The sequence below is a fragment of the Jeotgalibaca porci genome (assembly GCF_011299095.1).
Lineage (GTDB): Bacteria > Bacillota > Bacilli > Lactobacillales > Aerococcaceae > Jeotgalibaca > Jeotgalibaca porci.
This window is the reverse complement of record NZ_CP049889.1, coordinates 1,092,501-1,150,171: the sequence shown is the minus strand read 5'-3', so window position 1 is coordinate 1,150,171 and position 57,671 is coordinate 1,092,501. Positions and strand designations below refer to the sequence as shown.

The following is a 57,671-nucleotide window of genomic DNA, read 5'->3' as shown; positions in this document are numbered from 1 at the left end:
GCAACTGGATGAATTCGCCACGATGGGTTATAAACGCCAAGCATTTTAAGAATGATGTGAGTGAAAGGAGGTGAGTATAGACTGGAAACGCAAGCATTAACGTCACTAATAGCCGTATCCCAACCAATACCTTCTCCCCAGTCAGTTTCGTCTGAAGAGAGCCTGATGTTTCAACAGCTTTTAGGAGAACTGACAACGGATGAAGGCTTACAAGATGAACCGCAAGTTACTGAAATCGCTAACCAACCGCAAGAAAAGAAGGAGCCGGCGAAAGAAGAGACGACAGAGATGGATGAGGCATTGGCTCAAGCCATGCAGTATTTTATCCGCTTACCGATTCAACAACCGCCTGTAGCTGAAGTAAAAACAGCTGATTTTGCTCCCCTTGAAAAAAATGCTGCGATAGCCATTATTGTTGCTCCTTTAACGGAAGCAATTGAAGATAACAGCGAAGCAATCGGACCCACTTTTACGGGAACACCGAAAGACATACCAGCACCTCCTATCATTCATGAACAGAACCCCATGGATGCCAAAGAAGAGATGGTTGAGGTAGAAGAAGACAAAGTCGCTTTTGAATTACCAAGCGAACCAGAAATCGACCTACTCAAACAAGAAGAGTCAAAGATTACATTCATAGAAAGTTTACGCGTAGATGGTGCGAAAGTCATGAACCAAACTCAATCCGTATCGTCATTTGAAAAGAAGATGAACGACACCAATGATCAACGAGAACGACAAAGTATCCATATTATTCAATCATCAACTCGGACGATAACGCAAGCGACATCAACACCTGTTGAAGTAACTAAAACGACTCTGACATGGCAAGAACCGGCACAAGTTATTCGCGAACTGGGCGAAACGATTAAGGTGACCCTTGAACAGTCACCCACACCGACAACGAAGGTCATTCAAATTTCCTTAACACCCGAAACATTTGGGAAGATGGAGATTGAACTAACATGGCAACAGGATAAGGTTGCAGCACGCATTGTCGTTCAAAAAGATGAAGTCAAACAGCAACTGACGGACCAACTCGACTTAATCCGCGAGTTTTTACCGAAGAATCCGATTGTCCAAACAATTGCAATCGATGTGCGTCCACCAGATATGCTATTCCAACCGCAACAAGGGTTTCAATCACGCAAGCAGTCCCAACACGCACCGAAGCAGCATGTGGCCGATGACAAAGAGTTAGAAGAAATCGAAAGCACGAATGTTAGTGAAGGACGTGGACTAAGTCTTTATGTATAGAGGAGGATAAAAAATGAATATATCTTCAAATTTCACCATTGGCTCAACCGATCAGGTTATTAATAAAAGCAAGCAATCTAATTCAGACATGAATATGGATGACTTTTTGAAAATTATGGCAGCTTCTTTACGGATGCCGTCTGTAGCTTCAGAAGGTGGCAGTGGTAGTGATAATTCAATGGATTATATGAGCCAAATGATTCAATTCAGTACGATTGAACAACTGCAAACACTGACAGATTCATTAACAACAACGATGTTAATGACGCAACAACAACAAGCCGTATCGATGATTGGTAAGGAAGTAACCGTTGCTCAAGATGGAGCTGTTGTAACAGGGACGGTTGAAAAAACGCGCTTCTTTAATGGATACGCGACGATCCAAATCAATGGAAAAGATTACTATATGAGTAATATACAAGAAGTAGGGATGGGTTAGTTTTGTCTATGCGAATAAATCAACACGCCTATCAAACACCACCACAGCCGATTGTACCAAAACAAACGAAGAAGTTTGAAGAAACGCTGACAAGCACGGAACTAAAGGTCTCTAATCATGCGAGGAAACGACTAGAACAACGGGGATACTCGTTGGCGCAGCAAGATATGACGACATTGAACACAGCTGTAAACGAACTTGAAGAAAAAGGTTCGGAGCAATCCTTGCTCCTTTACAAGGACTTAGCTCTGATAGCTAGTGTCAGAAACCGTACTATTATCACTGCTCTCAATCCAGACGAACTGGATACTGTAACAAATATTGATAGTACAAAATTTGTAAGAGAACTAAAAGGGTTGGACCGCAAGGAAACCCAATTCACTGACCGATTGATGTGAATACAATAAATTTATTTGATAGGGGAAAATAACATGCTTAGATCGCTTTATTCAGGAATTAGTGGAATGAAAAACCTTCAAACAAAAATGGACGTTATCTCGAACAATATTTCAAACGTGAATACAACAAGTTTCAAGACAGGTCGGGTTCGTTTCGAAGATATGATCAGCCAATCTCTAGAAGGCGCACAAGCCAATATCAACGGTAAACAAGTGGGCTTGGGGATGCAATTGGGCTCGATTGATACGGTTATGACAAGTGGCTCCTTACAATCAACAGGCCGGGACTTAGACTTCGGGATTGAAACAGGTGAGAATTCTTTCTTCGCTGTTAGCTCAAATGGGACTGACGCAGACGTTCTTTACACACGTGACGGTGGCTTCTACATGAATGCTGATAATGAATTTATTACAGCATCTGGTTACCAAGTTTTGGGTCGTATGCTTGATGTGCCAGTTGAATATACTGGAACGGCACCAGCCGCATTAGAAACCGGTAACTTGCAAGGAATTTCGATTCCTCAACTAAATAACGGTATTAAATTGGACAGCTATTCAGTCGATTCTAGTGGATTAATCTTGGGCGTTTACAATGACAAAGTTATGGTTGTTGGACAGATGATGCTGACAAACTTTAGTAATGCCGGTGGACTGGAAAAAACAGGCGGAAATATGTACCGCAGTACATTAAACTCAGGCCAACCGATTGTTGGTTCAGCTGGTTCAGAAGGGTACGGAAAAATCCGCTCTGGCTTCTTGGAAATGTCAAACGTTGACTTGTCTAACGAATTCACGGAAATGATTGTTGCGCAACGTGCATACCAAGCAAGTTCACGTAGTATTTCAACTTCTGACCAAATGTTAGAAGAATTACTAGCGTTGAAACGTTAAGCATAAGGGATAAAAATAATGATTAAACTAAAAACAATTACCGGTAAAGAATTTCTTTTAAATAATGACCTTATCTATCGCGTAGATGTCGAGTATGACACGATTATTACCTTAATAAACGGTAAAACGTTGCGTGTACAAGATACAACTGAGGAAATTGCAGAAAAGGTAATGGCATTTAAACGTGAAGTCATGAACCCTTTTGAAAGGAAGTCAGAACAATAATGAAGAAGAATTTTACAACTCCGATAGCTCTTGGAGTAGGTTTATTTCTAGTATTTTGGTCAATTTCATTAGATGGTGAGCTCACATCTTTCATCGATGGACCATCAATTGTTATTACGATTTTTGGCTCATTTGCTGCTCTAATGATGAGCTTCCCTTTTGATCAAATAAAAAGAATACCAAGCGTAATAAAAAAATTAGTTGTACAAGATGATACGAACAAGGGTGAACTCATCACGCAAATCGTTGAGTTATCACGTATTTCACGTAGCCAGGGTTTGTTGGCATTAGATAATAAAATACCTGAGATTGAGAATGAATTTCTTTCAGACAGTATTAAGATGGTTATCGACGGCATGGATCCAGAAAATATCCGTGAAATTTTAGAAACTAAAATCGATAACATGGAAGCCAGACACAGCGTTGGTCAAAATATATTCCTGAAGTGGGGCGACTTAGCGCCAGGTTTTGGGATGCTCGGAACATTAATTGGTCTTATCAACATGCTAGGCGCGTTGACAGACCCAAGCGCAATTGGTAGTGGGATGGCCGTTGCTTTGGTAACCACATTCTACGGAAGCTTAATGGCGAATCTCATCTTCTTGCCTATTGCTCAAAACTTACAATCACTGACGCAAGTAGAAGCAACCGTAAATGAAATGGTGATGGAAGGTGTTTTGGCGATTCAGTCCGGTCAAAACCCACGCGTCATCGAACAAAAACTAGAAAGCTATTTGGATGGCATTGCAACGAAAGAGAGGCCTGAACCTTTGCTAGAACCAAGCGAGGGAAATAGTTATGTCTAGAAGAAGAAAAAAATCAGCAGGAAATAGCGACGGGGGTGGCGTTTCTTGGATGACCACCTTCTCCGACTTGATGTCTTTGCTTTTAACCTTTTTTATCTTGCTATTTTCGATGTCGAATGTCAGTAATGAAAAGTTCACTCAAGCTGCACAATCCCTTTCTTCATCTTTAATTGGTGGAGGGGAAGGCATCATAGACGGAGTGATTGTACCGTTTGAGGATGATAATACGGGAACAAACGAAACAGTGGTACCAGCCAAAGAGTTGGAAGTGGCTGAACTGGACCCGGCACTGATTGAAATATACAACCGCGTTATCAATTTTGTCGAAAAGAATGATTTAGAAGATAAAGTGATTATCACTGCTGATCCGAAAGGCATTTACGTTAACGTCAGTAATGCCATCCTGTTTGGAAAAGAGAGTGCTTCAATCTCCAGGGAAGGACGTTCGGTCTTAAAATCAGTCGGTAAATTATTAAACCAATTGGATAATAGAGTTGTGATAGAAGGGCATACGGATGATATTCCCAATGCGTATGGACAATACCCAACGAACTGGGAACTTTCTGTTGGCCGTGCCGTTTCAGTCCTTCGCTACTTGAATGAGAATGAACACGTAAATACGAGCCGTCTCTCTGCAGTGGGATTCGGTGAGTATCAACCTTTAGCTCCTAACAATTCAGAAGAAAACCGTGCCCGCAATCGACGTGTAAATATCGTCGTTGTTTACGAACCGGAGGGATAATAAATGGAAAAAGAAAAAACAGGAATGAATTTACCTAAAATGATTATCCTCGGCGTCGTTGTTGCCATTCTTGGAGTAGGAGGGGGAGCTTTGGGCTCTTACCTCACATCAGATCAAGCGTTGGCGTTCATGCAACCGTCGGAACCAGAAGAAATCATATACATAAAAGTACCGTATAGCGAGTTTTTAATTAACTTAAAACCGCTGGCTTCTAATGACAAAAGCTTTTTGAGAATGGGTTTTACCTTTGCTGTATTAGATGAAGAGAAGGAAACAATTCTTTTAGAGGAAGAAGCGAAAGTACGGGACACAATCATTGCTTTGTTACGTAAAAAAACTTCGGAATCTGTTTTTAACGAAGAAGGCAGTAACCTCACTATTAAGCAAGAAGTAGAAGAACAAGTAAATCAATTATTAGGTGACACAATCATCGAAGAAGTATTTATAACCGATATGGTTATGCAGTAACAGGAAGGGGCTTTAGCCAACGTATGGGAATCGAATTTGTATTTAAGAGTATGGCCGCATTGATTGTGATTATTATCGCTGCAAATTATTTAATTAAACAATTGAATCAATTAGCGATGAAAAGTGCTCGAAATATCAAGGTCATTGAGCGACTACCTTTGAGTAAAACATCATCGTTATACATTATTGAGGTGGTCGGTAGATATTATTTAATGAGCGGCACAGAACAAAACAATGAGATTCTCAAAGAGTTGAATGGAGCCGAATTAGAAAAATACATAGAAACTGCCGAAGAACAAGAAAACAAACCAGAATGGCTGACCGTTTTGACGGAAAAGTTAGAAAAGAGGAAACAATCGTGAAACGTTTATTACATATAGGAGCTCTCACACTCTTTTTCTTCTTTCTAACACAATCACAAGTATCCGCTGTAGAGTTGGACGGGTTTTTAACCGATATTCCGGCAACACCGGATACAGTTAAATTGTATGTCCTATTAGGTCTCTTAAGTATTGTGCCATCATTCTTAATTCTAACCAGTAGTTTCACCCGCATCATTATGGTGCTTTCGTTCTTGCGAAGCGCTTTAGGAACACAACAAAACCCGCCGAATCAAGTCATTATTGGCTTGGCAATGTTTCTGAGCCTCTTCATTATGCAGCCGGTCTATTCGGTTGTGTATGAGGAAGCATTGGAACCATTATTAGCAGATGAAATTAACTTGGAAGTAGCTTATGAGCGTGCTGAAAAGCCAATTAAATCGTTTATGTTGAATCAGACTCGTGATAAAGACCTCCAATTGTTTTTGGATTTAGCAAAAAATGATAGTGAGATAGAAGCGGAAGCGGATATTCCTTTGGTAGCGGCTATTCCAGCATTTGCGATTAGTGAATTACGGACGGCCTTTACGATTGGTTTCCTTTTGTTTATTCCGTTTTTAATTATCGATATGGTAGTCTCCAGTATTTTGATGTCGATGGGGATGTTCATGCTATCACCGGCTATGATATCCATGCCGTTTAAATTGTTGTTGTTTGTATTAGTAGATGGCTGGTATTTAGTAGTTGAATCAGTCGTTCTCGGCTTTCAGTAGGAGGAATCATCATGACGATTCAAAGCAGTTTAGATATTTTACGGGAAGCGTTCGTAACGATTATGACGGTAGCGGGACCGGTTCTTTTAATTGCACTGGTTATCGGTTTGGTTATTAGTGTCATTCAGGCTGCCACACAAATACAAGAGCAAACCTTAAGTTTTGTTCCGAAAGTGTTGGCTGTCATTGGTTCATTAATTATTTTCGGAAATTTTATGCTGAATAGCATCATTGCGTATACTGAAAAAATCTTTGAAATTATTTCAGGATTGTAGGGTGACGATGTGAATGCAGATTTACAGATTTTTTTATTGATGGTCATGCGAATTGGTGCTTTCGTCGTTGTATGTCCCGGCTTTTCATTTAAAGGAATTCCTACCATTTGGAAAGTTGCTTTAACGGTAGGCTTAGCATTGCCGCTCTATCCATTCGCACCGACAGGCTATCCGGAGTTATCTGTGCCGTTTTTTGTCTGGGAAGGTATTCAAGAAGTACTGTTGGGACTTGCCATTGGTTACGTATCTCAGTTGTTCTTTTCAGCGATTGAGATGGCAGGTGCTTTTGCCGATGTCCAAGCAGGTTTTTCTATGGCGCAACTCTTTGACAGTACGATCGGAGTCAATGCCTCTTATTTAGGACGTGTGTATTATTGGGTTTCATTGGCTATTTATTTTCTGACCGATATGCATCATCAGATGATAAAAACATTAGCATATTCCTTTGAAGCTATACCGGTTCAAACAGCGGGAATGTCAGTGCAAGTGGAAGGGATTCTAACGCTCTTTACCTTAGTTTTCGAGATTGCTTTGAACTTGGCAGCACCGTTACTTATTGTGGCTCTGATGACAGAGATTCTGTTGGGGATTTTATCTAGGACGGTGCCTCAGATTAACGTTCTTATTTTGAGTATGCCGTTGAAAGTATTGGTCGTGGTGACCTTTTTGCTCGCATTCTTGCCAACGCTGTACCGCGATATTGCGGATGTATTGCCGCAGATGATTCACCACACATACGAATTTATTAATTCTTTAGTTTCGATTTAGGAGTGAGAACATGTCCGAACGCGATGGAAAAACGGAAAAGCCCAGTGCCAAGAAACTGAGCGATGCCCGCAAGAAAGGCCAAATAGCTAAGAGTCAGGAATTAAGTAGTTCTTTAACTTTTACCATTTTTGCCTTAGTGGGTGTCTCACTCGTGACGATGACCTTACAAAATGTTTATCCGATTCTAATACGGATGTTCACGTTTGATCTTTCTGCCGACAGTTTGGAAAACAATATGAACCAAATCGGGATGCAAGCCATTCTTTATTTTTTTATGTTGGCAGGTCCTTTCTTAGCAGTCGCCTTTGTAGCGGGCATTGTCGTAAATATCATTCAAGTTGGTTTTTATTTGTCCGCTGAGCCGATGAAGCCACAGTTCAATCGGATGAACCCTGTTTCGGGACTAAAAAATATGTTCAGCAAAAAAGCATTTTTTCAATTGTTGAAAAACATGGCGAAGTTGGGTCTTATCTTTTGGATGGCCGCATCATCAGCGAACCAAGTTGGCTACTATGCCTTGAATGCCAGTTCAGTCGGCACAGAAAAAATATTTTTTATTGTTTTGGAAATTGTGAAGACAGTCAGTACCAAATTAGCAGTTGTCTTATTTATTCTGGGAGCAACCGATTTTGCTTATCAAAAATATGATCATCAGAAACAACTTAAGATGACGAAGCAAGAAGTAAAAGATGAATTCAAGCAAAACGAAGGCGATCCGCACATAAAGTCACAGCGGAAACAGAAACACCGCCAATTAACCCGTCGTATGCTGAAAGATGTCGAAACGGCAGCTGTGATTATAACAAACCCGACCCATTTGGCGATTGCAATTCGTTATGACGAAGAGAAAGATCCTGTTCCAACAGTTGTTGCGAAGGGGGCCGATCACATGGCTGCTACAATTAGAGAGCGAGCTGGCAAACACGGTGTGCCTATTATGGAAAATAAACCAGTCGCCCGCAGTTTGTATAAATCAGTCGAAGTCGGACAATCAATTCCAGCAGACATGTATCAAGCTGTTGCTGAAATGTTGGCCCTCGTTTATCAAATGGAAAATATGAATAAAAAGAAAATCTAATGGAATGGATAGGTGGAAGGATAAATGGCAACACAAACACAACAGCCAAGCAAAAAGAAAACAACAATGATGGATATGAGTGTCTCCATCTTCGTTGTTTTAATCATGGCAATGATTGTCATCCCTTTGCCCGCAACGATTCTAGATTTTCTCTTGATTATTAATATCGCACTATCATTTACAATTCTCCTTTTAACACTCTTTACGAAAAGTGTTTTGGAATTCTCAAGTTTCCCGACCATCTTATTGATTACGACCATGTTTCGACTGGGATTGAATATTTCGTCTACGCGGTTGATTCTAACCAAGGGAGATGCCGGACAAGTTATTGATACGTTTGCTAACTTAGTGGCTGGAAACAATGTCGTTGTCGGAGCGGTTATCTTCTTGATTATCTTTATTATTCAGATGATTGTTGTTACAAGTGGTTCGAGCCGGGTTTCTGAAGTATCCGCACGTTTTACGTTGGATGCGATGCCCGGAAAGCAAATGTCGATTGACTCGGATTTAGCTTCAGGCTTGATTACTGAAGACCAAGCTAAAAAGCGTCGGAATGATTTAGAACGCGAAACGCAGTTTTATGGTGCCATGGATGGGGCAAGTAAGTTTGTCAAAGGTGATGCGACAGCCAGTATTATTATTACGGCTGTCAACTTAATCGGTGGGATTTTAATTTTCTCACTGCAAAATGGCATGGGAATTATGGAAGCTTTGGAACGCTTTGGGAAATTGACAATCGGAGATGGTTTAGTAAGCCAAATACCGTCACTTTTGATTTCGATTGCATCAGGTATTTTAGTAACGCGTTCCGGAAATTCAAAAAGCTTTGGTAGCTCCTTAATCCCAGAGTTATTTTCAACGGCAAAAGTTATGTTCTTGTTAAGTGGTATTATGCTTGTTTTTGCTCTCGTTCCGGGCTTTCCTTTCTTCCTATTTCTAATTGTAGCAGTCGGTGCCGGCACAGCCGGTTACCTGGCCTTACAAACGGAGAAGAAAAGTTTTGAACAAGCGGTGGCAGAAGAGCAGGCGCAACTGTCAGCTAATCGTGTTGAGAGAGATAGGAATACAAATGATGCGATTGTCCCTCATCAAATCGATCCCATATCCATTGAGATTGGCTATGGCTTAATCAGTATTGCGGATGATAGTAAAGATGAGAATATTATGAATCACGTGTTAATCATCCGGAAACAGTTCGCCCAAGAGTTGGGAATTTTACTTGGACCGATTCGTATCCGAGATAACTTACAACTGGGTTCAAATGAATATGTCATCAAAATCAAAGGTAATATTCAAGCCAAGAGTGAATTGTATATGGACAAAGAATTGTTGTTGATGCCTGAAGGTGAAGAAGTACCATTTAAAGGGATTGCTGCGAAAGAACCATCATTTGGTTTGGATGCTTTGTGGATAGAATCAAACGACAAAGAATTAGCGGACCTTCACGGCTTTACCGTTGTAGATCCATTGACTGTTTTAGTGACACACTTGAAAGAAACCATTCGTCAAAACAGTTCTGAATTATTGGGTCGTCAAGAAGTGAAGCAATTGTTAGAAGGCTTGAAAGATAGATATAACGTTGTTATTGATGAGTTAATTCCAGACGTATTACGTTTAGGAGAAGTACAAAAGGTCTTACAAAACTTATTGCGCGAGCAAATTCCAATTACAGATATGGTGTCTATTTTAGAAACGTTGGCGGACTACGGAACAACCGTTAAAGAAACAGAGTTGTTAACGGAATATGTTCGTCAAGCGTTGAGACAGACAGTTGTGCAACCGTTCTTGGATGAAGACCGTGTGTTGCATGTCGTAACCGTCCATCCTGATTTAGAAGAATTAATCGGACAAAGTATCCAAAAATCATCGGCTGGATCAATTCCTGTCTTGCAAGGCGATATCATCAATCATTTGTTTGATAGCGTGAAACGTTTGACTTTTGCACTTGAAACGCAAGGTATCCCGCATGTCTTGCTTGTATCACCAAAAAATAGACCGGCCTTACGTAACTTATTAGCTTATAATTTCCCAGAATTAGCTGTGCTCTCCTTGAATGAAGTGCCGAATGAAATTGCCATTACGGCAGAGGGTATGGTTGAAAATGTGAATTAGATTGATCATCGGGAGGTGAACCATGCTTAACGAACAAACCCGCGAACAAGAAATCTTAGAATATTTGCCATTGGTTGAAAAAGTTGTTAAAGGCTTAAAAGTGAAAAGTCATGCGTTTGATTATGATGACTTATACCAGTTTGGTGTCATCGGATTAATGGACGCGCTGGGAAAATACGATCATACAAAAAAGGTTCCTTTTGAAAGTTATGCCTATACGCGTATTCGCGGGGCCATCATCGATGAGGTGCGGAAATCTTCACCTGTAACACGTACAGGAATGGATAAATTAAAGAGTTATTATCGCGTTAAAGAAGAACTGGAGAATGAATTCCAACGACCAGCAAAAGAAAGTGAAATAGCTGAAAAGTTAGATTTAGCTCAGAAAGATTTAAGTGGTGTCTATGAAACAATTCACCAATTATCATCTGTCAGTCTAGAGCAAACGATCTACAAAGATGAAAGTTCAGGCTCGGTATTGAGCGATTTTATTGAGGATGATAGAGTTTTAAGTTTCGATGAAACGTTGCTTCATGAGGAGCAAGTGGAAAAACTGCAAGAGGCAGTTGCGTCATTATCTGAACGCGAACAACAGATTTTACAGCTTATCTATGTCGAAAAATTGGCATTAAAGGAAATCGCGTATGTTTTTGATATTTCAATTCCGCGGGTTTCCCAGATTCATGGGAAGTGTGTCAGCTCGCTACGTGATTATCTAAGGAGGAATTACCGTGATTAGAAGTATGGATACGTTACAACATAATTTCAACATTTTGCAAAAGAAACAAGAGATGGTGAGTACGAACATTGCGAATGTGAACACACCGGGCTATGAAGCTTTAAAGATGGTTCAAAGTGCAGACGGGCAAGTCGCTCTTATCAACAACTTGGGCGGCCCAGAACGGAACCAGCAAACGGGATTAGGCGGACTCGCTTTGCGGAATCAAGTCGACGAAGTATACACGCTTGATGAAGTAAACATGGCCGATGAAATGGTAGAGCTAATGAAGATTGCACGTGAGTTTGAATCCAATCAAAAAGCCCTGCATGCAAGTGATGAGACGTTGCGTAAAGCAAGTAACGAGCTTGGAAAGGTATAGGAGGAGAACGTAAATGAGTCATCTATTAAATGTATCTAAATCCGGCCTCCATGCGTTCCAATATCATTTGGATACGGTCGCAAATGATGTCGCCAACGTGAATACGCTTGGTTACAAAGCGCGTCAAGCGGAATTCGAAGAATTAATGACCAATAATTATGCAGCAACAGATACGCTCTTACTTAATGATAATGTTGATACGGTTGCTATTCAAAGCGGAGTTCGCGCCGATGATTACACCGTTGACATGTCGCTGGGTAAAGTTGTAGCGAGTGAAGGGCCGGATCAATTTGCAATAGCGGGCGATGGCTTCTTCCAAGTAACAGGAAGAGACAATCAAATCTATTACACACGCGATGGTGCATTTACACGCGATTTAGCTGGTGCGGTCGTGAACGCACGCGGTGAGAGAATCACAATGAATGGGAGTCAACCTGCTGTCTTTCAACCGGCTTTAAATGCGGGGGAACTGGTACCTGTCGGCGAGAATAAATACACGGCAACAGGTGCGATGCAACAAGTTGGAGTAGAAGTGTTGGAAGGATTTGTTGAACAATCGAATGTCGATTTAGCTACGGCTATAACGGATATGATGATTGCGCAACGGGCATATGCGATGAATGTAAAAGCTGCTCAAAGTACAGACGAGATGATGAGTGGCATTAACCAGTTCAAACAATAAGAAAGAGTGTAAGAAGCGATGACTATTATTGAATGTAAAAATGTGGGGAAGGTTTATCGGCGCGGAGTTGTAGCGATTCGTGATATGAGCTTTACGATTGAAGAAGGCGAGTTTGTTTATTTACTAGGTGCGAGTGGATCAGGGAAATCAACATTACTAAAAACGTTATACCGCGATGAAGCGATTTCTTCGGGAACTGTGATGATTGACGAACGCGATATCTCAAAAATTAAAGTACGCGATTTACATAAACTACGTCGCGATATCGGCATCATCTTTCAAGAGTATCACCTGTTACCGAAAAAAACTGTGTATGAAAATGTGCGCTTTGCACTCGAGATTTTAGCTTTTCCTGAAGAAGAAATGGATGCCCGTATTAGACAAACGCTGACCTTAGTGGAACTCGCCGATAAAGCTGATTGTTATCCGGAAGAACTTTCTGGGGGACAACAGCAACGTGTCGCAATTGCCCGCGCGCTTATTAATGAACCTCGGATTCTCTTGGCCGATGAACCGACTGGGAATCTTGATCCGCGCGCATCGATGGAAATTTTCCGTCTGCTTATGCGGATTAACCGCCGTGGCACGACTGTTTTGTTAGCAACTCATGACCAACACATTTTTCAGCGCTTCCACTTCCGTTCTTTGACAATGTCTGGGGACAGCTGGTTGCTGATGAATCAAAAAAAGCAGTTGGTTCTTTACAGTACGATTATAAGAAAAAAGATTTTTATATTGTGTAGAAAGGACGAACATGCATGAACTTTACCCCTGTTATTATGGGAGCAAACCGCGGCTCATATAGCCTAGCGCGCGCCTTTTACGAAAAATATGGTGTAAAAACCATCATTATTAGTCCCTTCCAGACAGGTCCGGTACGAAATTCACGTATCCTTGAATTTTATTATCAAGTAGATATGCAAGACTTTACGGCTCTGACATGTACAATGGCGGCTATTCAAAAAGATTATCCAGAAACGCAAAAAATAATTTTTGGTAGTGATGACCGATATGTGGAACTGCTGATCAAAAATAGAACCCATTTTTCATCAAAATGGGTTGTCCCTTATTCGGATTACGAATCGTATATCTCAGTTGTCGATAAAACTAACTTTAGTAACCTGTGTGAACAATTGGATATTTTGCATCCCCGCACAGTCGTTTTACGTGAATCGGAAACATTTGAACTCGCTTATCCGGTCATTATTAAAGCCGCTCAGACAACGGAATATCACAATTTAGATTTTGAAGGAAAGAATAAAGTCTATATTTGCCAACATGAAGAGGAAGCAGCTACAATCATTTCCCGTATCCGTCAGGCAGGTTACACGTCCGATTTACTTGTACAAGAGTATATTCCGGGAGACGATACGCATCTGGGAATTGTAACGGTTTATGTTTCGCAAAAAGATTTACAGATTAAGTTGTTTTCTTATGCAAATGTCTTAGTAGATGATCCGACACCGTCTGCGATTGGAAATAGTTTGGCAGGCTGGGTTCGCGAAGAAAAGCAAGTGGAGGAACCTATTTCCCGGATGATTGCGGCGACCGGCTTCTATGGTTTTGCTACTTTTGATGTGAAATATGATGCCCGCCGGAATGATTATGTTTTTTTTGAAATGAACGGTCGTTTAGGTTTAAGCAATTATTATGTCACGGCTGCCGGCTATAATGTGGCAGCTTATTATATAGAAGACTTCCTGCTCAAAAAGGAACTTTCATTTGCGCCCTTTAAGAAAGAAATTATCTACAGCGCGCTAACCAATCATCTCTTGGAGCACCGTGTAGAGTTTCCAAAACTCAGAACCATGCCTGTGGTTCATCCCTTGGTAGCTGCTTATGAGACCAACTGGCTGCGCAAATTGTATATTGGTATTTCCACGCTTAATTTTTATCGGAAGCTATGGAAATACAAGTCTCTAGAAGGAAAAGTTAAACCGATTGAGACGAAATATACGTCATTCAACCCACACGTACTCCATACAAAAAAGCTGTAGACAGACTTCTGTTTATGGCTTTTTTTGTCATCAGAAGCGTATAAATCATTTTCTTTAAAAGTAATTAGAAAACGGTTGCAAAACGAATTTAAATACGTTATGATAATTGTACCGATGACTTGTATATACAAGTTAAAAAGGAGGAGCAAAAATGGCTGATTTTAAGAAAGATGCTGCAGACCTACTTGAGCATATAGGAGGTCCCGATAACATTTCGGCAGTATCGCATTGTGCAACTCGGATGCGTTTCGTATTGAATGATCCATCCGCGGCAGATGTGAAAAAGATTGAGGATATTCCGGCAGTCAAGGGTACTTTTACCCAAGCCGGTCAATTCCAGGTAATCGTCGGTAATGAAGTGCCAATGTTCTACAACGAGTTCACGAAGCAATCCGGTAAAGAAGGCGTTTCGAAAGACCAAGCGAAAGCCGCTGCCAAACAAAATCAAAACCCAGTTCAACGTGCCATGTCCGTTTTAGCAGAAATTTTTAGTCCACTTATTCCGGCAATCGTTGTTGGGGGTCTTATCTTAGGATTCCGTAATGTCTTAGAAGGGATTCAAATGGAATCTCTCGGTCAATTGATGCAAGATGGTGTTGCGCAAGTAACAGCAGCTGGCGAGCCGATTTATAATCGCATTGTTGATGTGAGTCAATTCTGGTCCGGTGTGAACCACTTCCTATGGCTCATTGGTGAAGCAATTTTCCACTTCCTGCCAGTAGGTATTACGTGGAGTGTAACGAAAAAAATGGGAACAACGCAAATCTTGGGTATTGTACTCGGATTAACGTTGGTTTCACCACAACTCTTGAACGCTTATGGTGTGGCTGATGCAGCTGCAGCAGGGGAAATACCATTCTGGGACTTTGGATTCTTCCAAATTGATATGATTGGTTACCAAGCGCAAGTATTACCGGCAATGTTGGCTGGTTTCACATTAGCGTATTTGGAAATCTGGCTACGTAAGTGGATTCCACAAGCGATTTCCATGATTTTTGTCCCATTCTTTGCACTATTACCAACTGTTATTATTGCCCATACGGTATTGGGACCAATTGGTTGGCAAATTGGTAATTGGATTTCAAACGTGGTTTACTCCGGTATCACAAGCAGTTTCAACTGGTTATTCGGACTTGTGTTTGGTGCTCTTTATTCACCACTTGTTATTACAGGTCTACACCACATGTCCAACGCGATTGACTTACAGTTGCAATCAGACTTCGGTGGTACACAACTATGGCCGATGATTGCACTATCAAATATTGCGCAAGGTTCTGCAGTTCTTGCAATTATTTGGATGCACAGGGGAAACAAAAAAGAAGAGCAAGTTTCTATTCCAGCTATGATTTCCTGTTACCTAGGTGTTACTGAACCCGCAATGTTTGGTATTAATATCAAGTATATTTATCCATTCGTAGCCGCAATGGTCGGATCAGGGCTAGCAGGCTTCGTATCGGTACTAACTGGCGTAACAGCAGCATCAATCGGTGTTGGTGGTATTCCTGGATTCTTATCCATCCAATTCGAACACTGGCCAATGTTCTTTGTAGCAATGGGTATCGCAATTGTTGTCCCATTCTTGTTGACAGTCTTATTTGAGAAAAAAGGGATCCTTGTTCCTAAAGGCGAAATTGATGATACACCAGTAATTGAATCAGGCAGATAATTAAACTGAGGAGCAAAGGTGATTTCGACTTTTGCTCCTGTTTTAATGTTAGAGGGGGCTTTTAATATGGGAAATTTTAAAGAGAAAGCTATTTATCAGTTATACCCGAAGTCATTTAAAGATTCGGATGGCAACGGTATGGGAGATATCAAGGGAATTATTGAAAAGTTACCGTACTTAGAAAAGTTAGGGATTGAGATGATCTGGATGAATCCAGTCTTCAAGTCACCACAAAAAGACAATGGATATGACGTAACTGATTATTACGCTATTGATCCGTTATTCGGCACAATGGAAGATATTGATGCGTTAATCGCCAAAGCGAAGGAACACGGGATTGAGTTGATGTTTGATATGGTGTTTAACCATACATCCATAACCCATGAATGGTTCCAAAAAGCACTGGCCGGCGACAAAAAATATGAGGATTATTACATTCTTCGTGAACCAAAGGAAGACGGCAGCCTGCCAACTAACTGGCAATCTAAATTCGTAGGTGATGCGTGGGCGCCATTCGGAGATACCGATAAATATTACTTATGTCTTTATGATAAAACCCAAGCGGATCTGAATTGGCGTAACCCTGAAGTTCGCGAGGAATTATATAAAGTGGTTAATTTCTGGTTGGAAAAGGGTATTGCTGGTTTCCGTTTTGATGTATTGAACGTTATTGGAAAAGAAGAAGTACTCGTTGATAGCGAAGGCGGAAATGAGAAGAGCTTGTACACGGACACACCCATTGTTCATGAATGGGTAAAAGAAATGAACATCGAGAGTTTCGGAAAGCACGAAAACATCGTAACCGTTGGGGAAATGTCATCGACAACAGTCGAAAATGGCGTTCTTTATTCTGATCCGGCCCGTAATGAGTTATCCATGATTTTCAGTTTCCACCATTTGAAAGTGGATTATGTGGACGGCGAAAAGTGGAGTAATGCACCTTTCGATTTCTTGGAACTGAAAAGTTTGCTAGATGAGTGGCAAGCAGGGATGTCTGATGGCAATGGCTGGAACGCATTGTTCTGGAACAACCATGACCAACCGCGTGCGAACAGCCGCTTTGGTGATACTGAAAACTATCCATATGAAACAGCAACGATGTTGGCACAAACGATGCATTTATTGCGCGGAACACCGTATATTTACCAAGGTGAAGAAATCGGGATGACCAATCCGGATTATGAAGATATTCATGAGTATGCCGATATCGAATCGCACAATGCTTACAAAGCTTTGCGTTTGAAAGATCAAACGCATGAAGAAGCCATGGCAATTATCCGCCAAAAATCACGTGATAACGGACGTTCACCGATGCAATGGGATAGTAGCGAGCATGCCGGCTTTACAACAGGCACACCGTGGTTAAACGTTGCAGATAACTACAAAACAGTAAACGTTGAAAAGGAAATCGCTGATGGTAAGATTTTCCCTTACTATCAAAAATTAATCCAATTACGTAAGGAAATGCCACTTATTTCTGATGGTTCTTACAAAGGCATTCTTTTGGATGATAAGGAAGTCTACGCGTATGTGCGTGAGAAAGACGGACAACGTTTGCTAGTCTTGAATCATTTCTATGGGACAGACTACACGCTGACTCTACCAGAAGAATATATCGATGAAGCAGCAGAAGTTGTGATTGGGAACTATGAGACGGCAAGCTTGCAGAAAGAAATGACTCTGCGTCCTTACGAAACCGTCGCATTCTTGTTGAAATAAAACATTTAAAATATAAAAAGGTAGTCCTGTATGATTTTTGTCATGCAGGGCTATTTTTGTTAGTGCCAACTTTGCGAAACGGAACTCTTCCAAATAACTCGCATCCGTTTTTATGAGAAACCGGGAGGTGTGGTATAATTATAATAAGAAATGATGTTGTTTGGAGGGATTTATTATGGAAAAGAAACGATTATTAACCTTGGCAATTGTCGGTTTGTTCTTGTCCGGTTGTGGCACAGCAACGCCTAATGAAGAATCATCTGCACAATCCGAAGTGGTTTCGGAATCACAGGTAGAGAGCAGTTCAGAGAGTAGCGTGTCAGCGTCAGAACCGGCGGACGAGACAGCTCCTGTTATGGCGTATTTCCCGTTTGAAGAAAATGTCGCCTATACGTATATCGGAGAAGGCAATGAATATATGAGTTATGCCAAATATCCACAGTACATTGAAGACAATCGCATCCAATTTTCGAAAAATAACGGCGGTACACAAATAGTCGAAGTTTTAGAATATGCGGACGGAGCTTTAATGAAAGTTTTTGAGCGTCCTGAAACGTATTTCCGCGAGAATATGTTGAATAAGACAAGTGAAGAAAGCAACACGATTCTGTTGCAAGAACCATTGAAAGTGGGAACAGCTTGGAACAGTCCATCCGGTTCAGCTTCAGAAATTACGGCAATGGATGCAACTGTTGAGACAGCCTTGGGAACGTATGCTGCTATCGAAGTGACAACCACTGAAGAGGATACGATTACGAAAAGCTACTACGCCGAAGGAATTGGCCTGGTAAAAGAAACCTTTACAGACACAGCTGGAACTTACGAAACATCATCAACATTGGACTCACGTGAAGAAGGGGTACCGGAAACAGCGCTTGTACAGGCTTTCTATCCAGATGCAAATGTGATGGGCTTAGAAATAGCTGAGGTAAACATGGCCTTTGATACAAATGACGTCACACGTCAGACCTTAACAGATCTCTTCAAGCAAATTCCTGATGTGGAATATGGCCGCTTGATTCCAGACTCTGCAAGTATCAACAGTCTGTACTTAAATGAAGATGGGCGTGTATACGTAGATTTTAACAAGTCCTTAGTAACGGACATGAATGCCGGATCTTCAGGCGAATCCCTTCTCTTACAAGGGATTGTTAATACTATTGGGACTTACTATGGCGTCGAAGAAGTCGTTTTAACTGTAGACAATGAACCGTATGAGTCGGGCCATTTTTCATTTGATAAAGATGAAGCAATGCGCGTTGATATGGGAGATGTAATCGAATAATGAAGTGGACTGAAACTTAGTATTTTAAGAGGTTTCAGTCTTTTTTTAAATTTCCCTTCAAACCTCTGTATATTGCGTTATAATGAACAAATTGAGAAATAAAAATGTTAGTTGAGGAAAGGAAATGGTTTTTCCGTGCACCAAAAAGAAAATTCATCCATTTGGGTCTACTTGTTGCGACTTCTGGGTGGCTACTTAAATGTTACTGCAATTATACTTTTTTCACGGGTAGTGGGCGGTCAAACCGGTAACATATCCAAAATTGCTATTGCGTATGTGGAAGGTAATTTTACTACGGTACTCCAGTTGGTAGCAATTGCTTTTACTTTTATACTGGGCGGCTTTATTAGCGGGTTGTTTAAACCGTTGGATAGAGAAGAAATGGGTTCGCGTTACGGTTTTTTATTTGTTGGTATCGGCCTTATCTTTATTCTATTCAGTATAATGGGATTCAATTCCGTCTTCTTTTTACTTTATTTGGTATTGGTATTGGGAGTTACAAACGGCATCACTCTTTACTGCAAGGGCATGGTGGTGAAAACAACCATCATAACCGGAACGCTAACAGATATTGGAATCACATTGAGCGAAATGTTTAAAGGCGCTTCTTTGGATAAACAAAAGCTGACTTTTCATTGTTTGAACCTTTTCTGTTTTCTTTTGGGCGCTACACTGGCAGCATTCATAGGCATCAGGACGACATGGAATATGGTTAGTATAGCGGGATTATTAGAGTTAGTGATTGGCTTTTATTTTGTTTCTCTTAGAGAAGTAGCTTTTGGTACAGAAAAAGAAGGAACCCTTTGATGACATTGTCTGTAAAGGATTCCTTCTTTTTATTATAGTAGGTTTTTGCAGCAAAAAGGCTCACTCAGAGCGTAAAATCAGTTTGAGTGAGCTATTATTTCACAAAAGGCTCACTCAAATCGTAAAATTGATTTGAGTGAGCTGTTTGGTGTTCTTAAATCAAACTGTTTTTCCGACGGGCGAATTCCACAAATTTAAATCGGTCGAGGCGGTGACGGGATTCGGTGTATTGGAAGAGACGCGTGTCCTCCAAATAAACTTCACTTTTAACGACTACGACATAAGAGTCTTCTGGTAAATGCATCATCGCACGATCTTCCGGTGTCGCAGATTCCACAACGAATACTTTTTTGGCATAAGAAATATTTAGTCCCAATGTGCCTTCCAAGTAATCATACAAGGAGTCTTCAGCAGCTTCAGATGGCACAGCATCCACAATATTCGCCAGTAAGATATCCTTGTCGATAATAATCACTTCACCTGAAATTTTACGGAGGCGCACTAAAGATACCGCTTCTGTATTCGTTGGTAGATTTAACGTTTCAGCCAGAAATTCAGGAATTTTTTCACGTTTGTTCTTTAGAACGATGGTTTCATTTTCAATGTTTTGTGATTGTTGTAATTCCTTGAAACTGGTTAATCCTGAAACGGGGAAATTAAACCGTTGGATGTCCAATACGATAGAACCTTTTCCTTGTTTCTTTTGAATATAGCCATTTTCCAATAAAAGTGCGAGGGCTTTTCGAGTGGTTTCTCGCGAGACACCGTATTTTTCAGAGAGTAATTTCTCGCTAGGCAATAAAGAGCCTGTTGTATATTCATATTTTTCAATCTTACATTTTAAATCCAGATAAATATCATAAAATTTATTCATGGAAATGAACTCCTTATTAGATATATTTTACTAGTATATCAACGTTGTATAGGCTTTCACACTGCTATCTTACCACAGTTCAATCTATAAAGCATTGCTCAGTATTATACCATCTAGAATGGTAAATGATATGACAAAATTGCGATTTATTATTAAAGTTTAATTGTTAGTGCTTGCAATTGGTCAACAGACACTGTATAATTTCTGAGAATCAAAAATCAACTAATTACATATATACGTGTGACGCAGTCAAAGTGCTTAACCACCCCAAAAGCCAAGGGGTGGAGTGGGCACTTTTTTGATGCGCAAAATTAAACAAAATGAGGAAGGAGTGCGTTTCATTGAATATTACTGAATTTGATACGATTGCTGCTATTTCAACGCCACCAGGAGAAGGGGCGATCGGGATTGTCCGATTGAGCGGAGATGACGCAGTCGCGATTGTCGACCGTCTCTACCAAGCAGGGTCAAAGCGTTTGGCAGATGTAGCCAGCCACACGATTAACTATGGACATATTTACAATCCAAAAACGAACGAAATGATTGATGAAGTAATGGTGAGTGTTATGCGCGCACCGAAGACATTTACCCGTGAAGATGTCGTTGAAATTAACTGCCACGGTGGTGTTGTGAGCGTCAATCGTCTGTTGCAGGCGATTCTGCAAAATGGCGCACGGATGGCGGAACCCGGTGAATTCACGAAACGCGCTTTCTTAAATGGGCGAATCGATTTATCCCAAGCCGAGGCCGTGATGGATTTGATTCGGGCGAAAACGGACCGGGCGATGGATGTCGCTTTGCGTCAATTGGACGGTGATTTATCCAACTTAATCCGTAACATCCGCCAAATTATTTTGAATACATTGGCAGAAGTCGAGGTAAACATTGATTACCCGGAATATGACGATGTTGAAGAAGTAACAACGAAGCTCTTAAAGGAAAAGACAAAAGAAGTAAAAGGCCATGTGGAGCAATTACTGCACACAGCTAAACAAGGAAAGATTTTGCGTGAAGGTCTGGAAACAGCAATTATCGGGCGTCCAAATGTTGGGAAATCAAGCTTGTTAAACCGTTTAATTCGGGAAGAAAAAGCGATTGTAACGGATATTGCCGGAACAACCCGCGATACAATTGAAGAATACGTAAACGTGAATGGCGTGCCATTGAAGCTGGTTGATACAGCCGGAATTCGTGAAACGGAAGATGTGGTTGAGCGAATCGGTGTAGAACGCAGCCGAAAAGCATTACAAGAGGCGGATTTAATTTTACTTTTATTGAACCAAAGCGAAGAGTTGAGTCCAGAAGATATTGCATTACTGGAAGCATCGCAACAGATGAACCGTATTATTCTCTTGAATAAGAGCGATTTAGAAGCAAGAGTAACGCCAGCTGATTTGGCGAACTGGAGCGAACCTGAGAAGGTTATTTCGACTTCAATGCTGGAGCAAGTCGGCTTGGATTTATTGGAAAAACAAATTTCGGAGATGTTCTTTGCTGGTGAAACGGGTGAACAGGATGCTACGTACATTTCAAACGTCCGCCATATTGCTTTGTTAAACGATACCGTTGCTGCATTGGAAGAGGTATTGAGCGGGATTGAGGCGGATATGCCGGTGGATCTGGTTCAAATTGACTTTACACATGCATGGGAATTATTGGGCGAAATTACCGGAGATACGGTACAAGATGAATTATTAACACAGTTATTTAGTCAATTCTGTTTAGGTAAATAAAAGGAATGTATAGAAAGGAAAGACACAATGAAGCATTATGAAGCAGGCAACTTTGATGTCATTGTCGTAGGTGCAGGGCATGCCGGTTCGGAAGCGGCTTTGGCAGCAGCGCGTATGGGACAATCCACATTATTAGTAACAATTGATTTAGACATGGTTGCGTTTATGCCATGTAATCCTTCCATTGGGGGCCCGGCTAAAGGGGTCGTCGTGCGTGAGATTGATGCGATGGGCGGCGAAATGGGTCGTAATATTGACAAAACGTATATCCAAATGCGGATGTTGAACACGGGGAAAGGTCCGGCTGTTCAAGCGTTGCGTGCGCAGGCAGATAAAAATGACTATGCGCATGAAATGAAAAAAACCTTGGAAAAACAAGAGAACTTGTTATTACGCCAAGGGATTGTTGATGAACTAATCGTAGAAGATGGAACCGTTCAAGGTGTGATTACACATACCGGTGCGATTTATCACAGTAAAGCCGTTATTTTGACGGCAGGAACGTCATCACGTGGTCAAATTATCATCGGTGAATTGAAGTATTCATCCGGTCCAAATAACTCCCAGCCTTCTATTAAGTTATCAGAAAGCTTGTTGGAGCATGGCTTTGATTTGGCACGATTCAAAACAGGTACGCCACCGCGTATCTTGTCTTCTTCTATTGATTACTCTCAAACGGAAGAGCAACCCGGAGATGAGGCACCGAATCACTTTAGTTTTACCTCAAAAGATGAAGATTATTTGAAAGACCAATTGTCCTGCTGGTTGACCTATACAGGACCAGAAGCGCATCAAATTATCCGCGATAACCTTCACCGCGCACCGATGTTTACCGGAATCGTTGAAGGGGTAGGGGCACGTTACTGTCCATCTATTGAAGATAAAATCGTACGTTTCAGCGACAAGCCGCGTCACCAATTATTTTTGGAGCCTGAAGGCCGCAATACTGAAGAGGTTTATGTCCAAGGTTTATCCTCTTCTTTACCCGAAGAAGTACAAGAAGCGGTTCTGCATTCAATCGCTGGTTTAGAAAATGCAAAAATGATGCGTACGGGTTATGCAATCGAGTACGATGTCGTTAAACCGCATCAATTGCGTCCATCTTTGGAAACGAAGATCGTTAAAAACCTGTTTACAGCGGGTCAAATGAACGGAACATCCGGTTATGAAGAAGCAGCTGGGCAAGGTTTGATGGCGGGTATCAACGCTGCATTAACCGTTCAAGGAAAAGAACCACTTGTTTTGAAACGAAGTGATGGTTACATCGGCGTTATGATCGACGATTTAGTAACGAAAGGTACTTTGGAGCCATATCGTTTGCTGACATCACGCGCGGAATACCGTTTAATCTTACGTCATGATAATGCGGACATGCGTCTATCTGAAATTGGACACGATATCGGCCTATTGTCTGACGAGCGTTATCAAGCATTTATCAACAAACAAGCTGCCGTAGAAGCAGAGATTGCACGCTTGAAAGGCATTCGTCTGAAACCAACTGCAGAACTACAAGCATTCTTGGCAGAAAAGAACTCTACTCAATTACGTGATGGTTTCTTGTTCGCTGATTTACTAAAACGTCCGGAGTTGGACTACGACAGTCTATATCCATTCGCGCCATTAGAAGAGCCGCTTTCAAGTGACGTGACACGCCAAGTTGAAATTCAAATTAAATACGATGGGTATATTAATAAAGCCTATAGTAAAGTAGAAAAGCTAAAACGTTTGGAAGAGAAACGTATTCCAGAGAATATCGATTATGATTCCATTAACGGCATTGCCAACGAAGCTAAAGAAAAATTGAAGAAAATTCAACCTGAAACAATTGCGCAAGCAAGCCGGATCAGTGGGGTAAACCCAGCGGATATTTCCGTTTTGATGGTCCATGTGCAAAGTGGGAAGTTTTCTTTGGTTAAATAAAGATAAAAAGATATCCATGTCACAAAATTTGTGGCGTGGATATTTTTGTTTAATGTGGTCCGGTCCGGCGTAAACCATATACATCTTCAGCGGTTTGTCGCCAGTATTGGTGATGTTATGCCACACATCTGCAGGAAAAAACGGCATCCTCATCACCGTTACTTGAAGTTTTTCGCCGCCTTTATGAAATGCAGCTGGAAAACCGATATTAGAATAACTGCGGAATAATTGGCAGCTTTTATTTTTACAAAACCCTATCAAACGTATTCGCTCATGCGGTTTGATAGGGTTTATATTATTTGAATATATCAAAAAATAAAACAGTAAAATGAAAAACAGTTTTTGCCGAAAATGAAACAGCGGTTAGAAATAAAAAATACGCGTTAGATTAGGTTGGTAATTTGTGGATATCTTCTTATAAATGCATTTTAGTGGGTTTTTTATTTTGATTCTTCAACTAGAAGTGTTAAAATAATATTTGCGTTTATAATGGTGAATTTAATCAAAGGGGATTATTAGAATGACACATGGAAAGACTAAAGTTAGTACAGCTTCACTAAAAGTTATGGCTGATTGGGGAATTGAGACGATTTACGGTATTCCTTCAGGTACATTAGCTCCTTTAATGGAAGCTTTAGGCGAACAAGAAGAAACAAATATTGAATTCCTTCAAGTTAAGCATGAAGAAGTTGCAGCAATGGCAGCAGTAATGCAATGGAAATTTGGTGGCAAATTAGGTGTATGTGTTGGATCAGGTGGACCTGGTGCTTCTCACTTAATCAACGGCCTTTACGATGCTGCAATGGATAATACACCCGTATTAGCTATTCTAGGTTCTCGTCCACAAAGAGAATTAAACTTAGATGCTTTCCAAGAATTAAACCAAAATCCAATGTTTGCTAACATCGCAGTTTACAACCGTCGTGTAGCTTATGCTGAACAATTACCAAAATTAATTGACGAAGCAATCCGCACGGCTATCGCTAAACGCGGAGTAGCAGTATTAGAAGTACCTGGAGATTTCGGTTTCAAAGAAATCGATGTAGATGCATTTTACTCTACAGCTCACAGCTTCCGTGATTATACTTCTTCACCAATTAATGTAGCAGATATTGACGCAGCAGTTGAAGTGTTAAATAATTCTAAACGTCCTGTTATTTATGCAGGTATTGGAACTATGGGACACGGCCCTGCAGTAACTGAATTATCTCGTTTAATGAAAGCTCCAGTAATTGTAACGGGTAAAAACTACGAAACATTCGAATATGACTATGAAGCTTTAGCTGGTTCTACTTACCGTGTTGGTTGGAAACCTGCTAACGAAACAATCAAAGAAGCGGACACTGTTCTTTTCGTTGGATCAAACTTCCCGTTTGCTGAAGTAGAAAATACATTCGCAAACATTGAAAACTTCATCCAAATTGACAACAACCCAGCAATGCTAGGTAAACGTCACAATGCTGATGTTGCAATTCTTGGAGATGCTGGAGAAGCAGTTAACTTATTACTTGAAAAAGTAGCTCCAGTTGAAGAATCAGCTTGGTGGAACGCTAACTTGAAAAACATTCAAAACTGGCGTGAGTACATGACGAAATTAGAAACAAAAGAAAGTGGAGACCTACAACTTTACCAAGTGTACAATGCAATCAACAAGTACGCGGATGAAGATGCTATTTACTCTATCGACGTTGGTAACTCAACTCAAACATCTATTCGTCATTTACATATGACTCCTAAGAACATGTGGAGAACGTCGCCATTATTCGCGACTATGGGTATTGCATTACCAGGTGGTATTGCTGCGAAGAAAGTTTACCCTAATCGTCAAGCATGGAACTTAGCTGGTGACGGTGCGTTCTCAATGAACTACCAAGATATCGTTACAAACGTACGTTACGATCTACCAGTTATCAACGTGGTATTCACAAACACTGAGTATGGCTTCATCAAGAATAAATATGAAGATACAAACTCAAATACGTTTGGTACTGAATTTACAGACGTTGACTACGCTATGATTGCCAAAGCACAAGGAGCTGTTGGTTTCACAGTAAGCCGTATCGAAGACATGGACCGAGTAATGGCGGAAGCTGTTAAAGCTAACAAAGAAGGTAAAACGGTTTTAATCGATGCTAAAATAACTAAAGATCGTCCAATTCCAGTAGAAACATTGAAGTTAGACCCTGCCTTCTACAGCGAAGAAGAAATCAAAGCTTACAAAGAAAAATATGAAGCTGAAGAATTAATTCCATTTAGTGCATTCTTGCTAGCTGAAGGCCTTGAATCTAAGGTAGCTAAGTAATTTTCTGGTATACAATCTAAAAAACGCCACCATCCATTTTAATGGGTGGTGGCGTTTTTAGTAGTGAAATAATTACAAGTAGAGTACTGCAATATTCGTTTATCGACTTTTTCGACCAGCTGCATTACTTACTTTTTTCGTTTGTGCGTGCGGTCTTTGTGCAGTTTTTTGACCGCCTCTTAAACCTTGTGGCTTTTTGGCGCGTGTGCTATTATTGCGCGCCGCACCTGCTTTTTTAGTCTGTTGTGCAGGAGCTTTAGTGCCTTCTTTCAATAGATAAGGGTGATCCTTCACTGCTGGAACTTTCACCTGAATAAGTTTTTCAATGTCACGCAATAAGTCTGATTCTGTCTCATCACAAAAAGAGATAGCTTTTCCACCGAGTCCTGCACGTCCAGTACGGCCGATACGGTGAACATAGGTTTCCGGAACTTCAGGCAAATCATATAGGATGACATGAGAAAGTTCAGGTACATCAATCCCACGAGCTGCGATATCTGTCGCTACAAGAACACGGGTTTTCTTGGTCTTAAAGTTTTCCAAAGCGCGCTGACGTGCAGTCTGAGACTTGTTACCATGAATCGCTTCGGCTGAAAGGCCCGCCTGTAGAAGTTTTTTGACGATTTTGTTGGCCCCATGCTTGGTTCTCGAGAAGACGAGAGAGCGATCAACCTGCTCATCCTTCAAGAGATGGATAAGTAACTTAGTTTTGTCGACCTTGGCTACTGGATAAACACTTTGGTGAATAACTTCCACAGTAGATGAAACCGGAGTGACGACTACTTTAACCGGGTTTGTTAAAATGGTTCCCGCAAGTTTTTCGATTTCTTTTGGCATGGTTGCTGAAAAAAACATACTCTGACGTTTCTTAGGCAATTCGCGGAGAATACGACGTACATCATGTAGCATCCCCATGTCGAGCATCATGTCCGCTTCGTCCAAGACGAAGAAATCAACTTGATTTAGTTTGATGAATCCCTGTCCGATAAGATCCAACAGTCTGCCTGGTGTCGCGACCAGGATATCCGTTCCGCGTTTCAGTTTAGCTGTTTGAGGATTCTGGGAAACACCACCAAAAATGACTTGGATACTTAGTGGAAGGTATTTAGCGTAAGTATGTAAGCTATCACCGATTTGTATGGCAAGTTCACGGGTGGGAGCAAGGATTAAGGCTTTGATAGCACCTTTTCCAGCTGTTTGTTCTTCTATAATATTTTGAATAATAGGCAAGGCAAAGGCAGCGGTCTTCCCAGTACCAGTCTGGGCACAACCTAACAAGTCCTCGTTGTTCATCAGATGCGGAATAGCATCCACTTGGATAGGTGTGGCTTTCGTATAGCCTGCCTCTTTCAGGGCGCGCAATAGTTGTTGGTTCAATTCTAATTCATTAAATAACAAGTGGTTCTCCTAGGACATGTTATACATGCATTTTATTTTTGTGAATATATTTCAGGTCAGACCGATTTAGCATACGAAAATCGCATTCTTTTTCCAAAAGCGGTCTAATCAAAAAAGTTATATAGTTTTTCTAAGCAATAGTGCGACTGACCTATTGTATCAGAAATAAAAGTGAGAGTCATATTATTCTTATTTTGAGTGAAATAAGCCTCTTTTATAAGAAGGTGATAGCTATAGAGCAGTGCGAATGTATCTAGATGTGTTTTATTTTAGTAAAGATATTTTAGCTGATAGTCTATTAGGGATTGGGACTATGCCATAGAAAAAAACCCAAAAGTTTAGATGTTCCTCTAACTTTTGGGGGCCGCTACCAAACCAGGCTGTTTTCTTCATTTTTTATCTCCAAATATAAAAAAGTATCGCTACTGGGATAATGTCTTATAACTAGAAGCTGCTTGTAACAAAATATCTGTCATATTCCTACCCACTCATTATATAAAATAAAATAGAGAAGAAGTTAACTAACTTCTTCTCTATTGAAGGTTTTCATTCGCTTTCGCTAGATGATTTTGCTCTATGACGTGCTCAAAAAGGCAAATCCGATATCCACATTGTCATGGTTGTTGCTACTTTTGGAGCTTACGGATCTGGTATTCGTTAGAAGATTCGAATTTTAACAGCTATTTTCCCACTCTCCTCGTTTTAATGCTCGTTTGGATCGTCTTTTGCGTCCTGATGGGTGGGGTGAACAGTTCCGGCTACATGATCTGGTCCGGCATAAATCGTATACAACTTGAGCGGTTTGTCACCAGTATTGGTGATGTTATGCCACATATCTGCAGGAACAAAAACGGCATCATCGTCGGTCACTTCACGTTCAAAATCGAGGTTGTCTTCGGTTGTCCCCATCTGACAGAGACCTTTTCCTTCTTCAATCCGGATAAATTGGTCGATTCCATGGTGCACTTCCAAGCCAATATCATCGTTTGGCTGGATGCTCATCACCGTTACTTGAAGTTTTTGGCCCGTCCAAACCGTTGTACGATAGTTCTCGTTGCCGGTAGTTAAATCCTCAATATTGACGACATGCGGTTTCTTACCATAATCTTTTTCATCGACTGACATTTCATATTCCTCCTCAAGTATTACTTAATAATGATTATAAAATGCTAAAGAGTAAAAGTAAATGAAAGTGCTTTAGTAACGTTCAAGGAGAGATTATGGTAAAATAGACAAAGAACTATCACGAAGGAGCGAGCAAATGAATAAGACAATGACTTTAGCAAACGGCCAAACCATTCCAGTTCTTGGATACGGAACGTGGCGCAATAACGATCCCAAAGAATGTGTAAATGGCGTTAAATGGGCACTTGAACATGGCTACCGTCATATCGACACTGCCCAAATGTACGGCAACGAAACAGAAGTTGGCGAAGGGATTCGTCTAAGCGGCGTACCGCGTGAAGAAATTTACCTTACAACGAAATTAAATAATGATAACCACGGCTACGAAAATGCCAAACGCACAATCGACGAGTCATTAGAACGTTTGGGGACAGATTATCTTGATTTATTTTTGATTCACTGGCCAGAAGTAAAAGGGCACGAAGATGATTGGGAAACAGACAACATCGAAACATGGCGTGCACTTGAGGAAGCCTACGAAGCCGGCAAACTAAAAGCAATCGGCGTAAGTAACTTCAAAGTGAAACACTTAGAGAACTTATTGCCAAACTGCCGTATTACCCCAATGGTTAACCAAATTCGCGTTCATCCTGGTATTCACCAAGCTGAAACAGTGAAAATGAGTCGCGAAGCGGGCATGATTATTGAAGCGTGGTCGCCACTTTCCCCAATTCCACAAATGTTGGAAGATGAAGCAATAGTAGAAATGACTGAAAAATACCACAAAACCGTTGCGCAGTTGCTACTTCGTTACTGTGTTCAAAAAGACTATGTACCTTTGACAAAATCGGTACATGAAGACCGTATCATCGAAAACGCAGCAATCTTTAATTTCAAAATTGACGAAGAAGACATGGCTTACTTCGATCAATGGGAGTGGGATGGCGAAGTTTTTAACTAATATGAAATAAAACCACACGACAAAGTCCTCAGTAGAGGTGCGTCGTGTGGTTTATTTTTATTTGAGGGAAGTGTGACATATAAAGTGAATTTTTGGGTTTTATGTCACAATTTTATCTAACAATTAAAAAATATCACGGTGTTCGCTTTACAAACGGGAACTTATGTTCGTATAATGAGCATGAGGTGATTTTAATGTATGAGACAGAGTTGCTATTTGATTATGCGAAAGAGCCCAGTCGCGATATTCTCTGTATTGATTGCAAATCATTTTATGCCAGTGTGGAGTGTGCTGATATCGGGAAGGATCCGCTTACGACGGAATTGGTGGTCATGTCGTATCCATCTGAGGACCGCAGTCAACGGGGAAGTGGATTGATTTTGGCTTCTTCGCCTGCAGCGAAAAAAGCCTATAATATTTCCAATGTGAGTCGCGCCCGTGATTTGCCTTTTCCTTATCCAAAAGATTTGATTATTGTGCCACCGCGGATGCGTTTATATATGGAAAAAAACAAGGAAATCAATGCTATTTACAAGAAATATGCGGATGAAGCGAATCATCATGTGTATTCAATCGATGAAAGTTTTGTGGATGTGACGGGGTCGCTACGCCTTTTTCATTTCGACAACGCGCGTGCGCTTGCACAAGCCATTCAAGACGATGTCTATAATCAAACAGGTATTTATACAGTTATTGGCATTGGTGATAATCCTTTGCTCGCTAAATTAGCTCTGGATAACGCTGCGAAACACGCCGCGGATCGTATTGCCGAGTGGCGTTACAAAAATGTTCCGGATACAGTTTGGCAAATAAAAGAGCTGACGGCATTCTGGGGAATAGGAAGACGAACGGCGAAGCGTTTGAATAATATGGGAATTTATTCGATTTATGACCTTGCGCACACCAACTATTATGAACTAAAAAGTCGCATGGGTATTATCGGCGCCCAGCTCTATGCCCATGCGTGGGGGATTGATCGTAGTTTTTTGGGGGAAACGGTCAAACCCCGTTCAAAATCAATCGGGAACAGCCAAGTTTTGGACCGTGATTATACAAAGCGTTCAGAAATTGAAATCGTGATTCGTGAAATGGGCGATCAGGTGGCGACCCGTCTGCGTCATGCAAATGCAAAGGCGCAAGTCATCAGTTTATGGATTGGTTTTAGTATGGGCTATGTAGATGAAGAGGGTAAAAGCAGCTTTAGTCAACAAATGAAAGTGCCGCCAACACATTCATCTAAAGAAATCATAGCCATTCTTTTGCGTATTTTTGAGAATCATTATACAAACCAACACGTGCGTAATGTCGGAGTGAATACCGGTAACCTCATCTATACCGACGCCTTGCAACTGGATTTATTTTCCGAACCAGAAGAGCAAGTAAAAAATGTAAAAGTCGACCAAGTGATTGATACCATTCGGCGGAAATACGGATTTAAATCGGTGGTACGTGCCGTCAGTGTAATGGAAGGCGGGCGTGCCATTGCACGAAGTTCACTCGTTGGCGGACATGCAGGCGGAATGGGCGGACTGGAAGAAGGTGAGAACCATGGGAAGAAGAACACCTAAAGAATTCCGGAACTACAACGCGTACCACGATCGCGGCATGATGAAGTGGGTAACGGCTTATGCGATGGATGAATTGGTAAAAGGCATCGATCAAAATAGGCAGGAAGCACTAAAAAATAATCCCACGCTGCCACAAATGACGCCCGAAGAAATTGATATAAGATTGACTGAGGCTGTTGCTTTTAATCGGCCTGTAAAAATTCAAGTACATGAGAAAGATAAATGGGGGCGGCATACGGACGCCATTAGCGGTCTATTTTTAGGCGCCTTATCAAATGGGAGACTTAAAATTGGCGACCATTGGATTCAATTAGAAGAAATTCGGCATATCACCGTGTTACATGACGATAAATGGTTTCATGTCACTCCTTTTAAGGAAGAAGTTTCGCGCGTCGAAGAGCCAATCATCCAACTTGTAGATGAATTCAGTCAAGATGATAGCTGGATTGAGTGAAGGATGATACGAGTTGTCCCGCTGTTTTTTGTATGCCATAATGGGTCATACTAAGTTGAAGGAGGGCCCTATGCTAAAACGATTTTTTAATTACTATCGTCCTTATAAAGGACTTTTTATACTCGATTTTTCGAGTGCTGTTATCGCGGCTGTCTTGGAATTGGCTTTCCCGGTGGCAGTCAACAGCGTGATCGACACGATTTTACCGTCCGGGAACTGGAACCGTATCATAACGGCTTCTGTCTTCCTATTGCTTTTATATATTGTAAATACCTTTTTACAGTTCGTCGTTATTTATTTCGGTCACCGTCTGGGTATTAACATCGAAACAGATATGCGTCAGGACTTATTTAATAAATTGCAAAAGCAATCGTTCAGTTACTACGATAATAATAAGACCGGGAAGCTGATGACGCGTCTGACAGCAGATTTGCAAGACATATCGGAAGTGGCGCATCATGGGCCGGAAGACATTTTCATTACACTGATTACATTGGTTGGGGCTTTTCTACTGATGTTGCGTGTGCATACAACGTTGGCAATCGCCACAATTGTCCTTATTCCCTTTATCATGTTCGCTGTGTCTTTCTTCAATAAGAAAATGACAGCTGTTAACACGCGTATTTTTGAAAATCTAGGTGAATTCAATGCTGGTATTGAAGCGACAGTGAGTGGTGTTCGGGTTGTTCAAGCCTTCGCAAACGAAGCGCACGAATCGGAACGTTTCAAAGGATTGAACAAATTGTACCGTCAGGCACGTCTCACTTTTTACAAAACGATGGGAATCAGTTCGTCCTATAACTATCTCATGATTCGATTGATTAACTTATTTGCTTTGTTCTTTGGGTCGTATTTCACGCTTCAAGGTGAATTGAGTTACGGAGATTTTGTCGGATTTATTCTTCTATCCAACATCTTTGTCCGCCCAATTGAAAAAGTAAATAATATGATTGAGCAGTATCCGAAAGGGATTGCGGGCTTCAAACGCTTTATTGAAGAAATGGATCGTGAATTGGAAATTACCGACAAACCGGGTGCGGTAGATGTGGCATATTTGGAGGGGAATATCGTATATGACGCTGTTTCGTTTTCATATGATAATGCCACGCCCGTTTTGGAAAACGTTAATCTTTCAATCAAAGCAGGTGAAACAGTTGCCTTTGTCGGACCGAGTGGCGGGGGGAAAACAACGATTTGTAACCTTCTTCCGCGTTTTTATGAAGCAACTGAGGGAACTATTTCGATTGACGGCATGGCGATTAAAGAGATGACCATGCATTCATTACGTAATCAAATCGGGGTCGTTCAACAAGATGTGTACCTATTCCCAGGAACCATTCGCGAGAATATTCGCTATGGGAAGTTGGATGCGACAGAAGAAGAAATTAAGCAAGCCGCGATTATGGCCAACTTGGAGCATGTGATTCGGAGTATGCCAGAAGGTTTGGACACGATTATTGGTGAGCGCGGGGTCAAATTATCAGGTGGACAAAAACAACGTCTCTCCATTGCCCGCATGTTCTTGAAGAACCCACCAATTTTAATTTTGGATGAGGCAACGTCTGCTTTGGATACGGAGACAGAACAAGTCATTCAAGAATCACTTGATTCATTGGCAGAAGGCCGAACCACGCTGATTATCGCCCACCGTCTCGCAACGATTAAGCATGCGACACGTATTGTCGTGGTTAGTGATCACGGTATTGCAGAGCAAGGAACTCATGAGGAATTAATTACCCAAGACGGTGTTTACCGCCGATTATATGAAGCACAATTTTTAGCGTAAATAAAGACTCCTCCTATCTTTCAGATTCTTGAAAGATAGGAGGAGTTTTTTAATAGCATGATAACTTAGGCTACTGATACCTAATATGAGGTTTTTATCTCAAACTTCTTATGTGAAAAAAGTATTTATCCGACCTCCTCTTTAATTAGCTTTAATAGTGCCGATATAAGAAATGGAGCAAAAAATGGTATAACAGAAAGTTAGTATCAATAGGAGGCAGTTCATGTTTAAAAATATTACATCAAGATTATTAGCGGCATTCGGTATTCTAGCATTAGTTGTAGTTTGTGGTCTAAGCTTTATCACTGTGGACACCATTCAAACGGATAAAAGAGCGGCTGAAGAAGAGTTGGAGACGTCTGTAGCTACACTAGAGGCTTTGTTGGATAGGCAAGAGGAGTTTGCAAGTTCACTGGCTGCAGGTCTGTCGGGTAACGCACGACTAAATGAAGCATTACAACAGAAAGATTCTGAAAAAATAGCAGTGGCTATTCAAGCGTACTATGAAACCTTTAAAGATCAGACTGGTTTATCTGTTTTAGAGATTGGTGATAATACAGGTACTGTTTTGTATCGCGCGCATGATCCGGAAGATTTTGGGGATTCTAAGTTAGATAATCCAGCCATCGCTCTTACCTTACAAGGGAACAGTCCATCTGGATTAGAAATGGGTGAATCAGGGATTGCTATCCGTGCTTTCACCCCTGTTACCATAGACCAAAAAGTAATTGGTACGGTTCAAACGGGTTACACAGATGCATTTTTCGAAACATATAAAGCTATCAGTGAATCGAACATCGATATCTATACACATGAAGGATTGCTTTATACAACAAATCAAAATAGCCTAAAAACAGACTCGAAATTACAGGAAAACTTAAAAGGTGCTTTATCAGGGAAGACAATCGGTCAAAAAACAGGTGACGAGTACTATAAATTAATCCCCATTAAGGATCCTACCGATTCAGAAGTAATTGGGGCTTTCAAAGTAAGTTATGATTTAAAACATGTAAATGCTCAATTCAAACAAATCATTTTGATTAGCGTTTTAATGGCGTTGCTCTTCGCTGCGATAATCGTTGCAATTATTATTTACTTCTTGAAAAATCTTGTAGCACCGATTAAGTTACTTTCGAATGAAATTACCGAAATCGCGGATTACGATTTATCCAGCAAAAAATTGGCAACCGACAAACAATTATTGAAAAATAGATCAGAAGTTGGCCAATTAGCGAATGCAACTCTAAAAATGAAAGAACAGTTAATTCATCTTATTCAAGGCATTACAGAACATGCCGAAACAGTATCAGCTTCTTCAGAAGAGTTGACGGCTACAAGCAAGGAAGCAACGCTCTCTGCTAAAGAAGTAAATGCGGTTATAACTGAAATTGCCCATGGAGCTACTGAACAAGCGAATGAGACTTCATCTGGAACGATTAAAGTTGAAGAACTCGGCGAACTTATCAATCAAGAGCGGACACTCAGTGGAAAACTAGGTGTTTATTCTCTAGAAGTCAACAAGCTTAAAGAAGAAGGTCTAGAGAAGTTAGAAGAACTTCAGGAAAAAGCAAAAGATGCGAGCCAAGCCCAATTTGAAGTCGGTGAAGTTATCGAAGAAACCAATGCGAGCGTAGAACAAATTGGTTCGGTAAGTACGATGATTAAATCGATTGCAGACCAAACAAATCTACTTGCTTTAAATGCTTCTATTGAAGCAGCACGTTCAGGTGAAGCTGGAAGAGGATTTGCTGTAGTAGCTGATGAAATCAAAAAGTTAGCGAGTCAATCAAATGAATTTGCGGATCAAATTAAAGCTACGATTGATGAATTGAGCTCAAAAACACAAGCAGTGGAAGAGTCGCTCACAGTTATGAAGAGCATGAATGATCTTCAAGTAAACAGTTTGGCGGAGACACACGATAAGTTTTACGGCATCGCGGCTACCCTTGATAATGTTGGTAAGGCAATGTCAGAACTGGATGCAACAGGTACCGTTATGAATGAGAAAAAAGGCTTAATCATTCATACGATGGAACAACTCGCAGCGATTTCTGAAGAGAATGCAGCAAGTACAGAAGAAGCTTCGGCGACTGTGGATGAACAAGTAAATGCTATGACACAGATTTCAGAAGCAAGCGAGAGTTTAGCACATCTAGCAGAAGAGTTAACGCTGGATATGCAAAAATTCAAGTATTAAGATTAATAAAATAAAGAATCCCCTGGCTTATCCTCAATTTGAGAAGAGCCGGGGGATTTTAATCTATAGTCATTTAGTCGCCAAGAGTTTAGAAAAACAGCCATACCTTTGCCGACCTTTATCTGTAGGTCGGCAAAGGTTGAAGCAAATCACTCAACTTTTGCCGACAGCGTCATCATTCTTCAGCTCTTTTTTCTACCTCACTACGGAAGTTCGTCATTTCTTTATTTAAATGAGACCGCAAATCACGTAAGTCGGCGTGGACGAGCTGTTTGTCAATCACAACCGGATTGCCGGCGACAAAAACGTCACGCACGTTATGAGCTTGGGCGGAATAAACTAAAACGGCATAGGGATCGAAAATGGGGAACATATTGACGGAATCCGTTTCGATAAGCGTAATATCTGCTTGTTTACCCGGTTCGATGGAGCCGATTTGGTCGGCCATTCCGAGTGCTTCGGCACCGCCGATGGTCGCAAGGCGGACGATATCACGAGTAGGGAAAGCCGCACGATTCTTTAAAGCAGTTTTATGGAAATAAGCGACCATTTTCATTTGCGAAAAGAGATCCAGCGTATTGCCGCTGCTTGGTCCATCCGTCCCCAAACCAACCCGAACTTCAGCATCGAGCATCGCTTGAATGGGCGCAATTCCTTTTGCGGATTTGGTGTTGGCACCGATGCAGTGTGCCACTGCAACGTTTGTTTCTTTCAATAGTGCAATATCGGCGTCGGTCGCAAAAATGCAATGCGCTGCGAGCGTACGTGCATCCAGTACACCTAAACCCGCAAGATATGCAACGGGAGTCTGGTTATATTCGCTCGCATATTTGTCCATTTCAAACGTCATTTCGCTGACATGCAGTGAAAAAGGCACATCGTATTTTTCTGCTAAAGCAAAGGCTTGTTTCAACGATTCCGAGCTATTTGTATATGGAGCATGCGGTGCGACTGCCGGCGTAATTAACGGGTGCTCCAGCCATTTGGGAATGAACGCTGCCGCGTATTCTAAACCACCATAAGGCTTCCCTGTGTCCGGTGCTTTTTCCAAAACGGTTTCTGCCAAAATCGCACGGGAACCCATTTCATCTGTTGCTTGAGCGAGTTCATCTTCAAAGTAATACATATCAAAAAAGGTCGTGATACCAGCTAATTGCATTTCAGCAATCGCATATTTCCCACTATGATACGCCAGGGATGCCGTCATGCGACTTTGTTCCAAAGGGAATAAGAAGCGAGTTAAACGATCCGGCGTATCATCGCCCAAGGAACGAAAAGGTATCATGCCAATATGAGTATGCGTATTAATCATTCCTGGAATGGCGAGAGCGCCTTTGCCGTCGAGGACGCGTTCGTGTAGGTCTGTCGGTAAGTTTTCCATGGCACCGACTGCGGTAATTTTATCATCTACAATACTAATGAATCCCGGATTAAACTCAGTGTAGGCGGCATCCATCGTCAAGACATGTACGTTTGTAAGTAAAGTTTTCATATTTATCGCTCCATTAAAGGGATTAATTCGTGGGTATGGACATCCATCATTCCAAAATCGGTAATTTTCAACTTTGGCGAAACGGGCAACGAGAGCGTTGAGAACGACATGATTTCATTCGTATTCTTGTACCCCAAGCGCTGCATTTCACGGCGCACTTCGCCGAGTTTCTTACCCAGAACGGGAACGGGTTCATCACTTAAAATACCACCGATTGGAAGGGGGCATGAAGCCGCAATGACTCCATCCACGCTTACGACGTATCCACCTTGCATGTCAAGAACTGCGTGTTGCGCGGCTAAAATATCCGCAATCGAGGTGCCCATAATCATTACATTATGGTGGTCATGCGCCCACGTTGTCGCGATGGCACCTTTTTCATTTAGGGCATTTTCCACGAAGCCATACCCAATATTACCATTTTTCCCGTATCGTTCCATTACGACAATCAAGGCCAGTCCGCTATTCTCCCAGTCCAAAAAGCCATCTTTTTCTGCAACCGTCCGCTGCACATGTTCCGTAAATGTTCCGACTTTTTGAATTGCAATCACATTGCACGTCATAGCTTTTTCTACTTTAAAAGAGAGATCCGCTTCGGTTAAGGGACGACACTGGACTGATTGATAGAAAGATTCGGGGAAATACATGTCAGGATGTGCCGTCGACACTTGCTTCCCATTTTTATAAACGGTCGCAATTTTAAAGGAAGGAACGTCATCCAATAAAATAAAGTCAGCCTGATAACCAGTCATAATAGCACCGCGGTCTTGAAAACCCATGCGACGGGCAGGTGTGTACGTTGCTGTATAAATGGCTTCTTCAGCGGGAAGACCGGCCGCAATCGCGAGACGAACATTCGCGTCTAAGTGACCTGTAACGAAATCATCCACCATAATATCGTCGGTAATCAACGCCATATGCTCATACAAGTTATAGTGGTTAATGACTGCCATATTTTCCGGTGTGATGGATTTCTTTTGAAATTCCAGAAAGATCCCGTTCTTTGCCTTTTCTAAAATCGAATCAGGTGACTGGTGCGTATGATCAGCGGTTAAACCGACAAACATAAACTTGGCCAAATCTTCACCCGATACGCGGGGGATATGACCTTCAAGCGGCATAAATGGTTTTAACACCTGTGTTTCCCGCAAAATTTGACGAATCAAAGAATCCGGTTCAGTGGTAATGCCTTTGAAGTTCATCGCTTCACCCAAAGCAATCACTTTTGGATGCTCCAACAATTCACGTACTTCCGTCACGCCGATAATACCGCCAGTTGTTTCGCGGTCCATCGTCGTTGAGGGAACCGAAGAGGGAATGGCATAGAAAATATCCATTTCCGTTTCCTGCTCCATGAAGGCAGTGATACCAGCAACGCCAAAAACATTCGCAATTTCATGAGAGTCCGCGACAATGGTAGTCACCCCATGTGAAAGAGCAGTGGGGGAAAAAGAAGCGGGCGGCACCATGGAACTTTCGATATGCATGTGAATATCAATCAATCCGGGAATGAGGTATTTCCCCTGTGCATCCAATACTTCTTTAGGATTTAAATAGTGAAGGTCTTCATCAGAAATATAATAAAATTTTCCGTCTTTGACGGATACGTTTTGTTTTTCAAATGTTTTCAAAAACGAATTAAAAACAGATGCGTTAATAATTAGTAAATCAATCATGTTGCGTGTGCTCCTTTCAAAAATCAATCAGAAACAAAAGAGTGGGGAATGGGCTGAATTCAGCTTATCGCCGATAAATAGTAAAAAGTCCTCGAGCATGAGCTCGAGGATTTCTTATTAGAGGTCTAATCGCGTTTTCAAGCCACTCTATTGGTTTAACGTCTCATTCCATTGGTTAATCCAGTCCGCTAGGTTCTCATTTACGAATGTAAAGTCAACAGCTTTGGCACGTTGCGCTACGTCGCCGTAAGTTTTGTTGCGGGCTGTTTCTTCGTCTAGTTCAACTTCTACGTTTGTCGGTGCTTCGTTCAATGAAGCAGCCGTTGTTGTTTGTAGTTCTTGGCTCAGTTTCCAGTTGATGAAAGCATAAGCAGCTTCTTTATTATCTGATGAAGCGACAACGTTCAAGGTATTGAAGTTGGCGTAAGTACCGGATTCTGGAACTAGGAATTGTACATCTGGGTTTGCTTCAGAAATGATTGGGAATGCGAAGTCTCCAACAACCGCAGCAACAATTTCACCTGATTGGAACAAGTTTGCTAAATCAGAAGATTTAGAATAGGTCTTGATAATGTTTGGTTTTAGTTCGGTTAATGCTTCGAAGCCTGCCGCTCCTGCATCCGTTGTGATGTCGACACCTTTATAATCGCTGGCAACGTGTAGCATTGCTGGTCCAAAAGTTGTCGTAATATCTGGAATTGAAATTTTACCTGCTAATGATGGATCCCATAAGTCTGACCACTCATCGATTGTCATTCCAGCAGCTTCTTCGTTATAAATAATTCCGATACTGTTCATTGTGTAAGGAGCACCGGATGTCGCAATTGCATCTTTCGCGCCGTCTACCAACTTCGCCAAGTTAGGAACTTTTGTCTCGTCTAATTCTTCGAACAATCCATCTGCAACACCTGTTGCCGCGTTTGCCTGTGATAGTTCAATCACGTCGATTGTTGAATTTGGGTTATTTTGTAATTTCGTGAAACGTTCGCTGGAATTTCCAACTTCGTATGTAATTTCAACATCATTTTCTTCAGAGAAAGGATCTAGAACATCGCGTTTAATCACATCTTCGCTTAGAGCAAAGGTAGAGACAATTAGCTCGCCACTGTTATCTGCTGAAGAAGCTGTATCTGATTCTGTACCACCGCATGCCGCCAAAAGTACTGTTGCTGCTAAAGATAGGGAAGCTATTTTCCAAGATTTCATGTTTGTTTTTCTCCTTTTCTATACCAAAATTATTTTTGCTGGATCTAAGAACAATTGTACGGATTCACCGGCTTGGTAAAGCTTTGCGTCTTCGTCGTTTACGATTAAATTCCCGACGGCTGTTTCGACTTCATACTGGTAACTCTTACCTAAAAACGTCCGTACACGGACGGTACCACTTAAAACGTTATCGGCTGGCGCTAACGTGCGATGCATGGAAATATTATCGGGACGAATTGTTGCTTTTACCTTATCATCGCTATGAGCACGCATTGTTCGGAAAGAGGTTCCGTCTTCTGCGTAATACAAATGTTCTTTCTCTTTTTCTAAAGAAATAAAGTTCTCAAAACCGATGAAACGGGCCACAAATTCAGTACGCGGATTTTTGTAAATTTCTTCGGGGGAATCATATTGCTCAATGACACCTTTATTCATAACCGCTACTTTATCGGAAATAGAGAAGCATTCTTCTTGATCATGCGTAACGAAAACAGTCGTAATCCCTAAAGCGCGTTGAATTCGTTTGATTTCCATCCGCATCGTAACCCGTAATTTAGCATCCAAGTTACTTAAAGGTTCATCAAGTAACAATAATTTTGGTTCAATAACCAACGCACGTGCAAGAGCGACCCGCTGACGTTGCCCGCCGGAAAGTTGTTTGGGATAACGGTCAGCAAAATCGCTTAAGCCCGTTACTTCCAAAATTTCCATTACTTTTTCTTCAATAACCGTTTTATTTTCTTTACGTAATTTCAAACCAAAGGCCACATTCTCTTTAATCGTCAAATGAGGAAAGAGGGCATAGGACTGGAAGACCATTCCAAAATTCCGTTTATGAACGGGCACTTTGGTTAAATCCATCTCATCAACAACGAAGGTCCCGTCGTTTGGTTCAATCAAACCTGCAATCACACGCAGTGTCGTTGTTTTTCCACATCCCGAAGGACCCAGAAGGGAAACAAGTTCCCCTTTTTCGATGGATAAACGTAAATCTTTTAAGACATCCGATTTCCCGTCATAACTGACACGAATATCTTCTAAATTAACAAAAGCCATTAGTTGGCCTCCTCCTCGTCAAGAAATCGAAGCAAGTCCCAATGTTTTTTCAATCAGGAACATCATCAAGATGGTTCCCAGCATCAACAACACGGACAATGCAGAAACAGTTGGATCATAATTGTATTCAATATAACTCATTAAATTTGTTGGTAACGCCGTAATTCCTGGTCCGGATAAGAATTGAGATACCGGAATGTTGTTAAAGGAATTGATGAAAGCCAACATAAACGATGCAAAAATCCCGGACGAAATATTCGGTAAGACCACTTTGAAGAAAGCTGTTAGACGTGTACTTCCCAAAGTCCAAGCTGCTTCTTCAATCGAGAAGTCCAACTGCTCCAAGCTTGAACCAACCACACGGATTATATACGGCAGACTGATTAAAAAGTGACCCAATAATAAACCTTGGAAAATCGGTAACTGCAGTTTAATCACGATAAACTGGAATAAAGAAAAGCCGACCACTACACCCGGAATAATCGTAGGAGATAGGAAGAAACCTTTCAGAACAGTGCGCCCTTTGAAGTTGTAACGGGATAATCCATAAGCAGCGGGAACGCCGATGACCAGTGCTAAGATGGTCGCCAGCAAGGAAACGCGTAAGCTCAACCAAAAGCTATTAATAAAACCACTAATCCGAAAAACATTTGCGTACCAATCCAGAGTGAAACCTTGAATCGGGAATTGAATAGTTGGATTTTCTCCAAATGACGTCACCACAATGATGAGTAAGGGGAAAAATAAAAACAGAAAGACGAGTAACGCGAAGAGCGCGAGTCCTTTTTGTTTACGCATGGAGATCGCCTCCTCTTTTATCAATACGTGCAGCCAGTAAGTTGAAACCTTTCATGACCACCATCGTTGTTACAATCATGATTAAGGCAATTACACCGGCATTTTGCCAATTTCCTAACGTCATCGCATTTTGATAAAGGAAGGTGGACATCATCATATTTTGGTTTCCTCCCAGTAATTGCGGCGTTGTATAAGCAGTTAATGTTCCTGTGAACACTAAAATACTTCCAACGATGACACCGGGAATACTTAACGGCCAGATGACTTTCATAAAAGCAACAACTGGACTGGCACCCAGTGTTTCTGCTGCTTCTACGATTTCAGAATCGATATTTTCTAAAATACCGACCAGCGTCGTAATCATCAGAGGTAAGAATAAGTACAAAGAACCAATCGTAATAGCAAACTCTGTATACAACAGTTGTATCGGCTCTTGAATCAGGCCGGTAGCTAGCAGTGCGCGGTTGATAATCCCGTTCGTACCTAAGATATTAATCCAGGCAAAACTGCGGACGACTGAATTCGTCAACAAAGGGAACAGAACCAATCCCATCATCAAGCTGCGCCATTTTCGATTGCTGCGTGCAATGAAATAAGCAGTAGGCAGACCGAAAATCACACTTAAGACTGTCACAATCATCGATAATTTAACCGTTCGCCATAAAATTGAAACGTTATAGCTGCTGTTAAAAAAGGAAATATAGGAATCAAGTGTAAATCCACCATCATATAAGGTGGGCCAAATGATTGAGAATAACGGTAAAACGAGAAAAACGACTAATAAAATCAATCCCGGAGCAACAATCAAATAGGGAGAGCTTTTGGATGACACGAACATTATCCTCCTTTTTGGATAAAATAATATGGAAATGACGATTTATGAGTCTATAATAAGGCCATAATAGAAATTTTACAACCCTAAAACGAATATAAAGCAATTTGAATATAGAAAACGTTCGGATTTAATCGAATTATCCGCTAATTTTTAAAAACTCTATTTTTACCGGGTTATCGTGTATAATAATATGAAGAAGAACACACAAATGGGCGGAGGGAAATACTTATGAAAAAACGGAGTAGTTTGATTTTTACCAGTATCTTGTTCATCTTGTTTTTGACAGGTTGTACCAAAGCAGCTTTTGAACCGAGTCCCTATGCAGCCGATGATTTGAATCAACTGGCTGGCGTGACAATGAAGACAGTAGAACCACGTTATAACTCAGACACTGAAACGATTCACGTAACACTTGCCAACGAAACGGAAGAAGAACTTTTTTATGGTGTGGCGTTCAGTATCGAATACTTAGATGAAGATGCGTGGGTTGTGTTCCCCTTTGAGGAAGAAATGGCTTGGATAGAGATTGCCTTAAGCTTGAAGCCGGGCGAGACTAATAAAGAAGAAATCACGATGACCTTGTTCGAACATGATTTTGAACCTGGAACATACCGTGTGATTAAAGAAGTCGCTGGTAAACCACTAACAGCAGAATTTGAAATAGAAACGGAGTAAACAATGAATCCTGAAGAATTTAGAACGGCAGTCCTGGAAATGGGACTGGCATTAGACGAGAAGCAAATGGCGCAATATGCGCGTTATTACGAACTACTAGTGGAATGGAACGAGAAAATAAACTTAACGGCTATTACCGAACGCGATGAAGTTTATTTGAAGCATTTTTATGATTCCATCACGTTGGGTCTGCACACCGATGTCCTGGAAGGTGAAATGACCTTGTGTGACGTGGGTGCCGGTGCGGGCTTCCCAAGTATTCCTTTGAAAATTGCTTACCCGAACTTGAAAGTGACCATTGTTGATTCGCTGAATAAACGGATTAACTTTTTAGAGTTGCTATTTAAGGAATTGGGCTTGGAAGGTGTCCGTTGCTACCACGATCGCGCAGAAACATTTGGACAAAACGCGGAGCACCGTGCAGCGTATGATATTGTGACGGCACGTGCTGTCGCTCGGATGAGCGTTTTAAGTGAACTATGTGTGCCTCTTGTGAAAAAAGGCGGTTATTTCGTTGCGATGAAGGCAGCTAGCTCGAAAGAAGAATTAGATGATGCGAAAGCAGCGATTGCTACATTGGGAGGTAAAGTGGAAGAAGACTACGCTTTTGAATTGCCAAAAGAAGAAGGCGAACGCCACATTATCTTAATTAAAAAAGCCAAAGAAACACCAAAAAAATACCCGCGTAAGCCGGGACTTCCGAATAAGAAGCCACTATAAGACAGAGGGTATTCATTTCCCGTGCTTTTTGGTACAATAACCAAGTAATGTACGCTTATATTGTCTGTAGAAAATCATATTATAAAAGAGCGATAAATGATGCAGTCATTTTGAAAAAATGCGAAAGGGAAAAATACGCATTTTATTTTTCCCTTTTTTTGTATCATCTTTAGAACTGGAGGAAAGTAAATGACACGGATCATTGCAGTTGCAAATCAAAAAGGTGGCGTTGGTAAAACAACAACGACTGTTAACGTAGCAGCGGCATTAGCCTACCTGGGTAACAAAGTGCTATTAATTGATAGCGATGCGCAAGGGAACGCGACGAGTGGGCTTGGTATTTCCAAGGCAGATGTGAATGAAGACATTTACGATGTCCTCGTCAATCAAATACCAATCGAACAAGCGATTCAACCCTCATCACGCGAAAACCTATGGGTGGTTCCGGCAACGATTCAATTGGCTGGAGCAGAGATTGAATTGACGAGCCAACCGCATCGTGAAGCCCGTTTGAAAACGGCGCTTGAGAAATTAACTATTGATTATGACTATATCTTTATCGATTGCCCGCCATCGCTTGGACACTTAACGATTAATGCCTTCACAGCCAGTGACTCGGTGTTAATTCCTGTTCAGTGTGAATACTATGCCTTGGAAGGGTTAAGCCAACTATTGAATACGTTCCGCCTAGTTCAAAAGCACTTTAATCAAGATTTGAAGATTGAAGGCGTGTTATTGACGATGCTGGATGCACGTACAAATCTTGGCTTTGAAGTCGTTGAAGAAGTGAAGAAATATTTCAAAGAAAAAGTTTATGACACAATTATTCCGCGTAATGTCCGTTTGTCAGAAGCACCAAGTTATGGTCAATCGATTGTTGATTATGATATTCGTTCGAAAGGTGCCGAAGTCTACATACAACTTGCAAAGGAAGTGCTAGAGGATGCCGAGTAAAAACAACAAGGGGTTAGGCCGCGGTATTGATGCCTTATTCACTAATTTCAATGATATCGAGAAGATTGATGAGAAAAATGAAAAAGTGGAAGAAATCAAGTTGGATACGATTCGTCCCAACCCGTACCAGCCACGTAAAGAGTTTGATGAAACGGCACTAGCAGAGCTGGCAGAATCGATTAAATTAAATGGTGTTTTTCAACCGATTATTTTGCGAAAGTCCACAGTAAAAGGCTATGAAATTATTGTCGGCGAACGACGTGTGCGCGCATCACGTCTGGCGGGTAAGGAAACAATTCCAGCTATTATTCGCGTTTTCGATGAACAGGCGATGATTGAAGTCGCGATTCTTGAGAACTTGCAAAGGGAAGATTTGTCCCCGTTAGAAGAAGCGGATGCGTACCAAACGATGATGACGAAGCTGAAAATGACACAAGCCGATGTAGCGGCCCGTCTCGGTAAGAGCCGTCCCTACGTAACGAACCATCTACGTTTATTGACATTGCCTGACGATGTTAAGACATTACTTCGTAACGGTGACTTATCTATGGGGCAGGCCCGCACGTTATTAGGTCTGAAGAACCAAACGCAGATTAGTGAACTTGCGAAGCGTGTAGTTGCAGAAGGAATGACTGTACGCCAATTGGAAGCGTTGGTTCAAGAATTAACGGAACCTTCGCAACGTAAAGAAAAGAAAAAGCGCGACAAGCTGAAAAAACCTTCTTATCTTATCGAGAGCGAAGAACGCTTGATGGATCGCTTTGGTACTGCGGTACAAATTACTCCAAAAGGCGAACAAGGAAAAATTGAAATTGAATACTTATCATCGGCAGATTTGAATCGCATTTTGGATTTACTCGCGATTGAATTTGAAGATTAAGAAGGGGGTTGCCATTGGTGAATCAAAAAGAGTATGATTTACACGCTGTCGTGGAAATGAAGAAAGCACATGCTTGCCAAAGTAACGCCTGGGAGATTATTCGGATGGGAATGGATATCCGAATTAAATGTCAGAAGTGTGGCCAATTAGTCTTGATGCCACGTCGTGAATTTGAGAAGAAAATGAAAAAAGTACTGGTAAAGGCAGAAGCTGCCGAATAAAAACCAACTAGAAAGAGTGGAAAACATGTCATTAACAGCAGGAATTGTGGGTTTACCAAACGTTGGAAAGTCCACACTATTTAATGCAATTACAAAAGCAGGAGTAGAAGCAGCGAACTATCCGTTTGCGACAATCGACCCAAACGTCGGAGTTGTTGAAGTACCGGACGATCGTCTACAAAAATTAACAGAATTGGTAAAACCAAAGAAAACTGTTCCAACAACATTTGAATTTACTGATATTGCCGGAATCGTAAAAGGTGCCAGCAAAGGCGAGGGTCTGGGAAATAAATTCTTGGCTAATATTCGTCAAGTGGATGCAATTTGTCACGTGGTGCGTTGTTTCGAAGATGAAAACATCACACACGTCAGTGGTAAAGTAAATCCGTTGAGTGATATTGAGGTTATTAACCTGGAATTAATTTTGGCGGACTTGGAGTCTGTTGATAAACGTTATACGCGCGTCAGCAAGATTGCACGTACAAAAGATAAAGATGCTTTGGCAGAATTAGCAATCTTGGAGCGTGTGAAAGAAACATTAGAAGCTGGTCAGTCAGCGCGTACGCTTGAATTTACACCAGAAGAAGCACCACTCGTGAAGAGCCTGTTTCTTTTGACTACGAAACCTGTGCTTTACGTAGCAAACGTTGCAGAAGACGAAGTAGGGGACGCTGAAAACGATATGGTGAAACAAGTGCGTGAATTTGCGGCGTCTGAAGGTGCTGAAGTTGTTACAATCAGCGCACGTATTGAAGAAGAAGTTGCAGAGTTAGACGACGAGGAAAAAGCAGAATTCCTAAATGAAATTGGAATTGAGCAATCTGGTCTAGACCAATTGATTCAAAAAGCTTACTCCCTATTGGGTCTAGGTACATATTTCACAGCGGGCGAGCAAGAAGTACGTGCATGGACATTCCGTCTGGGCATGAAAGCACCGCAAGCAGCCGGTGTTATTCATACGGACTTCGAACGCGGATTTATCCGTGCTGAGACAGTTTCCTATGATGATTTATTGGCAGCTGGCAGCATGGTTGCAGCTAAAGAAGTTGGAAAAGTGCGTTCTGAAGGTAAAGAGTACGTTGTTCAAGATGGCGATGTCATGTTGTTCCGCTTTAATGTTTAATAGTTGACTTAAGAAATTCTTAGGAGGCCCCAAACGTGTCAGAAAATACACTTGAACAAACTAAAAATGAAAATAGTGTCTTGTGGAGCGAACTTACAAAGCGTAACGAGCAATACATGATTGGTCTTGATCGTGCGCTTACACAAGCGAATTACGATGAAGAAAGTAAACATACGCTATACAATAAGATGATGAAAGAATTAGTTACAAATCAAAAGTCTGGTACGACAGCACGCCAACTATACGGCACTGTTTCAGAGTGCGCAGAAAATGTCTTGCAACGCCAAGAAGCAACTGTTAGTTCAGAGCGTTCGCCGGATTGGCTGATTGCCCTTGATGGAGGTTTACTATTAGGTGCAATCTTTGCCTTGATTTCAGGGACATCTTTACTAACAGCAGGCGAAAATACGCAACCGGGAATGGGGATTGTCAGCTTAATCCTGAATTTCATCGCCGGTGGTCTATCGATGCTGATTGTTTCTAAATATCAACCAGATGTAAATGCACCGAAAGGTAAAAAAGGTTACTTCAAGTATATCGGAGTCCTTATCCTTTCTATGGTTTTCTGGATGTTAGCAATGACAGCGACAATGGTCTTGGTTCCACCAGCAATTAATATCAGCTTGCCGGCAACCGCCTATTTGATCATTGGTGCTCTCAGCTTCGCATTGAGAGTTTACTTGAAGAAAAAATTCAACATAACGGGTGGCGTGTTTTAATAGAGAGGAGGGTGGGACATTTTGTCTCACCCTCTCTTTTATCGGAGAAACGACTACTCAAACCTAATTTTTGATCTGAGTAGTCGTTTTTAGATAGAACCGCTGACTCAAACCCGATTTTTGCTTTGAGTAGTCGTTTTTAGATAAAAACGCTGACTCAAACCTAATTTTTGCTTTGAGTAGTCGTTTTTAGATAGAAACGCTGACTCAAGCCCGATTTTTGCTTTGAGTAGTCGTTTTTAGATAGAAACGCTGACTCAAACCCGATTTTTGCTTTGAGTAGTCGTTTTCGGATAGAAACGCTGACTCAAACCCGATTTTTGCTTTGAGTAGTCGTTTTTAGATAGAAACGCTGACTCAAACCCGATTTTCGCTTTGAGTAGTCGTTTTCGGATAGAAACGCTGACTCAAACCCGATTTTCAATCTGAGTCAGCGTTTCAGCGTGAGAATTTCCCCTTTCCAATTCTCATTGAGAATACATACTAATTTAAACGAAAACTTGTTATACTTGTTCAGCTAAGAAAAAGAAAGTAGGCAATTATGGAAAATAAAACATTTGAAACATTCGGGATTAGTCCTGAAATAATTAAGGCACTGACGAGTTTGCGTTATTACAGCCCGACTCCTGTTCAGGAAGAAGTTCTCCCTTTGGCTTTGAAAAAAGCGGATATTATCGTTGAGTCACAAACAGGAAGTGGTAAAACGGCAGCTTTTGGGATTCCTTTGTGCGAGGATGCAGTTTGGGAAGAGAATAAACCCCAAGCGCTCATTCTTGTACCGACCCGTGAATTGGCACTCCAAATTCAAGAAGAAATCATGAACATCGGGCGTTTGAAACGTATCAAAGTGACTGCGGTTTTTGGAAAATCGTCCTTCAAAACGCAAAAGTCGGAATTGAAACAAAAGAGCCATATTGTAGTGGGAACGCCCGGCCGTGTCTTAGAGCATTTGAAAGAAGGCACATTGTCTGTCGAGAAAGTTCGCACGGTTGTATTGGATGAAGCGGACGAAATGTTACATATGGGATTCATTGACCAAGTAGAAGCAATCATTGATTACTTGCCTAAGAATCGTCAAACGATGCTGTTTTCGGCAACTATGCCGCCGGAAGTGGCGCGTTTAGCAACTTTTTACATGCGTGAAGACCGTGTGTCTGTGAAAATGGATCAATCCCCGGACAATCAACCGCGTATCTATCAGTCGTACATCCGCGTTTCCGAAGAAAAGAAAAATGATGTCTTGATTGATTTATTGACTGTTGCGAATCCGGAAGCAGCCATTATTTTCTGTAATACAAAAGATGTTGTGGATGACGTGGATGCATTTTTAGCTAAAAAAGGATTGCTTGTCGATAAACTCCATGGTGGGATGGATCAAGACGACCGTCTGGCGGTCATGACCGATTTCCGTTCTGGAAAAATCCGTTACTTAGTTGCAACAGATGTTGCGGCCCGCGGAATTGATATTGATCATGTGACGCACGTTATGAACTACGACGTTCCGTTTGAAAATGAAAGCTTCATTCACCGTACAGGTCGTACAGGCCGTGCGGGTAAAGAAGGCCAAGCGATGACTTTGGTTAGCGATAAAGGTGCGTACCGTTGGCAAGAAGTAGTTGCTTTTGTATTCGAAGGTAAAGAAGGTCCTGTAGAGATTCAGGCTCCGAGTACGCGTGTAGTTCAGCGTGCTAAGGTTGCATTTGATAAGAAAAATCAAGAACCGATGCGTCCGAAAGTGGCCCGTAATAAAGAATTGAACCGGGATATTACAAAAGTTTACTTCAACGGCGGTAAAAAGAAGAAACTGCGCGCTATTGATTTCGTGGGCACATTGACGAATATCAAGGGTGTTGAAGCTGATGATATCGGGATTATCACGATTCAGGAGAATGTTACGTATGTGGAAATTTTGAATGGCATGGGTCCTTATGTGATTGCAGAAATGCAAGACCGCACGATTAAAGGGAAGAACCTTAAAGTTCGTAAAGCCCGTAAGTAAATAATTCTTTTATTTGTACCCTTGACGTTTTAGTGGCTAGGTGGTAAGTTAGAACATAAAAAATCGCATGAAACAAAGGAGAGGGGAAACAAAGAATGTCGAACTGGGAAACAAAATTTGCTAAAGAGGGTTATACATTTGACGATGTATTATTAGTTCCTGCAGAAAGCCACGTATTACCGAATGACGTCGATTTATCTATTCAATTGGCAAAAAATATTCGTTTAAATGTACCCATTTTAAGTGCAAGTATGGACACTGTAACAGAATCTGCAATGGCAATTGCAATGGCCCGTAATGGTGGTCTGGGTGTTATCCATAAGAATATGTCTATTCAAGCGCAAGCAGACGAAGTTCGTAAAGTAAAACGCTCAGAAAGTGGCGTTATTATTGATCCTTTCTTCTTAACACCAGAACATTTGGTTAGTGAAGCAGAACATTTAATGGCAAAATACCGCATTAGTGGTGTACCTGTCGTTAATGATATGAAAGAGCGTCAATTGGTTGGTATTCTAACAAACCGTGACCTGCGTTTCATTTCTGACTATACCCAAGCGATCGGTGATGTCATGACTAAGGAAGAGCTTATTACAGCTCCAGTCGGAACATCTCTGAAAGATGCAGAGAGCATTTTGCAAAAATACAAAATTGAAAAATTACCATTGGTTGATGAAGCTGGCAAATTAGCTGGTCTGATTACAATCAAAGATATCGAAAAAGTAATTGAGTTTCCTCATGCAGCTAAAGATAGCCATGGGCGTTTGTTAGTTGCAGCGGCAGTTGGTGTCACTTCTGACACATTTGAGCGTGCACAAGCATTGCTTGACGCTGGTGTTGACGCAATCGTTATCGATACGGCTCATGGACACAGTGCCGGTGTTATTCGTAAAATCAAAGAAATTCGCGAGCAGTTCCCGGATGCAACGTTAATTGCTGGTAACGTTGCAACAGCTGAAGGTACGCGCGCATTGTTTGAAACAGGAATCGATGTTGTTAAAGTTGGTATTGGCCCTGGTTCAATCTGTACAACACGTGTTGTTGCCGGTGTTGGTGTCCCTCAAATCACTGCTATTTACGATGCAGCAAGTGTTGCCCGTGAATTTGGCAAATCAATTATTGCCGATGGTGGGATTAAATACTCCGGTGATATCGTTAAAGCGATGGCAGCTGGTGGACACGCTGTGATGTTGGGAAGTATGTTGGCTGGTACCGACGAGTCTCCTGGAGATTTCGAAATGTATCAAGGCCGTCGTTTCAAAACATACCGTGGAATGGGTAGTTTAGCGGCAATGGAAAAAGGGTCAAGTGACCGTTATTTCCAAGGCGGCGTAAACGAAGCCAATAAACTGGTTCCAGAAGGAATCGAAGGCCGCGTTTCTTATAAAGGTGGCGTTGGCGATATCATTTTCCAAATGCTTGGTGGCGTACGCTCCGGTATGGGCTATGTGGGTGCCGGCAACTTGGAAGAATTACGTGAAAATGCACAATTCATCCGTATGTCTGGTGCAGGGCTAGTAGAATCACACCCGCACGACATCCAAATCACAAGAGAAGCTCCGAACTACTCAATCGGACACTAAAAAAGAGAGAGTGGTCTCAAAGACGTTCAGGCCCGCAGCACTGGAACGAATACGCGGAGGACGGCAACAGCCGTCTGAGCATTATTCGTGAAGTGTCCGCGGGTTTGTCTTTGAGAGCACGTTTGAGATAAGGTCTAAAAGACGTTCAGCCCCGCAGCACTAGGGTTGGGCGTCTTTTTTTGTCTGCTGGAAGTCTGACATAGAACCCGTAAAATCACATTCTATGTCGCACCTCCCAAGCACGACTATTTCAGCCATATCTAAAGATTCCCTCAAGGATTTGTTTCTTAACGATTCTTTTAACTATTTTTGGTAAACTAATTACAAAGAATAAGCTTAAAGAGGTGACTTATGGATAAAATATTAATTGTAGATGATGATCGAGAAATTGTAGATTTGCTAAGTATTTATTGTAAAAATGAAGGCTATGAAGCTATTAAAGCATATAACGGAGTCGAGGCACTGCAACTCTTGAAACAAAATATGGACGTCCAATTGATTATTCTAGACGTGATGATGCCCAAGAAAGATGGTATTACGGTCTTGAAGGAACTCAGAGCGGACAATAATCACGTACCTGTATTGATATTAAGTGCGAAGTCTGCCGATATGGATAAAATACAAGGATTGACATCAGGTGCCGACGATTATGTGTCTAAACCATTCAATCCGCTGGAAGTAATGGCCCGCATTAAATCATTACTGCGCCGTTCTTCTGTTACGCAACAAGAAATCGAAGCAAATATTATCGAAGTAGGTCCATTAGTTATTAAAAAGGAATCACACGAAGTCAAAACCTTAAATGGAAAAGACATTCAATTGACTGCTTTAGAATTTGGTATTTTGTATTTATTGGCAAGCAATTTGAACCGTGTTTTTAGCGCTGATGAAATCTTTGAACGTGTATGGCTTCAGGAGAGTATCGTTTCTGCTAAAACAGTCATGGTTCACGTGAGCCATTTACGCGACAAAATAGAAAAAGCAACAGGCGGCGAGAAAGTGATTCAAACTGTTTGGGGCGTCGGCTATAAGATTTCAGAATAGGAGCGAATGACGTGCCGAAATTAAAGTTAACAAGAAAAGAACTCGGCGAATTGATTTTTGAAGCAATCATTACGATGACAATTATGTATTTCCTGCTGATGGGATTTTACTTAATTTTCAATCAGACGGTGCATTCGCCGCCTGAATTTTTACCACAAGTTCACTCATTGTGGGATGTCATTCTCTTTATTGATTTTATTATCATGGAATACCGCCTTGTCATGTTTTTAACAGCATTTGTATTTTCGGTGCTCTTTACATGGTGGCGTCTGTTCCGTCGCTATAAACAAATGCAACTGCGCCACATTTTGGATGAGTTGCATTACATTGCTTCGGGAAATTTCGATCACCGGATTGAAGCGAAATTCCATGGAGATATGTATGACGTTGTAAACAGTATTAACACGTTGGTTGAAAGTACGGTCGAGGCCATGGAAGAAGAAAGAAAAATTGAGCAATCAAAAGATGAACTCATCACCAATGTCAGTCACGATATCCGGACACCGTTGACATCGATTATTGGCTATCTGGGTCTGATTGCCGACAAACAATACTCTTCTTATGATGATGTTGAGCGCTATATTAATATTGCGTACGGAAAAGCGTTGCAAATGAAAGTGTTGGTCGATGATTTGTTTGAGTACACAAAAGTCCGACAAACATCAACGCCGCTTCATTACACGAAGATAAACCTAGGCAATTTTCTGGAGCAAATGGCAGCGGAGTTTGAGTTGGAATCTGCTAAAAAAGAAATGGACATCGAAGTCATTATGGAAAGTGATCCGTTAATGATTGAGGTTGATGTCGACAAAATCGCCCGCGTGTTTAGTAACCTCATTTCCAATGCCTTAAAATATGGAAAAGGTGGGACGTGGATAAAGATAGCAGTCGATAAAGTAGGGTCCGAAGCGTTAATTTCGGTAAATAACAACGGGCCTAAAATACCGGAAGAAGCGTTGGAGGAGTTATTCGGACGTTTTTACCGAGTGGAATCTTCCCGTTCTCAACAAACAGGAGGCACGGGCCTTGGTCTGGCGATTGCACAAAGCATCGTGGCTCTGCACGGTGGGTACATCTACGCGGAATCAACTGATGCAGTAACAAAGTTCGTCATGCGGCTACCATTAGAACAGATACCTAACTAAATTGTTGTGTTTTTACTGTTTTTCCGCTAACATAAAGAACGTAACTTTAGTGAATGGAGTAGAAGAATGATTAAATATAATAAATGGACAACCCGCCTTTTATCTGGGAGTTTACTAGCAAGCATCTTCTTAGCTGTACCAGAAGCGGCAGCAGCTGTCGAACCAATCGAAGTTTCAAGTGAAGCGGCATTTGTAATTGATAACGAAACAAACAAAATTTTACTAAACCAAAATGGAGATGCATCGCTTTATATTGCCTCCATGACGAAAATGATCCCCCTATATTTAGTGCACGAAGCGATTGAAGCGGGCACAATTGCTTGGGACACACCTGTTCCAATCAGTGATTATGCATTTGCAATCAGCCAAAACTATGAACTATCAAACGTTCCATTGCGTAAAGACTTTACTTATACGGTAAAAGATTTATATGAAGCAATGGTTGTCTACTCAGCAAACGGCGCAACAATCGCTGTTGCAGAATTGATTGCCGGCTCTGAGCCTGCGTTTGTTGATATGATGAAAGAAAAATTGGATGCATGGGGCGTTACTGGTCATGCGCTTTACAACACAACCGGTCTTCCAAACCACTACGCGGCGGAACTGGGTAACTTGTATCCAAATGCACCAGTAGATGAAGAAAATAAAATGACAGCACGCGGTATTGCAACTGTCGCTGACCATTTATTGGATGATTACCCAGAAGTTCTAGAAGTAGCTAAAATTGAAGACAAAGTTTTCATGGAAGGTTCCGGAGACGAAATCCACATGATGACATATAATTTGATGTTACCAAATCAACCATACGCACGAGCAGGTGTAGATGGTTTGAAAACAGGAACAACAGATGCTTCAGGGGCTTCCTTTACAGGAACAGCTTTGCAAGATGATATGCGCGTTATTACAGTTGTAATCGGCGCAGAAGATAACGACGGACGTTTCGGCGAAACAGCTCGTTTGATGGATTTTGCTTTTGGTAATTTTGAAAAAGTTCAAATCGCTTCAAGTGGAGATGCCGTTGCAACGGAAGAAAAACTAACGATTGCAAAAGGTAAAGAAGAAACAGTTGGTTTGATTTATAACGAAGATATTTTTGTTGTAACGCCAAAAACAGAAGAAGAACGCGTAGTTGCGACGGAATTGACTTTGAATTCCGAGTTATTGAATGCGGACGGTCTGATAGAAGCGCCAATTGAAAAAGGAACAACAGTCGGAAATGTGGCCCTTTCAATCGAGGGCGATGATCTTGGTTACTTGGATGGCACACAAAACGAAGCGACTGTTGCAGTAGAAAGAACAGTTGAAAAAGCAAACTTTTTAGTTTTGGCATGGCGTTGGGTAGCTAATACGGCTGCCAATGGCTGGAACTCAGTGACAGATTTCGTAGGCGGATTCTTTAGCTAAGTTGACGACACACCTTGTTATCGAGTAAAATGAAGGTAATTAAACACAAAGAATGCCAAGCATGTGAATAGTAGGTAATAGTATTCCTTTAGAGAGTCGGTGGGTGGTGTAAACCGATAGAAGCTGTTACTGAATCCGCACATGAAGCAAACAATGAAAACAAGTCATCTTGATTAAATTGTTTCGGGTCCCCCGTTATCGTCTAAAGTGTGGATACACGTGTATCCGAAGCTGGGTGGTACCGCGAACGTTAAGTCATTTCGTCCCAATAGATATCTATTGGGATGGGATGGCTTTTTTTATATAGAAAAAGGAGGAAAAGAAATGTTAGATATGAAGAGAATACGCGAAGATTATGCAGGCGTGGCAGAAAAGTTGGTGGCGCGTGGTGTGGATGCAGCCATTTTAGAGGAATTGATTCAATTGGACGAAGAGCGTCGTGCAAAGATTGTGAAAGCAGAAGAGTTGAAACAGTTACGTAACCACGTTTCTCAAGAAATTGCTTTATTAAAACGTAACAAAGAAAACGCGGATGATAAAATCGTGCAAATGAAAGAAGTAGGCGAACAAATTAAACAAATGGATGCGGATTTGAATGCCGTTGAAGAAAAAATGACCTACATTTCAACACGTCTGCCGAACGTTGCCCACGAATCTGTGCCGGCAGGAGACGACGAAGATGATAATATTGAAGTTCGCAAATGGGGAGAGCCGCGTCACTTCGATTTTGAACCCAAACCGCACTATGACATTGCAGAAGATTTAGGAATTCTAGACTTTGAACGTGCTGCCAAAGTAACAGGTTCACGTTTTGTCTTCTATAAAGGATTAGGAGCACGTCTTGAACGCGCTTGTTACAACTACATGCTTGATTTGCATACAGGCGAACATGGCTACACGGAAATAATTCCTCCATATATAGCGAACGAAGCTTCATTATTCGGTACAGGACAATTTCCTAAGTTTAAAGAAGATGTTTTCCAATTAACAGATGAGCGTAACCTAACATTGATTCCGACAGCAGAAGTGCCTTTGACGAACTATTACCGTGATGAAATCTTGGATGAAGCGGAATTGCCAGTTTACTTTACAGCAATGAGTCCATCATTCCGTTCAGAAGCGGGAAGTGCCGGCCGTGATACACGTGGTCTAATTCGTATGCACCAGTTCCATAAAGTAGAATTAGTGAAATTCAGTAAACCAAGTGAATCATATGAAGAGTTAGAAAAAATGACGGACAATGCAGAGACTGTATTACGCAATCTTGGTCTGCCACACCGTACGATCGTATTATGTACAGGAGATATGGGCTTTGCAGCTGCTAAAACGTACGATATTGAAGTATGGGTACCTGCTCAAGATACATACCGTGAGATTAGTTCATGTTCAAATACGGAAGATTTCCAAGCGCGCCGTGCAATGATTCGTTACCGTAATGAAGAGACAGGCAAGGTAGAATACGCACATACACTAAATGGATCAGGTATTGCAGTTGGTCGTACCGTCACAGCGATTTTAGAAAATTACCAAAATGCAGACGGCTCTGTCACAATTCCAGAAGTATTGGTTCCATATATGGGTGGCGTAACAACAATCACAAAAGAAAATGCGTTAGGTAAGAAATAATTCTTCTATATATGTTAAAATAACCCCATTAGATAAAGGGGGTAAAGAAATGGCATTTGAGAAAGCAACATTTGCAGGTGGCTGCTTCTGGTGTATGGTAAAACCGTTTGACACTTTGCCAGGTATTGAATCAGTTATTTCCGGTTATACAGGAGGCCATGTTGAGAACCCAACTTACGAACAAGTATGTACAGGAACAACAGGTCATACAGAAGCTGTTCAAATTACGTTTGATCCAGAAGTTTTCCCATATAAAGACTTAGTAGAGGTTTATTGGCAACAAACAGATCCGACCGATCCAAACGGTCAGTTTGTCGATCAAGGTAATTCGTATCGTCCGGCTATCTTTTATCATTCAGATGAACAAAAAGAAATTGCAGAAGCTTCTAAAG

55 protein-coding genes, 1 pseudogene and 1 other annotated feature (2 of these 57 cut by a window edge) are annotated in these 57,671 nt (G+C 41.3%); of the genes and pseudogenes, 46 read left to right on the top strand and 10 right to left on the bottom strand.

Going from position 1 to position 57,671, the window contains the following annotated elements; all coding sequences use genetic code 11:
- From fliJ to G7058_RS05730, 24 genes are all read left to right on the top strand, one after another.
- A protein-coding gene (gene fliJ, locus G7058_RS05845) for a flagellar export protein FliJ (RefSeq protein WP_166062670.1) crosses the window boundary here: on the top strand, window positions 1-49 show its 3' end. Its footprint begins 383 nt before the window's first position; the window shows 49 of its 432 coding nt (coding positions 384-432); its start codon lies off the left edge, out of view; it ends in the stop codon at window positions 47-49.
- A gap of 116 nt (window positions 50-165) precedes the next feature.
- Window positions 166-1,257, top strand: coding sequence for a flagellar hook-length control protein FliK (locus G7058_RS05840; RefSeq protein WP_166062669.1), 1,092 nt, complete (start codon window positions 166-168; stop codon window positions 1,255-1,257).
- 13 nt (window positions 1,258-1,270) lie between these two features.
- Window positions 1,271-1,696, top strand: coding sequence for a flagellar hook capping FlgD N-terminal domain-containing protein (locus G7058_RS05835; RefSeq protein WP_166062668.1), 426 nt, complete (start codon window positions 1,271-1,273; stop codon window positions 1,694-1,696).
- Between the two features lie 8 nt (window positions 1,697-1,704).
- Window positions 1,705-2,094: a flagellar protein gene (locus G7058_RS05830; RefSeq protein WP_166062667.1), complete on the top strand. Its 390-nt coding sequence runs from the start codon at window positions 1,705-1,707 to the stop codon at window positions 2,092-2,094.
- 33 nt (window positions 2,095-2,127) lie between these two features.
- On the top strand, window positions 2,128-2,985 hold the full coding sequence (locus G7058_RS05825; RefSeq protein ID WP_166062666.1) for a flagellar hook-basal body complex protein: 858 nt from the start codon (window positions 2,128-2,130) through the stop codon (window positions 2,983-2,985).
- 18 nt (window positions 2,986-3,003) lie between these two features.
- Window positions 3,004-3,210: a flagellar FlbD family protein gene (locus G7058_RS05820; RefSeq protein ID WP_166062665.1), complete on the top strand. Its 207-nt coding sequence runs from the start codon at window positions 3,004-3,006 to the stop codon at window positions 3,208-3,210.
- Window positions 3,210-4,016 carry a motility protein A gene (locus tag G7058_RS05815; protein WP_166062664.1) on the top strand — a complete coding sequence of 269 codons (807 nt, stop codon included), beginning with the start codon at window positions 3,210-3,212 and terminating at the stop codon, window positions 4,014-4,016. The genes G7058_RS05820 and G7058_RS05815 overlap by 1 nt, the downstream gene beginning before the upstream one ends.
- Window positions 4,009-4,758 (top strand): flagellar motor protein MotB, encoded by a 750-nt coding sequence (locus G7058_RS05810; protein ID WP_166062663.1) that lies wholly within the window; start codon window positions 4,009-4,011, stop codon window positions 4,756-4,758. Before G7058_RS05815 ends, G7058_RS05810 begins: the two co-directional genes overlap by 8 nt.
- 3 nt (window positions 4,759-4,761) lie before the next feature.
- Entirely contained in the window at window positions 4,762-5,226 is a 465-nt protein-coding gene (locus G7058_RS05805; RefSeq protein WP_166062662.1) for a flagellar basal body-associated FliL family protein, read from the top strand.
- A 23-nt stretch (window positions 5,227-5,249) separates the two neighbouring features.
- Window positions 5,250-5,588 (top strand): flagellar biosynthetic protein FliO, encoded by a 339-nt coding sequence (locus G7058_RS05800; protein WP_166062661.1) that lies wholly within the window; start codon window positions 5,250-5,252, stop codon window positions 5,586-5,588.
- A complete protein-coding gene (gene fliP / locus G7058_RS05795; protein ID WP_166062660.1) occupies window positions 5,540-6,319 on the top strand; it encodes a flagellar type III secretion system pore protein FliP in 780 nt (259 codons plus the stop codon). The genes G7058_RS05800 and fliP overlap by 49 nt, the downstream gene beginning before the upstream one ends.
- A gap of 11 nt (window positions 6,320-6,330) precedes the next feature.
- Complete coding sequence (fliQ, locus tag G7058_RS05790; RefSeq protein WP_166062659.1) at window positions 6,331-6,594, top strand: flagellar biosynthesis protein FliQ; 264 nt, start codon at window positions 6,331-6,333, stop codon at window positions 6,592-6,594.
- A 9-nt stretch (window positions 6,595-6,603) separates the two neighbouring features.
- Window positions 6,604-7,362: a flagellar biosynthetic protein FliR gene (locus G7058_RS05785; RefSeq protein WP_166062658.1), complete on the top strand. Its 759-nt coding sequence runs from the start codon at window positions 6,604-6,606 to the stop codon at window positions 7,360-7,362.
- 10 nt (window positions 7,363-7,372) lie between these two features.
- A complete protein-coding gene (gene flhB, locus G7058_RS05780; protein ID WP_166062657.1) occupies window positions 7,373-8,440 on the top strand; it encodes a flagellar biosynthesis protein FlhB in 1,068 nt (355 codons plus the stop codon).
- Window positions 8,441-8,464: 24 nt separating this feature from the next.
- Window positions 8,465-10,552 carry a flagellar biosynthesis protein FlhA gene (flhA, locus tag G7058_RS05775; protein WP_166062656.1) on the top strand — a complete coding sequence of 696 codons (2,088 nt, stop codon included), beginning with the start codon at window positions 8,465-8,467 and terminating at the stop codon, window positions 10,550-10,552.
- Window positions 10,553-10,574: 22 nt separating this feature from the next.
- Complete coding sequence (locus G7058_RS05770) at window positions 10,575-11,291, top strand: sigma-70 family RNA polymerase sigma factor (RefSeq protein ID WP_166062655.1); 717 nt, start codon at window positions 10,575-10,577, stop codon at window positions 11,289-11,291.
- Window positions 11,284-11,652, top strand: a complete 369-nt coding sequence (locus G7058_RS05765; protein WP_166062654.1) for a flagellar basal body rod C-terminal domain-containing protein — start codon at window positions 11,284-11,286, stop codon at window positions 11,650-11,652. The genes G7058_RS05770 and G7058_RS05765 overlap by 8 nt, the downstream gene beginning before the upstream one ends.
- A gap of 13 nt (window positions 11,653-11,665) precedes the next feature.
- A complete protein-coding gene (locus G7058_RS05760) occupies window positions 11,666-12,334 on the top strand; it encodes a flagellar hook-basal body protein (protein WP_166062653.1) in 669 nt (222 codons plus the stop codon).
- Between the two features lie 18 nt (window positions 12,335-12,352).
- A complete protein-coding gene (locus G7058_RS05755; RefSeq protein ID WP_227004511.1) occupies window positions 12,353-13,096 on the top strand; it encodes a cell division ATP-binding protein FtsE in 744 nt (247 codons plus the stop codon).
- Complete coding sequence (locus tag G7058_RS05750) at window positions 13,093-14,331, top strand: carboxylate--amine ligase (RefSeq protein WP_166062652.1); 1,239 nt, start codon at window positions 13,093-13,095, stop codon at window positions 14,329-14,331. Before G7058_RS05755 ends, G7058_RS05750 begins: the two co-directional genes overlap by 4 nt.
- 151 nt (window positions 14,332-14,482) lie before the next feature.
- Window positions 14,483-15,997: a PTS system trehalose-specific EIIBC component gene (gene treP, locus G7058_RS05745; RefSeq protein WP_166062650.1), complete on the top strand. Its 1,515-nt coding sequence runs from the start codon at window positions 14,483-14,485 to the stop codon at window positions 15,995-15,997.
- A 66-nt stretch (window positions 15,998-16,063) separates the two neighbouring features.
- Complete coding sequence (gene treC, locus G7058_RS05740) at window positions 16,064-17,716, top strand: alpha,alpha-phosphotrehalase (RefSeq protein WP_166062649.1); 1,653 nt, start codon at window positions 16,064-16,066, stop codon at window positions 17,714-17,716.
- A gap of 175 nt (window positions 17,717-17,891) precedes the next feature.
- Window positions 17,892-19,001: a GerMN domain-containing protein gene (locus G7058_RS05735; protein WP_166062648.1), complete on the top strand. Its 1,110-nt coding sequence runs from the start codon at window positions 17,892-17,894 to the stop codon at window positions 18,999-19,001.
- A gap of 135 nt (window positions 19,002-19,136) precedes the next feature.
- Window positions 19,137-19,808, top strand: coding sequence for a DUF1275 family protein (locus tag G7058_RS05730; protein ID WP_166062647.1), 672 nt, complete (start codon window positions 19,137-19,139; stop codon window positions 19,806-19,808).
- A gap of 154 nt (window positions 19,809-19,962) precedes the next feature.
- On the opposite strand, the gene treR is transcribed toward G7058_RS05730, so the two are convergent.
- Entirely contained in the window at window positions 19,963-20,682 is a 720-nt protein-coding gene (gene treR / locus G7058_RS05725; RefSeq protein WP_166062646.1) for a trehalose operon repressor, read from the bottom strand.
- A gap of 341 nt (window positions 20,683-21,023) precedes the next feature.
- On the opposite strand from treR, the gene mnmE reads away from it, so the two are divergent.
- Window positions 21,024-22,415, top strand: a complete 1,392-nt coding sequence (gene mnmE, locus G7058_RS05720) for a tRNA uridine-5-carboxymethylaminomethyl(34) synthesis GTPase MnmE (RefSeq protein WP_373711683.1) — start codon at window positions 21,024-21,026, stop codon at window positions 22,413-22,415.
- A 27-nt stretch (window positions 22,416-22,442) separates the two neighbouring features.
- Complete coding sequence (gene mnmG / locus G7058_RS05715; protein ID WP_166062644.1) at window positions 22,443-24,335, top strand: tRNA uridine-5-carboxymethylaminomethyl(34) synthesis enzyme MnmG; 1,893 nt, start codon at window positions 22,443-22,445, stop codon at window positions 24,333-24,335.
- 27 nt (window positions 24,336-24,362) lie between these two features.
- Here mnmG and G7058_RS11880 read toward each other — a convergent pair.
- Window positions 24,363-24,476: pseudogene (locus G7058_RS11880) on the bottom strand (cupin domain-containing protein); the annotation flags it as partial.
- A gap of 379 nt (window positions 24,477-24,855) precedes the next feature.
- Here G7058_RS11880 and spxB point away from each other — a divergent pair.
- Entirely contained in the window at window positions 24,856-26,637 is a 1,782-nt protein-coding gene (spxB, locus tag G7058_RS05705; protein WP_166062643.1) for a pyruvate oxidase, read from the top strand.
- Between the two features lie 99 nt (window positions 26,638-26,736).
- Here spxB and G7058_RS05700 read toward each other — a convergent pair whose 3' ends face one another.
- A complete protein-coding gene (locus G7058_RS05700) occupies window positions 26,737-28,035 on the bottom strand; it encodes a DEAD/DEAH box helicase (RefSeq protein ID WP_166062642.1) in 1,299 nt (432 codons plus the stop codon).
- Window positions 28,036-28,737: 702 nt separating this feature from the next.
- On the bottom strand, window positions 28,738-29,160 hold the full coding sequence (locus G7058_RS05695) for a cupin domain-containing protein (protein WP_166062641.1): 423 nt from the start codon (window positions 29,158-29,160) through the stop codon (window positions 28,738-28,740).
- Between the two features lie 136 nt (window positions 29,161-29,296).
- On the opposite strand from G7058_RS05695, the gene G7058_RS05690 reads away from it, so the two are divergent.
- The 5 genes from G7058_RS05690 (at window position 29,297) to G7058_RS05670 (ending at window position 36,126) form a co-directional block, all read left to right on the top strand.
- On the top strand, window positions 29,297-30,121 hold the full coding sequence (locus G7058_RS05690; RefSeq protein ID WP_166062640.1) for an aldo/keto reductase: 825 nt from the start codon (window positions 29,297-29,299) through the stop codon (window positions 30,119-30,121).
- Between the two features lie 194 nt (window positions 30,122-30,315).
- Entirely contained in the window at window positions 30,316-31,689 is a 1,374-nt protein-coding gene (locus tag G7058_RS05685; protein ID WP_166062639.1) for a Y-family DNA polymerase, read from the top strand.
- On the top strand, window positions 31,670-32,143 hold the full coding sequence (locus G7058_RS05680) for a hypothetical protein (RefSeq protein ID WP_166062638.1): 474 nt from the start codon (window positions 31,670-31,672) through the stop codon (window positions 32,141-32,143). Before G7058_RS05685 ends, G7058_RS05680 begins: the two co-directional genes overlap by 20 nt.
- Before the next feature lie 70 nt (window positions 32,144-32,213).
- Window positions 32,214-33,929: an ABC transporter ATP-binding protein gene (locus tag G7058_RS05675; RefSeq protein WP_166062637.1), complete on the top strand. Its 1,716-nt coding sequence runs from the start codon at window positions 32,214-32,216 to the stop codon at window positions 33,927-33,929.
- 223 nt (window positions 33,930-34,152) lie between these two features.
- Entirely contained in the window at window positions 34,153-36,126 is a 1,974-nt protein-coding gene (locus G7058_RS05670) for a methyl-accepting chemotaxis protein (RefSeq protein WP_166062636.1), read from the top strand.
- Between the two features lie 175 nt (window positions 36,127-36,301).
- Here the strand turns inward: G7058_RS05670 and G7058_RS05665 are convergent, their stop codons facing one another.
- From G7058_RS05665 to G7058_RS05640, 6 genes are all read right to left on the bottom strand, one after another.
- Window positions 36,302-37,618, bottom strand: a complete 1,317-nt coding sequence (locus G7058_RS05665) for an amidohydrolase (RefSeq protein WP_166062635.1) — start codon at window positions 37,616-37,618, stop codon at window positions 36,302-36,304.
- 2 nt (window positions 37,619-37,620) lie between these two features.
- Window positions 37,621-39,294: an adenine deaminase C-terminal domain-containing protein gene (locus tag G7058_RS05660; protein ID WP_166062634.1), complete on the bottom strand. Its 1,674-nt coding sequence runs from the start codon at window positions 39,292-39,294 to the stop codon at window positions 37,621-37,623.
- A 147-nt stretch (window positions 39,295-39,441) separates the two neighbouring features.
- Window positions 39,442-40,500 carry an ABC transporter substrate-binding protein gene (locus G7058_RS05655; protein ID WP_166062633.1) on the bottom strand — a complete coding sequence of 353 codons (1,059 nt, stop codon included), beginning with the start codon at window positions 40,498-40,500 and terminating at the stop codon, window positions 39,442-39,444.
- Window positions 40,501-40,518: 18 nt separating this feature from the next.
- Window positions 40,519-41,556, bottom strand: a complete 1,038-nt coding sequence (locus G7058_RS05650) for an ABC transporter ATP-binding protein (protein WP_166062632.1) — start codon at window positions 41,554-41,556, stop codon at window positions 40,519-40,521.
- A gap of 18 nt (window positions 41,557-41,574) precedes the next feature.
- Entirely contained in the window at window positions 41,575-42,354 is a 780-nt protein-coding gene (locus G7058_RS05645; protein ID WP_166062631.1) for an ABC transporter permease, read from the bottom strand.
- Window positions 42,347-43,186 carry an ABC transporter permease gene (locus G7058_RS05640; protein WP_227004510.1) on the bottom strand — a complete coding sequence of 280 codons (840 nt, stop codon included), beginning with the start codon at window positions 43,184-43,186 and terminating at the stop codon, window positions 42,347-42,349. Before G7058_RS05640 ends, G7058_RS05645 begins: the two co-directional genes overlap by 8 nt.
- Window positions 43,187-43,417: 231 nt before the next feature.
- Between G7058_RS05640 and G7058_RS05635 the strand changes: the two genes are divergently transcribed.
- The 14 genes from G7058_RS05635 to msrA form a co-directional block, all read left to right on the top strand.
- Window positions 43,418-43,864, top strand: coding sequence for an immunoglobulin-like domain-containing protein (locus G7058_RS05635; RefSeq protein ID WP_166062629.1), 447 nt, complete (start codon window positions 43,418-43,420; stop codon window positions 43,862-43,864).
- 3 nt (window positions 43,865-43,867) lie between these two features.
- Complete coding sequence (gene rsmG / locus G7058_RS05630; RefSeq protein ID WP_166062628.1) at window positions 43,868-44,584, top strand: 16S rRNA (guanine(527)-N(7))-methyltransferase RsmG; 717 nt, start codon at window positions 43,868-43,870, stop codon at window positions 44,582-44,584.
- Window positions 44,585-44,773: 189 nt separating this feature from the next.
- Window positions 44,774-45,538, top strand: a complete 765-nt coding sequence (locus G7058_RS05625; protein ID WP_166062627.1) for a ParA family protein — start codon at window positions 44,774-44,776, stop codon at window positions 45,536-45,538.
- Complete coding sequence (locus G7058_RS05620; RefSeq protein WP_166062626.1) at window positions 45,528-46,418, top strand: ParB/RepB/Spo0J family partition protein; 891 nt, start codon at window positions 45,528-45,530, stop codon at window positions 46,416-46,418. Before G7058_RS05625 ends, G7058_RS05620 begins: the two co-directional genes overlap by 11 nt.
- Window positions 46,419-46,474: 56 nt before the next feature.
- Window positions 46,475-46,639, top strand: a complete 165-nt coding sequence (locus G7058_RS05615) for a DUF951 domain-containing protein (protein WP_264372331.1) — start codon at window positions 46,475-46,477, stop codon at window positions 46,637-46,639.
- Window positions 46,640-46,664: 25 nt separating this feature from the next.
- Window positions 46,665-47,762, top strand: coding sequence for a redox-regulated ATPase YchF (gene ychF / locus G7058_RS05610; protein WP_166062624.1), 1,098 nt, complete (start codon window positions 46,665-46,667; stop codon window positions 47,760-47,762).
- A 35-nt stretch (window positions 47,763-47,797) separates the two neighbouring features.
- Entirely contained in the window at window positions 47,798-48,481 is a 684-nt protein-coding gene (locus G7058_RS05605) for a DUF1129 domain-containing protein (protein ID WP_166062623.1), read from the top strand.
- Window positions 48,482-49,022: 541 nt separating this feature from the next.
- Complete coding sequence (locus G7058_RS05600; protein WP_166062622.1) at window positions 49,023-50,480, top strand: DEAD/DEAH box helicase; 1,458 nt, start codon at window positions 49,023-49,025, stop codon at window positions 50,478-50,480.
- Between the two features lie 95 nt (window positions 50,481-50,575).
- Window positions 50,576-52,060, top strand: a complete 1,485-nt coding sequence (gene guaB, locus G7058_RS05595) for an IMP dehydrogenase (protein ID WP_166062621.1) — start codon at window positions 50,576-50,578, stop codon at window positions 52,058-52,060.
- Window positions 52,061-52,411: 351 nt separating this feature from the next.
- A complete protein-coding gene (locus G7058_RS05590) occupies window positions 52,412-53,104 on the top strand; it encodes a response regulator transcription factor (protein WP_166062620.1) in 693 nt (230 codons plus the stop codon).
- Window positions 53,105-53,178: 74 nt separating this feature from the next.
- Window positions 53,179-54,249 (top strand): sensor histidine kinase, encoded by a 1,071-nt coding sequence (locus G7058_RS05585; protein ID WP_166063726.1) that lies wholly within the window; start codon window positions 53,179-53,181, stop codon window positions 54,247-54,249.
- A 66-nt stretch (window positions 54,250-54,315) separates the two neighbouring features.
- On the top strand, window positions 54,316-55,653 hold the full coding sequence (locus G7058_RS05580) for a serine hydrolase (RefSeq protein WP_166062619.1): 1,338 nt from the start codon (window positions 54,316-54,318) through the stop codon (window positions 55,651-55,653).
- A gap of 48 nt (window positions 55,654-55,701) precedes the next feature.
- Window positions 55,702-55,924, top strand: a binding site (T-box leader).
- 53 nt (window positions 55,925-55,977) lie between these two features.
- Window positions 55,978-57,279, top strand: a complete 1,302-nt coding sequence (gene serS, locus G7058_RS05575; RefSeq protein ID WP_166062618.1) for a serine--tRNA ligase — start codon at window positions 55,978-55,980, stop codon at window positions 57,277-57,279.
- Window positions 57,280-57,328: 49 nt separating this feature from the next.
- Window positions 57,329-57,671 carry the 5' portion of a peptide-methionine (S)-S-oxide reductase MsrA gene (msrA, locus tag G7058_RS05570; protein ID WP_166062617.1) on the top strand. It continues 176 nt past the right edge of the window, so only the first 343 of its 519 coding nucleotides appear in the window; its start codon is at window positions 57,329-57,331; its stop codon lies beyond the right edge, outside the window.

What these genes read in the sequence shown, in the direction of transcription:
- G7058_RS05735 (WP_166062648.1), top strand. Translation starts at nt 17,892, where the DNA reads ATGGAAAAGAAACGATTATTAACCTTGGCAATTGTCGGTTTGTTCTTG.
- G7058_RS05620 (WP_166062626.1), top strand. Translation starts at nt 45,528, where the DNA reads ATGCCGAGTAAAAACAACAAGGGGTTAGGCCGCGGTATTGATGCCTTA.
- rsmG (WP_166062628.1), top strand. Translation starts at nt 43,868, where the DNA reads ATGAATCCTGAAGAATTTAGAACGGCAGTCCTGGAAATGGGACTGGCA.
- G7058_RS05770 (WP_166062655.1), top strand. Translation starts at nt 10,575, where the DNA reads ATGCTTAACGAACAAACCCGCGAACAAGAAATCTTAGAATATTTGCCA.
- G7058_RS05615 (WP_264372331.1), top strand. Translation starts at nt 46,475, where the DNA reads ATGAAGAAAGCACATGCTTGCCAAAGTAACGCCTGGGAGATTATTCGG.
- flhB (WP_166062657.1), top strand. Translation starts at nt 7,373, where the DNA reads ATGTCCGAACGCGATGGAAAAACGGAAAAGCCCAGTGCCAAGAAACTG.
- G7058_RS05665 (WP_166062635.1), bottom strand. Translation starts at nt 37,618, where the DNA reads ATGAAAACTTTACTTACAAACGTACATGTCTTGACGATGGATGCCGCC.
- G7058_RS05810 (WP_166062663.1), top strand. Translation starts at nt 4,009, where the DNA reads ATGTCTAGAAGAAGAAAAAAATCAGCAGGAAATAGCGACGGGGGTGGC.
- G7058_RS05825 (WP_166062666.1), top strand. Translation starts at nt 2,128, where the DNA reads ATGCTTAGATCGCTTTATTCAGGAATTAGTGGAATGAAAAACCTTCAA.
- G7058_RS05590 (WP_166062620.1), top strand. Translation starts at nt 52,412, where the DNA reads ATGGATAAAATATTAATTGTAGATGATGATCGAGAAATTGTAGATTTG.
- G7058_RS05675 (WP_166062637.1), top strand. Translation starts at nt 32,214, where the DNA reads ATGCTAAAACGATTTTTTAATTACTATCGTCCTTATAAAGGACTTTTT.
- G7058_RS05625 (WP_166062627.1), top strand. Translation starts at nt 44,774, where the DNA reads ATGACACGGATCATTGCAGTTGCAAATCAAAAAGGTGGCGTTGGTAAA.
- G7058_RS05670 (WP_166062636.1), top strand. Translation starts at nt 34,153, where the DNA reads ATGTTTAAAAATATTACATCAAGATTATTAGCGGCATTCGGTATTCTA.
- fliP (WP_166062660.1), top strand. Translation starts at nt 5,540, where the DNA reads ATGGCTGACCGTTTTGACGGAAAAGTTAGAAAAGAGGAAACAATCGTG.
- treC (WP_166062649.1), top strand. Translation starts at nt 16,064, where the DNA reads ATGGGAAATTTTAAAGAGAAAGCTATTTATCAGTTATACCCGAAGTCA.
- G7058_RS05650 (WP_166062632.1), bottom strand. Translation starts at nt 41,556, where the DNA reads ATGGCTTTTGTTAATTTAGAAGATATTCGTGTCAGTTATGACGGGAAA.
- G7058_RS05655 (WP_166062633.1), bottom strand. Translation starts at nt 40,500, where the DNA reads ATGAAATCTTGGAAAATAGCTTCCCTATCTTTAGCAGCAACAGTACTT.
- G7058_RS05820 (WP_166062665.1), top strand. Translation starts at nt 3,004, where the DNA reads ATGATTAAACTAAAAACAATTACCGGTAAAGAATTTCTTTTAAATAAT.
- G7058_RS05835 (WP_166062668.1), top strand. Translation starts at nt 1,271, where the DNA reads ATGAATATATCTTCAAATTTCACCATTGGCTCAACCGATCAGGTTATT.
- G7058_RS05760 (WP_166062653.1), top strand. Translation starts at nt 11,666, where the DNA reads ATGAGTCATCTATTAAATGTATCTAAATCCGGCCTCCATGCGTTCCAA.
- G7058_RS05840 (WP_166062669.1), top strand. Translation starts at nt 166, where the DNA reads ATGTTTCAACAGCTTTTAGGAGAACTGACAACGGATGAAGGCTTACAA.
- fliQ (WP_166062659.1), top strand. Translation starts at nt 6,331, where the DNA reads ATGACGATTCAAAGCAGTTTAGATATTTTACGGGAAGCGTTCGTAACG.
- treR (WP_166062646.1), bottom strand. Translation starts at nt 20,682, where the DNA reads ATGAATAAATTTTATGATATTTATCTGGATTTAAAATGTAAGATTGAA.
- flhA (WP_166062656.1), top strand. Translation starts at nt 8,465, where the DNA reads ATGGCAACACAAACACAACAGCCAAGCAAAAAGAAAACAACAATGATG.
- G7058_RS05815 (WP_166062664.1), top strand. Translation starts at nt 3,210, where the DNA reads ATGAAGAAGAATTTTACAACTCCGATAGCTCTTGGAGTAGGTTTATTT.
- G7058_RS05800 (WP_166062661.1), top strand. Translation starts at nt 5,250, where the DNA reads ATGGGAATCGAATTTGTATTTAAGAGTATGGCCGCATTGATTGTGATT.
- G7058_RS05580 (WP_166062619.1), top strand. Translation starts at nt 54,316, where the DNA reads ATGATTAAATATAATAAATGGACAACCCGCCTTTTATCTGGGAGTTTA.
- guaB (WP_166062621.1), top strand. Translation starts at nt 50,576, where the DNA reads ATGTCGAACTGGGAAACAAAATTTGCTAAAGAGGGTTATACATTTGAC.
- G7058_RS05830 (WP_166062667.1), top strand. Translation starts at nt 1,705, where the DNA reads ATGCGAATAAATCAACACGCCTATCAAACACCACCACAGCCGATTGTA.
- ychF (WP_166062624.1), top strand. Translation starts at nt 46,665, where the DNA reads ATGTCATTAACAGCAGGAATTGTGGGTTTACCAAACGTTGGAAAGTCC.
- G7058_RS05600 (WP_166062622.1), top strand. Translation starts at nt 49,023, where the DNA reads ATGGAAAATAAAACATTTGAAACATTCGGGATTAGTCCTGAAATAATT.
- G7058_RS05585 (WP_166063726.1), top strand. Translation starts at nt 53,179, where the DNA reads ATGACAATTATGTATTTCCTGCTGATGGGATTTTACTTAATTTTCAAT.
- mnmG (WP_166062644.1), top strand. Translation starts at nt 22,443, where the DNA reads ATGAAGCATTATGAAGCAGGCAACTTTGATGTCATTGTCGTAGGTGCA.
- G7058_RS05805 (WP_166062662.1), top strand. Translation starts at nt 4,762, where the DNA reads ATGGAAAAAGAAAAAACAGGAATGAATTTACCTAAAATGATTATCCTC.
- G7058_RS05685 (WP_166062639.1), top strand. Translation starts at nt 30,316, where the DNA reads ATGTATGAGACAGAGTTGCTATTTGATTATGCGAAAGAGCCCAGTCGC.
- G7058_RS05690 (WP_166062640.1), top strand. Translation starts at nt 29,297, where the DNA reads ATGAATAAGACAATGACTTTAGCAAACGGCCAAACCATTCCAGTTCTT.
- G7058_RS05750 (WP_166062652.1), top strand. Translation starts at nt 13,093, where the DNA reads ATGAACTTTACCCCTGTTATTATGGGAGCAAACCGCGGCTCATATAGC.
- G7058_RS05645 (WP_166062631.1), bottom strand. Translation starts at nt 42,354, where the DNA reads ATGCGTAAACAAAAAGGACTCGCGCTCTTCGCGTTACTCGTCTTTCTG.
- treP (WP_166062650.1), top strand. Translation starts at nt 14,483, where the DNA reads ATGGCTGATTTTAAGAAAGATGCTGCAGACCTACTTGAGCATATAGGA.
- spxB (WP_166062643.1), top strand. Translation starts at nt 24,856, where the DNA reads ATGACACATGGAAAGACTAAAGTTAGTACAGCTTCACTAAAAGTTATG.
- G7058_RS05755 (WP_227004511.1), top strand. Translation starts at nt 12,353, where the DNA reads ATGACTATTATTGAATGTAAAAATGTGGGGAAGGTTTATCGGCGCGGA.
- serS (WP_166062618.1), top strand. Translation starts at nt 55,978, where the DNA reads ATGTTAGATATGAAGAGAATACGCGAAGATTATGCAGGCGTGGCAGAA.
- G7058_RS05680 (WP_166062638.1), top strand. Translation starts at nt 31,670, where the DNA reads ATGGGAAGAAGAACACCTAAAGAATTCCGGAACTACAACGCGTACCAC.
- G7058_RS05695 (WP_166062641.1), bottom strand. Translation starts at nt 29,160, where the DNA reads ATGTCAGTCGATGAAAAAGATTATGGTAAGAAACCGCATGTCGTCAAT.
- G7058_RS05635 (WP_166062629.1), top strand. Translation starts at nt 43,418, where the DNA reads ATGAAAAAACGGAGTAGTTTGATTTTTACCAGTATCTTGTTCATCTTG.
- G7058_RS05660 (WP_166062634.1), bottom strand. Translation starts at nt 39,294, where the DNA reads ATGATTGATTTACTAATTATTAACGCATCTGTTTTTAATTCGTTTTTG.